At 58.9% G+C, this 57,671-nt stretch carries 37 protein-coding genes, 4 tRNA genes, 3 rRNA genes and 1 other RNA gene (2 of these 45 cut by a window edge); 22 read left to right on the top strand and 23 right to left on the bottom strand.

Annotation, left to right across the window (positions count from 1 at the left end; genetic code table 11):
* The 18 genes from ybiB to AC3QLZ_RS15880 form a co-directional block, all read right to left on the bottom strand.
* A protein-coding gene (ybiB, locus tag AC3QLZ_RS15965; protein ID WP_014236892.1) for a DNA-binding protein YbiB crosses the window boundary here: on the bottom strand, positions 1–206 show its 5' end (the start). It extends 778 nt beyond the left edge of the window; only the first 206 of its 984 coding nucleotides appear in the window; the start codon lies at positions 204–206; its stop codon lies beyond the left edge, outside the window.
* A 31-nt stretch (positions 207–237) separates the two neighbouring features.
* Entirely contained in the window at positions 238–3,003 is a 2,766-nt protein-coding gene (locus tag AC3QLZ_RS15960) for a nitrate reductase (RefSeq protein ID WP_014236891.1), read from the bottom strand.
* Positions 3,004–3,225: 222 nt separating this feature from the next.
* Entirely contained in the window at positions 3,226–3,645 is a 420-nt protein-coding gene (locus tag AC3QLZ_RS15955) for a ClpXP protease specificity-enhancing factor (RefSeq protein ID WP_014236890.1), read from the bottom strand.
* 108 nt (positions 3,646–3,753) lie between these two features.
* Complete coding sequence (locus AC3QLZ_RS15950) at positions 3,754–4,350, bottom strand: glutathione S-transferase N-terminal domain-containing protein (RefSeq protein ID WP_014236889.1); 597 nt, start codon at positions 4,348–4,350, stop codon at positions 3,754–3,756.
* An 82-nt stretch (positions 4,351–4,432) separates the two neighbouring features.
* Complete coding sequence (locus AC3QLZ_RS15945; RefSeq protein ID WP_014236888.1) at positions 4,433–5,146, bottom strand: cytochrome c1; 714 nt, start codon at positions 5,144–5,146, stop codon at positions 4,433–4,435.
* Between the two features lie 13 nt (positions 5,147–5,159).
* Positions 5,160–6,464, bottom strand: a complete 1,305-nt coding sequence (locus tag AC3QLZ_RS15940) for a cytochrome b (RefSeq protein ID WP_014236887.1) — start codon at positions 6,462–6,464, stop codon at positions 5,160–5,162.
* 3 nt (positions 6,465–6,467) lie between these two features.
* Complete coding sequence (gene petA / locus AC3QLZ_RS15935; RefSeq protein WP_014236886.1) at positions 6,468–7,064, bottom strand: ubiquinol-cytochrome c reductase iron-sulfur subunit; 597 nt, start codon at positions 7,062–7,064, stop codon at positions 6,468–6,470.
* Between the two features lie 209 nt (positions 7,065–7,273).
* On the bottom strand, positions 7,274–7,876 hold the full coding sequence (gene recR, locus AC3QLZ_RS15930) for a recombination mediator RecR (RefSeq protein ID WP_014236885.1): 603 nt from the start codon (positions 7,874–7,876) through the stop codon (positions 7,274–7,276).
* The gene (locus AC3QLZ_RS15925; protein WP_014236884.1) at positions 7,876–8,199 is read right to left on the bottom strand and encodes a YbaB/EbfC family nucleoid-associated protein; all 324 of its coding nucleotides are present in this window, start codon (positions 8,197–8,199) and stop codon (positions 7,876–7,878) included. Before AC3QLZ_RS15925 ends, recR begins: the two co-directional genes overlap by 1 nt.
* Before the next feature lie 15 nt (positions 8,200–8,214).
* Entirely contained in the window at positions 8,215–9,861 is a 1,647-nt protein-coding gene (gene dnaX / locus AC3QLZ_RS15920) for a DNA polymerase III subunit gamma/tau (RefSeq protein WP_014236883.1), read from the bottom strand.
* Between the two features lie 59 nt (positions 9,862–9,920).
* Positions 9,921–10,019, bottom strand: an RNA gene (gene ffs / locus AC3QLZ_RS15915) — signal recognition particle sRNA small type.
* Positions 10,020–10,246: 227 nt separating this feature from the next.
* Positions 10,247–10,360 (bottom strand): 5S ribosomal RNA (gene rrf, locus AC3QLZ_RS15910).
* A gap of 100 nt (positions 10,361–10,460) precedes the next feature.
* Positions 10,461–13,346 (bottom strand): 23S ribosomal RNA (locus AC3QLZ_RS15905).
* A gap of 225 nt (positions 13,347–13,571) precedes the next feature.
* Positions 13,572–13,647, bottom strand: a tRNA-Ala gene (locus AC3QLZ_RS15900).
* A 14-nt stretch (positions 13,648–13,661) separates the two neighbouring features.
* A tRNA-Ile gene (locus tag AC3QLZ_RS15895) sits at positions 13,662–13,738 on the bottom strand.
* A 137-nt stretch (positions 13,739–13,875) separates the two neighbouring features.
* Positions 13,876–15,415, bottom strand: a 16S ribosomal RNA gene (locus AC3QLZ_RS15890).
* Together the 16S, 23S and 5S rRNA genes with 3 tRNA genes alongside form the textbook arrangement of a ribosomal RNA operon.
* 145 nt (positions 15,416–15,560) lie before the next feature.
* Positions 15,561–15,637, bottom strand: a tRNA-Met gene (locus tag AC3QLZ_RS15885).
* 121 nt (positions 15,638–15,758) lie between these two features.
* A complete protein-coding gene (locus tag AC3QLZ_RS15880; RefSeq protein ID WP_014236882.1) occupies positions 15,759–16,376 on the bottom strand; it encodes a ParA family protein in 618 nt (205 codons plus the stop codon).
* 151 nt (positions 16,377–16,527) lie between these two features.
* Here AC3QLZ_RS15880 and AC3QLZ_RS15875 point away from each other — a divergent pair, with 151 nt between their 5' ends.
* From AC3QLZ_RS15875 to AC3QLZ_RS15845, 7 genes are all read left to right on the top strand, one after another.
* Positions 16,528–17,331 carry an IclR family transcriptional regulator gene (locus AC3QLZ_RS15875; RefSeq protein ID WP_130460201.1) on the top strand — a complete coding sequence of 268 codons (804 nt, stop codon included), beginning with the start codon at positions 16,528–16,530 and terminating at the stop codon, positions 17,329–17,331.
* 871 nt (positions 17,332–18,202) lie between these two features.
* Positions 18,203–18,403: a type II toxin-antitoxin system antitoxin gene (locus AC3QLZ_RS15870; protein ID WP_492783269.1), complete on the top strand. Its 201-nt coding sequence runs from the start codon at positions 18,203–18,205 to the stop codon at positions 18,401–18,403.
* Positions 18,390–21,671, top strand: a complete 3,282-nt coding sequence (locus AC3QLZ_RS15865; RefSeq protein WP_492783268.1) for a helicase-related protein — start codon at positions 18,390–18,392, stop codon at positions 21,669–21,671. Before AC3QLZ_RS15870 ends, AC3QLZ_RS15865 begins: the two co-directional genes overlap by 14 nt.
* The gene (locus tag AC3QLZ_RS15860) at positions 21,668–22,351 is read left to right on the top strand and encodes a DUF4391 domain-containing protein (RefSeq protein ID WP_492783267.1); all 684 of its coding nucleotides are present in this window, start codon (positions 21,668–21,670) and stop codon (positions 22,349–22,351) included. The genes AC3QLZ_RS15865 and AC3QLZ_RS15860 overlap by 4 nt, the downstream gene beginning before the upstream one ends.
* A 24-nt stretch (positions 22,352–22,375) precedes the next feature.
* The gene (locus AC3QLZ_RS15855) at positions 22,376–24,325 is read left to right on the top strand and encodes a site-specific DNA-methyltransferase (RefSeq protein WP_492783266.1); all 1,950 of its coding nucleotides are present in this window, start codon (positions 22,376–22,378) and stop codon (positions 24,323–24,325) included.
* Positions 24,326–24,335: 10 nt separating this feature from the next.
* Positions 24,336–27,404, top strand: a complete 3,069-nt coding sequence (locus AC3QLZ_RS15850; RefSeq protein ID WP_492783265.1) for a type III restriction-modification system endonuclease — start codon at positions 24,336–24,338, stop codon at positions 27,402–27,404.
* Between the two features lie 98 nt (positions 27,405–27,502).
* Positions 27,503–28,765: a hypothetical protein gene (locus tag AC3QLZ_RS15845; protein WP_416242931.1), complete on the top strand. Its 1,263-nt coding sequence runs from the start codon at positions 27,503–27,505 to the stop codon at positions 28,763–28,765.
* Positions 28,766–29,029: 264 nt separating this feature from the next.
* Here the strand turns inward: AC3QLZ_RS15845 and AC3QLZ_RS15840 are convergent, their stop codons facing one another.
* The 3 genes from AC3QLZ_RS15840 to AC3QLZ_RS15830 all read right to left on the bottom strand — a co-directional run bounded on the left by AC3QLZ_RS15840 (position 29,030) and on the right by AC3QLZ_RS15830 (position 32,081).
* The gene (locus AC3QLZ_RS15840) at positions 29,030–29,944 is read right to left on the bottom strand and encodes a recombination directionality factor (RefSeq protein WP_416242932.1); all 915 of its coding nucleotides are present in this window, start codon (positions 29,942–29,944) and stop codon (positions 29,030–29,032) included.
* Between the two features lie 86 nt (positions 29,945–30,030).
* The gene (locus AC3QLZ_RS15835; protein ID WP_492783264.1) at positions 30,031–31,035 is read right to left on the bottom strand and encodes a YqaJ viral recombinase family nuclease; all 1,005 of its coding nucleotides are present in this window, start codon (positions 31,033–31,035) and stop codon (positions 30,031–30,033) included.
* A 77-nt stretch (positions 31,036–31,112) separates the two neighbouring features.
* Positions 31,113–32,081 carry a DUF932 domain-containing protein gene (locus AC3QLZ_RS15830; RefSeq protein ID WP_014236879.1) on the bottom strand — a complete coding sequence of 323 codons (969 nt, stop codon included), beginning with the start codon at positions 32,079–32,081 and terminating at the stop codon, positions 31,113–31,115.
* Positions 32,082–33,205: 1,124 nt separating this feature from the next.
* Here AC3QLZ_RS15830 and AC3QLZ_RS15825 point away from each other — a divergent pair.
* The 3 genes from AC3QLZ_RS15825 to AC3QLZ_RS15815 all read left to right on the top strand — a co-directional run bounded on the left by AC3QLZ_RS15825 (position 33,206) and on the right by AC3QLZ_RS15815 (position 36,030).
* On the top strand, positions 33,206–33,505 hold the full coding sequence (locus tag AC3QLZ_RS15825) for a helix-turn-helix transcriptional regulator (protein ID WP_420794894.1): 300 nt from the start codon (positions 33,206–33,208) through the stop codon (positions 33,503–33,505).
* Positions 33,506–33,767: 262 nt separating this feature from the next.
* Entirely contained in the window at positions 33,768–34,856 is a 1,089-nt protein-coding gene (locus tag AC3QLZ_RS15820) for a hypothetical protein (RefSeq protein WP_014236876.1), read from the top strand.
* A gap of 160 nt (positions 34,857–35,016) precedes the next feature.
* Positions 35,017–36,030 carry a YagK/YfjJ domain-containing protein gene (locus AC3QLZ_RS15815; RefSeq protein WP_157870605.1) on the top strand — a complete coding sequence of 338 codons (1,014 nt, stop codon included), beginning with the start codon at positions 35,017–35,019 and terminating at the stop codon, positions 36,028–36,030.
* Positions 36,031–36,086: 56 nt separating this feature from the next.
* Here AC3QLZ_RS15815 and AC3QLZ_RS15810 read toward each other — a convergent pair whose 3' ends face one another.
* Together AC3QLZ_RS15810 and AC3QLZ_RS15805 are read right to left on the bottom strand one after the other, a co-directional pair.
* Positions 36,087–37,295 carry a tyrosine-type recombinase/integrase gene (locus AC3QLZ_RS15810; RefSeq protein ID WP_014236874.1) on the bottom strand — a complete coding sequence of 403 codons (1,209 nt, stop codon included), beginning with the start codon at positions 37,293–37,295 and terminating at the stop codon, positions 36,087–36,089.
* Positions 37,296–37,460: 165 nt separating this feature from the next.
* Positions 37,461–37,536 (bottom strand) — tRNA-Thr (locus tag AC3QLZ_RS15805).
* 248 nt (positions 37,537–37,784) lie between these two features.
* Here AC3QLZ_RS15805 and AC3QLZ_RS15800 point away from each other — a divergent pair.
* From AC3QLZ_RS15800 to fliK, 12 genes are all read left to right on the top strand, one after another.
* Positions 37,785–39,401 (top strand): GGDEF domain-containing protein, encoded by a 1,617-nt coding sequence (locus AC3QLZ_RS15800; protein ID WP_337998946.1) that lies wholly within the window; start codon positions 37,785–37,787, stop codon positions 39,399–39,401.
* A gap of 139 nt (positions 39,402–39,540) precedes the next feature.
* Entirely contained in the window at positions 39,541–40,260 is a 720-nt protein-coding gene (locus tag AC3QLZ_RS15795) for an FkbM family methyltransferase (protein ID WP_014236872.1), read from the top strand.
* A 52-nt stretch (positions 40,261–40,312) separates the two neighbouring features.
* Positions 40,313–49,123: a TylF/MycF/NovP-related O-methyltransferase gene (locus tag AC3QLZ_RS15790; protein ID WP_014236871.1), complete on the top strand. Its 8,811-nt coding sequence runs from the start codon at positions 40,313–40,315 to the stop codon at positions 49,121–49,123.
* Positions 49,124–49,169: 46 nt separating this feature from the next.
* Positions 49,170–50,873, top strand: coding sequence for a tetratricopeptide repeat protein (locus AC3QLZ_RS15785; RefSeq protein WP_014236870.1), 1,704 nt, complete (start codon positions 49,170–49,172; stop codon positions 50,871–50,873).
* Positions 50,870–52,540, top strand: a complete 1,671-nt coding sequence (locus tag AC3QLZ_RS15780) for a tetratricopeptide repeat protein (RefSeq protein WP_014236869.1) — start codon at positions 50,870–50,872, stop codon at positions 52,538–52,540. Before AC3QLZ_RS15785 ends, AC3QLZ_RS15780 begins: the two co-directional genes overlap by 4 nt.
* A 158-nt stretch (positions 52,541–52,698) precedes the next feature.
* Positions 52,699–53,559 carry a flagellin N-terminal helical domain-containing protein gene (locus AC3QLZ_RS15775; RefSeq protein WP_014236868.1) on the top strand — a complete coding sequence of 287 codons (861 nt, stop codon included), beginning with the start codon at positions 52,699–52,701 and terminating at the stop codon, positions 53,557–53,559.
* A 243-nt stretch (positions 53,560–53,802) separates the two neighbouring features.
* The gene (locus AC3QLZ_RS15770; RefSeq protein ID WP_014236867.1) at positions 53,803–54,657 is read left to right on the top strand and encodes a flagellin N-terminal helical domain-containing protein; all 855 of its coding nucleotides are present in this window, start codon (positions 53,803–53,805) and stop codon (positions 54,655–54,657) included.
* Positions 54,658–54,746: 89 nt separating this feature from the next.
* Entirely contained in the window at positions 54,747–55,148 is a 402-nt protein-coding gene (locus AC3QLZ_RS15765; protein ID WP_014236866.1) for a flagellar protein FlaG, read from the top strand.
* Between the two features lie 36 nt (positions 55,149–55,184).
* Positions 55,185–56,522 (top strand): flagellar filament capping protein FliD, encoded by a 1,338-nt coding sequence (fliD, locus tag AC3QLZ_RS15760; RefSeq protein WP_014236865.1) that lies wholly within the window; start codon positions 55,185–55,187, stop codon positions 56,520–56,522.
* Positions 56,523–56,554: 32 nt separating this feature from the next.
* Positions 56,555–56,998 carry a flagellar export chaperone FliS gene (fliS, locus tag AC3QLZ_RS15755; protein WP_014236864.1) on the top strand — a complete coding sequence of 148 codons (444 nt, stop codon included), beginning with the start codon at positions 56,555–56,557 and terminating at the stop codon, positions 56,996–56,998.
* Positions 56,999–57,002: 4 nt separating this feature from the next.
* Entirely contained in the window at positions 57,003–57,338 is a 336-nt protein-coding gene (locus tag AC3QLZ_RS15750; RefSeq protein WP_014236863.1) for a flagellar protein FliT, read from the top strand.
* A 68-nt stretch (positions 57,339–57,406) separates the two neighbouring features.
* On the top strand, positions 57,407–57,671 hold the 5' end (the start) of the coding sequence (gene fliK / locus AC3QLZ_RS15745) for a flagellar hook-length control protein FliK (RefSeq protein ID WP_014236862.1). Its footprint extends 914 nt past the window's final position; only the first 265 of its 1,179 coding nucleotides appear in the window; its start codon is at positions 57,407–57,409; the stop codon falls past the right edge of the window.

The following is a 57,671-nucleotide window of genomic DNA, read 5'->3' as shown; positions in this document are numbered from 1 at the left end:
CGCTCGCTGGCGGCGGCCAGGAAGCCGATCATTTCCTCGGCGCTCTCGCCCTTGACCCGCAGGGCGATGGTGATGGCCCCCAGTTCCAGTTCGGGCACACCGCCGTCGAGCATGGCGCCGTAGAGCAGTTGGGCCTCCTCCTGGGTCAGGTCCTTGGCGCCCTCGGCGCCGCGGCCGAGTTCCTTGATGAAGTGGGCGTAATTCATGGGCGTCTCCCCGGTTTTCCTTGTCTTTCCCTCAGGCAGCCTGGGGGGATGTCTTGGCAACGATGATTTTCTTCACTTCGGGCAGGCAGCCGCCGCAGAAGGTTCCGCATTTTAGCTCGTTCTGCAGGCCGTCCAGGTCCAGGCCCCTGGCGATGCCGGCCTCGATCTGGGCCTGGGTGATGTCGGCGCACTTGCACACCACCGGGCTGGCGCGCAGCAGCTTGGCCGGCGGCGTGCTGATGGGCGCCACCGCCCAGCGCAGCAGGTCCGGGTCCAGCACGTCGTCGGAGATGGCGTCCTTGAGCCAGGCCAGGGCCTGGGTCTCGCCGGCCAGGCGCACCCCGAGCAGGTGGCCGTCCCGGGCCAGGGCCCGCTTGCCGATGTGGCGGCGGCGGTCGGCGTAGACGATGGCGCCCTCCTCCCGCTCCAGGTCGAAGAGGGCGTCGATCTCCCGGATCTGGGCCTCGTCCAGGGGCGCCTCTGCCGCGGCGCGGAACACCACCAGGGGCTGGCCGCGGCCATAGAGGCCGACGCTGGCGTAGGGGAAGCGGGGCAGCAGGCGGCGCGCCCGTTGAAGCAGGGCCAGGCTGGAGGCCAGGGCGTCGGGCCCCTCCCCGGCCCGCACCACGGCCAGGGGCCAGGGCAGGTCGGCCTTTTCCACCTGCACCGGGGCGTGCTTCAGCTCGGGCTGCAGGGAAATGGGATCGCAGGCCGGGCCGGTGAAGGCATTGGCGCCGGCACCGTGCATGAAGCGGCTGCCCCAGTGCATGGGCAGCCAGGCCCGGCCCTTCTTCAGGCCGGCCACGGCGGCCACCCGCAGCACCAGGCTGTCGCGGCCGTTGCTGACCCGGGCCAGGTCGCCGTCCTCCAGACCCCGGTGGCGCAGGTCGCAGGGATGCATGGCCAGCACCGCCTCCTCGGCGCCGTGGAACAGGCGCGGCACGGTGCCGGTGCGGCTCATGCCATGCCACTGGTCCCGCAGGCGGCCGGAAAGGAGGCTGATGGGCTGATCCACATCGGTGGGCTCGGCCACCTCCTGGTGCTGCACCGGAACGAAGCGGGCGCGGCCGGAAGGCGTGGGGAAGCGGCCGTCGGCGTAAAGCCGGGGCAGCCCGGCCTCGGCCCCTGCGGGGAAAGGCCACAGCTGGGGCCCGCGCTGCTCCAGGAGGCCGTAGGAGAGACCGGTGATGTCCAGGTCCCGGCCCCGGGTACTGTCCCGGTGCTCGTTGAAGATGGCTTCGGGGCGGCGGTAGGGGAACAGGCGGCGGGCCTCGTCGCCCCGGCCCAGTTCATCCCCCAGACGGTGGGCGAAATCGACGGCGATGGCCCAGTCGGCCCGGGCCTCGCCGGCCGGCGCCACGGCGGCCCGCACCCGGGAGATGCGGCGCTCCGAATTGGTCACCGTACCTTCCTTCTCGCCCCAGCTGGCGGCGGGCAGCAGCAGGTCGGCGTAGGCGGCGGTGTCGGTGTCGCCGTAGGCTTCCTGCAGCACCACGAATTCCGCCGTCTCCAGGGCGGCCCGCACCCGGGCCTGGTCCGGCAGGGAATGGGCCGGGTTGGTGCAGGCGATCCACAGGGCCTTGACCTCGCCCCGGCCCACGGCCTCGAACAGCTGCACGGCGGTAAGGCCGGGCTTGGCCGGCACTTCGGGCACCCCCCAGAAGCGGGCCACTTCGGCCCGGTGTTCGGCGTTGCCCAGATCCCGGTGGGCGGAGAGCAGATTGGCCATGCCCCCCACTTCCCGGCCGCCCATGGCGTTGGGCTGGCCGGTGAGGGAGAAGGGGCCGGCGCCGGGCCGGCCGATGTGGCCGGTAGCCAGGTGCAGGTGGATCAGGGCGGCGTTGTTGTGGCTGCCGTGGCGGGACTGGTTGAGGCCCTGGCACCAGAGGGACAGGCTGGCCTTGGAGAGGCCGAACCAGCGCGCCGCCTGGACGATGTCCTCGGCCGGGATGCCGCAGATCTGGGCCGCCACGGCGGGGCTGTAGTCCGCCGCAATCGTTTCCAGGGCGGCAAAGCCTTCGGTGTGGGCGGCGATGTAGTCCCGGTCCACCAGGTTCTCGGCCAGCAGCACGTGCAGCATGGCGTTGTAGAGGGCGATGTCGGTGCCGGGCTTCAGGGCCAGGTGCAGGTCGGCGATGGCGGCCGTCTCGCTGCGGCGGGGGTCGGCGACGATGATCTTGAGTTCGGGATTGGCCTCCCGGGCATCCTCGATGCGGCGGAAGACGATGGGATGGGCGGCGGCCGGATTGGCGCCGGTGATGAACAGGCACTGGGCCAGGCCGATGTCCTCGTAGCAGTTGGGCGGCGCGTCCACGCCCAGGGTCAGCTTGTAGCCGGAGGCGGCGGAGGACATGCAGAGGCGGGAGTTGGTGTCGATGTTGTTGCTGCCGATGAAGCCCTTCACCAGCTTGTTGAAGACGTAGTAGTCCTCGGTCAGCAGCTGGCCGGAGACGTAGAAGGCCACCGCCTCCGGTCCGTGCTCGGCGATGACGGCGGCGAAACGGCGGGCCGCCACGGCCATGGCCTGCTCCCAGCTCACCCGCTGGCGCGGCTGGTCGCGGCGGGTGCGCACTTCCGGATAGAGGGCCCGGTTGGCCTGACGGGTGCCGGGGGCGGCGGTGAGGTGCAGGGTCGCCCCCTTGGCGCAGAGGCGCCCCTGGTTGGCCGGGTGCTCCGGGTCGCCGCGCACGTCGGTGATGCGGCCGTCGCGGCTGTCGATGAGGACGCCGCAGCCGGTGCCGCAGTAGCAGCAGGTGGAAGGGGTGACACTGGGGGGAAAGTGGCTTTCATTTGGCATGGTCTGGGCTCCTGCCCCAACACAGCAACAGCCATGCCACCATTAATAATCAATGGGTTACCAATAAACGACAGCGAATCCGCCAGGAGAACGGCTGGATTTCGGCCCCAGCTTGGCGCATCCCGCGCCAGCTTGGTGCGCCAAAGAAAAACCGCCTCGGCTTGGGGCGCGAGGCGGTTTCCGGTGGAGCGGCGGGGAGTACCTAAGAAGGAAAACCCCCGCTCACTTCACCCGCTGCAGGTGGGGACGGCCGCTGGGCGGTGCGGCCGGCGGCTCCGGCGGGGTCTCGTCGCCGGCATCCGCCACCACTTCGCCCTCGCCTTCACCTTCTTCATCCACCTCGAAGGCCATGCCGGCCCCGTTTTCACGGGCGTAGATGGCCACCACATTGCCCACCGGCACCGACAGATCCCGGGCCACACCGCCGAAACGGGCGGCAAAGCTGATCAGCTCGTTGCTCATGTTGAGGTGGGAAGTGGCGTCGCCGCTGATGTTGAGGACGATCTGGCCGTCCCGCACGTACTCGCGGGGCACCAGGGTCCGGTCATCCACGGCCACTGCGATGTAGGGGGTAAAGCCGTTGTCCACGCACCATTCGTAAATGGCGCGGATCAGGTAGGGCTTGGTGGAGGGCAGTTGCATGACAGTCTTCCGCTGAATGGCGCCGACCGGTCCGGCCGACGCACCGGCACCGCAGGCGCCGGCCTGGAGAAAAGACGGGGACACCGTGGCGGCGCCCCCGTCAGTTCGTTACTTGCGCATCACCTTTTCGGAAGGCGTCAGGGCATCGATGAAGCCCTGGCGGCTGAAGATGCGCTCGGCGTACTTCATCAGCGGCGCGGCAGTCTTCGGCAGGTCGATGCCGTAGTGGTCCAGGCGCCACAGCAGGGGGGCGATGGCCACGTCGAGCATGGAGAACTCGTCGCCCAGCATGAACTTCTGCTTGGCGAACATGGGAGCCAGCTCGGTCAGGCGGTTGCGGATTTCGGTCCGCGCCTTGTCGGCGGTCTTGGCGTTCTTTTCCAGGGGCTCGATGTAGGCAAAGATTTCCCGTTCCATGGTGGACAGCAGCTGGCGCGCCCGGGCCCGCATGATGGGGTCGGCCGGCATGAGCTGGGGATGGGGGAAACGCTCATCGATGTATTCGTTGATGATGTTGGGTTCGTACAGGATCAACTCGCGCTCGACCAGCACCGGCACCCGGTTGTACGGGTTGATGACGGCGATGTCTTCGGGCTTGTTGAAGAGGTCCACATCGATCACCTGGAAGTCCATGCCCTTTTCGAACAGGACGATGCGGCAGCGGTGGCTGAAGGGATCGGTGGTGCCGGAGTAGAGGTTCATCATGACTCGTTACCTCAAAAAGGAATCGGCACCGCCGCCGGGAAAAGCCCCGATCGGCGATGCCGTAGCCTGAATGTCAGGCGGGTTAGTGCACGTCTTTCCAGTACTCGCGCTTGAGAGCGTAAGCAACGACGAAGAGCACGCCGAGGAACAGCAGGACGGCAATGCCCAGCTGCTTGCGCAGACCGGAAACGGGTTCACCGATGTACACCAGGAAACCGACCAGGTCAGCGATTTGCTTGTCGTACTCGGCGGCGGACAGCTTGCCGGGTACGGCCAGTTCCAGCTTGTGGGTCTCGTGGTTCAGCACTTGCTGACCCTGCAGTTCCCACAGGATGTGCGGCATGCCGACGTTCTCGAACACCACGTTGTTCCAGCCGGTGGGACGCTTGTCGTCACGGTAGAAGGAACGCAGGTAGGTGTAGAGCCAGTCGGCGCCGGGACCGGCTTCGGAAGCGCGGGCACGGGCGATCAGGGTCAGGTCGGGCGGGGTGGCGCCGAACCATTGCTTGGCTTCGTCCGGACGGATGGCGACGCGCATGGGCTCGCCCACCTTGTCGGCGGTGAACAGCAGGCTGTCCTTGATCTGCTGCTCGGTCAGACCGATGCCGGTCAGCCGGTTGTAGCGCATGAAGGAGGCGCCGTGGCAGTTCAGGCAGTAGTTCACGAACAGCTTGGCGCCGTTTTGCAGGGCCGCGTTGTCGCCGGAAACGTCCGGAGCCTTGTCCAGATGCACGGCGGCGCCGCTGGCCAGCGCCATCAGGGGCGCGAAGAGCAATGCAGTAAGCAGTTTTTTCATGTCGCTCTCGTCCTTATTTCATGGTCACACGCTCGGGTTCCGGCGTGTACTTGTCCACCTTGGAATACCACGGCATCAGCAGGAAGAAGCCGAAGTAGATCAGGGAGCAAACCTGGGAGACCTTCTCGCCCCAGTAGGAGGGCGGCTGGGTACCGAGGTAGCCCAGGATCACGAAGCAGATCACGAACAGGGTCAGGAAGGTCTTGTAGATCGGACCGCGGTAGCGGATGGACTTGACCGGGCTGCGATCCAGCCAGGGCAGGAAGGCGAAGATCACCACGGAAGCGCCCATGGCCACCACACCCCAGAACTTGGCATCCAGGCCCAGGATCGGCCACACCATGGCGCGCAGGATGGAGTAGAAGGGGGTGAAGTACCACACCGGAGCGATGTGGGGCGGGGTCTTCAGGGGATCGGCCGGAATGAAGTTGTTGTATTCCAGGAAGTAGCCGCCGCCTTCGGGTGCGAAGAACACCACGCAGGAGAAGACCATCAGGAAGACCACGACGCCGACGATGTCCTTGACGGTGTAGTAGGGATGGAAGGGAATGCCGTCCAGGGGATGGCCGTTCTCGTCCTTCAGCTTCTTGATCTCGACGCCGTCGGGGTTGTTGGAGCCGACTTCGTGCAGGGCCAGGATGTGGGCGGCGACGAGGCCGATCAGCACCAGGGGCATGGCGATCACGTGGAAGGAGAAGAAGCGGTTCAGGGTTGCATCGCCCACCACGAAGTCACCGCGCAGCCAGACGGACAGGTCCGGTCCGATCAGGGGAATGGCGGAGAACAGGTTCACGATCACCTGGGCGCCCCAGAAGGACATCTGGCCCCAGGGCAGCAGGTAGCCGAAGAAGGCTTCGCCCATCAGGCACAGGAAGATGCCGACGCCGAACAGCCAGATCAGCTCGCGGGGCTTGCGGTAGGAACCGTAGAGCATGCCGCGGAACATGTGCAGGAAGACGACGATGAAGAAGGCGGAAGCACCGGTGGAGTGCATGTAGCGGATCAGCCAGCCCCAGGGCACGTCGCGCATGATGTACTCGACGGAGGCGAAGGCCACGGGCACGCCGGCGGCGTTCAGGGAAGCATCCGGCTTGAAGTGCATCACCAGGAAGATGCCGGTGACGATCTGCAGCACCAGGACCAGCAAGGCCAGGGAGCCGAAGAAGTACCAGAAGTTGAAGTTCTTCGGTGCGTAGTACTCGGACAGGTGGCCCTTCCACATGGAAGTGGCGGGGAAGCGGGCATCGACCCACTCCAGCACGTTGCCGCCGATGGAACCGTCGGACTTGTACTTTTCGAAATTGGTATTGGCAGCCATTCCTTACGCCCCCTTCTTGTCTTCGCCGATCAGGATGCGGGTATCGGACAGATACATGTGCGGCGGAACTTCCAGGTTGGTCGGAGCCGGCTTGGCCTTGTAAACGCGGCCGGCAAAGTCGAAGGTGGAACCGTGGCAGGGGCACAGGAAGCCGCCCAGCCAGTCACCGGACATGCCCTCTTCGGCGCCGTGCTTGAACTTGGCGGAAGGAGAACAGCCCAGGTGGGTACAGATACCCACGGCGACCAGCACTTCGGGCTTGATGGAGCGGGTTTCGTTCTGGCAGTAGGCGGGCTGCTGCTCTTTTTCGGACTTGGGATCGGCGACGGCATCGGCCAGCTTGGGCAGGGTGTCCAGCATGTCCTTGGTGCGGTTGATGATCCACACCGGCTTGCCACGCCATTCCACGGTCATCATCTGACCCGGTTCCAGCTTGGAAATATCCACTTCCACCGGAGCGCCGGCTGCCTTGGCGCGTTCGGACGGCAGCATGCTGGCGACGAACGGCACGAGTGCCGCCACCGCCCCGGCCCCGCCCACGGCCGCGGTAGCGACGATCAGACGCCGCCTGCCGCAGTCCACTTTGTTCTCTTTGCTCATAGCGCAGATCCCTAGAACGTTGAAATTAAAATTCAGAACAGCAATTCGGTAACGCCTTCGGCGAGGCAAAAATGATCCTGGCCGAACAAAACCGGAAGATTATACTCGAATCCACCTACGGACTGGAACCGGGCCGGGAACTCAATGTCGTCAAATGCGTCGAAAGCCGCTCCAAACCTGAGCCTGGTCAAGAATCGGACCCGCCAGGGCTAGGCTTCCACGTTTTTCCGCTCCCGCATGGCCTGAGCCAGGGTGCCGGCATCCACGTACTCCAGCTCCCCACCCACCGGCACCCCCCGGGCGATCCGGGTCACCTTGATGCCCCTGCTGCGCAGCAGTTCGCTGACGTAGTGAGCGGTCGCTTCGCCTTCGTTGGTGTAATTAGTGGCCAGGATGACCTCCTGGACCTCGCCATCGCAGGCCCGGGCCAGCAGACGGTCCAGCTGCAGCTCCCGGGGACCGACACCGTCCAGCGGCGACAAGCGCCCCATGATGACGTAGTAGAGCCCGTTGTAGGCCTGGGTCTGCTCCATCATGTTCATGTCCACCGGCGTTTCGACGACGCACAGCAGGCTGGCATCCCGCTTGGTGGAGGCGCAGCGCTCGCAGATCTCGGACTCGGTGAAGGTGTTGCAGCGGCTGCAATGGCGAATGGCCTCCAGCGCATGGGACATGCCGTCTGCCAGGCGGCGGGCACCCTTGCGGTCCCGCTGCAGCAGATGGTAGGCCATGCGCTGGGCCGATTTCGGCCCGATCCCCGGCAAACAACGGAGGGCCTCGATCAGTTCTTCGAGGCTGGATGGGGTGCTCATCAGAAGGGCAGCTTGAATCCGGGGGGCAGGTTGAGGCCGGCGGTGAAGCCGGACATGCGTTCCTTGCTCAGCTCCTCGCCACGGCGAACTGCGTCATTGACGGCGGCGGCGATCAGATCTTCCAGCATTTCCTTGTCGTCCATGACCGAGGGGTCGATCGTGACACGGCGCACGTCGTGGGAACAGGTCATCAGCACCTTGACCATGCCGGCACCGGCCTGGCCTTCCACCTCGACGCGACCCAGCTCTTCCTGGGCCTTCTTCATGTTTTCCTGCATTTGCTGGGCCTGCTTCATCAGGCCGGCGATGCCGCCTTTCATCATTTTCGTGGTCCTCAACTAGATGGGTTTGATGGATGATTCAATCAGCGTGGCGTCGAAGATGTCGATCACCTCGCGCACAAAGGGATCCTGCTCGATGGCGGCGACAGCCCGGTCCTGGCGCTCCTCCCTTTCCTGCTGGAGAATCGCCGCCGGCGTCAGCGTGCTTACTTCGGCCACTTCGATCTGCAACTGCAGCGGGCGGCCACAGTATTCGCCCAAGGCCTGCTGCAGCCGATCCTGGGCCGCCTTCATGATCAGGTGGCGATGGGCCGGCGGCAAGCGCAATTGCACCACCTCCTCGCCCAGCTTCAGTAACTCGCAATGCTGGGCCAGGGCCCGCGCCATACCGGACAACTGCAAGCTGTCAAGAATCGACTGCCAGTCACCTGGAGCCTCGCTGTCAGCGGCGACAGCCTGTGCCGCCGGCATCGTCTCCGCAGGAGCGGCTACCGGCTGTACGACGGGGGCTTCTGCAGTTCGGGCCGGGACGGAAATTCGGGAAGGAGCCGCCTTAACCGCGGGAGCCTGCGCCCGCGGGGCGGCCAACGCTTTTCCCGGGGATGGGCCCTCCCCAGGCTGGCGCGGCGCAAAGGCATGCAGACGCAACAGGGTCATGACGAAACCGGCATGGGGGTCGGGGGCCATGGGTAGTTCATGGCGACCATGCACGCTGATCTGGTAGGCCAACTGCACCGTCTGGGCGTCGATGGCACCTGCCAGTGCGAGTAAGCGGCTGCGGTCCGGCGTATCCTCGGCAATGGCAGCCGGGGCCAGCTGAGCCACCTGCAGACGGGTCAGCATGGCAGCCAGATCCTGCAGGGCACTGTCGAAGGATAGGCTGCGCTCCGTCATCAGATCGGCCACACTCAGCATGGCACTGACATCGCCCTGGGCCATGGCTTCCAAGAGGGTGAACAGGTAATCCTGATCCACAGTGCCGAGCATGTCGCGCACCAGGGACTCCTCCACCTTGCCGGTGCCATGGGCAATCGCCTGGTCGAGCAGCGACAGGGCGTCACGCATACTGCCGTTGGCAGAGCGGGCCAGCAAAGCCAACGCCGGCGCCTCGAAGGGGACGGATTCAGCCTCAAGGATGTGGGAAAGATGGCCGGTGATGGCCTGGGGCGGCATCTGCTTCAGATTGAACTGCAGACAGCGGGAAAGAACCGTCACCGGAATTTTCTGGGGATCGGTGGTCGCCAGGATGAATTTGACGTGCTCGGGTGGCTCTTCCAGGGTCTTCAACATGGCGTTGAAGGCCGAATTGGAAAGCATGTGCACTTCGTCGATCACGTAGACCTTGAAGCGGCCCCGGGTAGGCGCATACACCGCATTCTCGAGCAGCTGGCGCATCTCATCGACCCGGGTATTGGTGGCCGCATCGACCTCGAGAAGATCTACAAAACGACCCGCATCGATTTCCTGGCAGGCAGAACATTGCCCGCAAGGAGTCGCCGAGATGCCGGATTCACAATTGAGGGATTTGGCCAGGATGCGGGCCAAGGTGGTCTTGCCGACACCTCGGGTGCCGGTGAAGAGATACGCGTGGTGGAGCCGCTGCTCGGTGAGAGCATGGGTCAACGCACGGACCACATGCTCCTGGCCGACCAGGGTGGAAAAGCTTCGAGGGCGCCATTTGCGCGCCAGAACCTGATAGCTCATGCCGAATAGTCTCGCACGACAGCGGCACCCGACCGCCCATGGCGGCTGCCGGAAATGAAAGTGGCGAGCCTTACCCCCGGCACTTGCAGTAAGTAGCTGTGGCTGCTTCCTTCCGGACCTGACCAGGTTCACCACCCTGCAATGCGGGGAGACCCGCCGGTGCGAATTCTAACATAGCTGATCGGCGTTTCTCGCCCACCAGCGCTTTTTTTCCGTCACTCGAACGAGCAACCAGTCATCCGCCAAATCTCGATATCACAAGCCGATATCTGGACTCGGCAAGAGCCGACGGCAGAGCATCTAAGCCGTTTTTGAGTGGGGGGAGATTTTGAAGGTACAAATAGAAACACCCCAGCCACATAGTAGCTGGGGTGTTGTAAGGGGAGCCTGGCGGTGACCTACTTTCGCACATGAAGTATGCACTATCATCGGCGCAACTCTGTTTCACGGTCCTGTTCGGGATGGGAAGGGGTGGGTCCAGAGCGCTATGGCCGCCAAGCGTAACTTGTTCGCTCGCCGTCGAGTGACGTCGAGCGCAAAATGGGAGAAGGTTAAATGTGATTGCGTTTCAAACTGAAGCGCTTTGATCTCAGAGTTATAGGATCAAGCCGCACGGGCAATTAGTATCGGTTAGCTTAACGCATTACTGCGCTTCCACACCCGACCTATCAACGTGGTGGTCTTCCACGACCCTTTAGGGGGCTCGAAGCCCCGGGGAAGTCTAATCTTGAGGCGAGTTTCCCGCTTAGATGCTTTCAGCGGTTATCTCTTCCGTACTTAGCTACCCGGCGATGCGACTGGCGTCACAACCGGTACACCAGGGGTACGTCCACTCCGGTCCTCTCGTACTAGGAGCAGCCCCCCTCAAACTTCCAGCGCCCACGGCAGATAGGGACCAAACTGTCTCACGACGTTTTAAACCCAGCTCACGTACCTCTTTAAATGGCGAACAGCCATACCCTTGGGACCGGCTACAGCCCCAGGATGAGATGAGCCGACATCGAGGTGCCAAACACCGCCGTCGATATGAACTCTTGGGCGGTATCAGCCTGTTATCCCCAGAGTACCTTTTATCCGTTGAGCGATGGCCCTTCCATACAGAACCACCGGATCACTATGACCTGCTTTCGCACCTGCTCGACTTGTGGGTCTCGCAGTCAAGCACGCTTATGCCATTGCACTATTAGCACGATGTCCGACCGTACCTAGCGTACCTTCGTACTCCTCCGTTACCTTTTGGGAGGAGACCGCCCCAGTCAAACTGCCTACCATGCACGGTCCCAGACCTGGATTCACAGGCCATGGTTAGAACCTCAAACAAACCAGGGTGGTATTTCAAGGACGACTCCACCAGAACTAGCGTCCTGGTCTCACAGTCTCCCACCTATCCTACACAGATCGGTTCAAAGTCCAATGCAAAGCTACAGTAAAGGTTCATGGGGTCTTTCCGTCTAGCCGCGGGGAGATTGCATCTTCACAAACATTTCAATTTCGCTGAGTCTCAGGAGGAGACAGTGTGGCCATCGTTACGCCATTCGTGCAGGTCGGAACTTACCCGACAAGGAATTTCGCTACCTTAGGACCGTTATAGTTACGGCCGCCGTTTACCGGGGCTTCGATCAAGAGCTTGCACCCCATCACTTAACCTTCCGGCACCGGGCAGGCGTCACACCCTATACGTCCACTTTCGTGTTTGCAGAGTGCTGTGTTTTTATTAAACAGTCGCAGCCACCATTTCACTGCAACCCCATCGAGCTTCGAGAGCAAGTCTCTACACCCTACCGGGGCGCACCTTATCCCGAAGTTACGGTGCCAATTTGCCGAGTTCCTTCTCCTGAGTTCTCTCAAGCGCCTTAGAATTCTCATCCTGCCCACCTGTGTCGGTTTGCGGTACGGTCCCAATGTAACTGAAGCTTAGAGGCTTTTCTTGGAAGCTTGGTATCAATCACTTCGCGCTCAAAGAGCGCTCGTCATCACGCCTCAGCTTAGCCCCCCGGATTTGCCTAAGGGGCACGCCTACACGCTTAAACCGGGACGTCCAACACCCGGCTGACCTAACCTTCTCCGTCCCCCCATCGCATTACATTGAGGTACAGGAATATTAACCTGTTTCCCATCGACTACGCTTTTCAGCCTCGCCTTAGGGGCCGACTCACCCTGCGCCGATGAACGTTGCGCAGGAAACCTTGGGCTTTCGGCGAGGGAGCTTTTCACTCCCTTTATCGCTACTCATGTCAGCATTCGCACTTCTGATACCTCCAGCATCCCTCACGAGACACCTTCAACGGCCTACAGAACGCTCTCCTACCATATCCAAAGGATATCCGCGATTTCGGTGCATAGTTTGAGCCCCGTTACATCTTCCGCGCAGGACGACTCGACCAGTGAGCTATTACGCTTTCTTTAAAGGATGGCTGCTTCTAAGCCAACCTCCTGGCTGTCTGAGCCTTCCCACCTCGTTTCCCACTTAACTATGTCTTTGGGACCTTAATCGGCGGTCTGGGTTGTTTCCCTCTTGACACCGGACGTTAGCACCCGATGTCTGTCTCCCAAGCTCGCACTCTACGGTATTCAGAGTTTGCTATGGCGAAGTAAGTCGCGATGACCCCTTCAACCATTACAGTGCTTTACCCCCGTAGGTGATACTTGAGGCACTACCTAAATAGTTTTCGGAGAGAACCAGCTATTTCCGGATTTGTTTAGCCTTTCACCCCTATCCACAGCTCATCCCCTAACTTTTCAACGTTAGTGGGTTCGGACCTCCAGTGCGTGTTACCGCACCTTCATCCTGGCCATGGATAGATCATCCGGTTTCGGGTCTACGCCATGCTACTTAACGCCCTTATCAGACTCGGTTTCCCTACGCCTTCCCTACTCGGTTAAGCTCGCAACATAACGTAAGTCGCTGACCCATTATACAAAAGGTACGCAGTCACCCCACGAAGGGGCTCCCACTGTTTGTATGCATGCGGTTTCAGGATCTATTTCACTCCCCTCCCGGGGTTCTTTTCGCCTTTCCCTCACGGTACTGGTTCACTATCGGTCGATTACGAGTATTTAGCCTTGGAGGATGGTCCCCCCATATTCAGACAGGGTTTCACGTGCCCCGCCCTACTTGTCGCAAACTTAGTACCACGATCCTGTTTTCGCGTACGGGGCTATCACCCACTACGGCGACACTTTCCAGAGTCTTCCGCTAACAGATTCGCTATCACTTGCAGGCTATTCCCATTTCGCTCGCCACTACTTTGGGAATCTCGGTTGATTTCTTTTCCTCCGGCTACTTAGATGTTTCAGTTCACCGGGTTCGCCTCCACTGACCTATGTATTCAGTCAGGGATACTCCTTGCGGAGTGGGTTTCCCCATTCGGACATCTCTGGATCAAAGCTTCGTTGCCAGCTCCCCAGAGCTTTTCGCAGGCTTGCACGTCCTTCATCGCCTGTAATCGCCAAGGCATCCACCACATGCACTTAGTCGCTTGATCCTATAACTTTGAGGCCTCTTCCGAGGCAGTTATAAGCAACTCAGTTTGTGTTTGTATCGCGCTAGCTGTAACGCGATACGATGCAATCACAATGTATATCTGGCTTGGTTTCGGCTCCAGATATACAACCTTCTCCATTTTGTTAAAGAGCAAACAGCATTGACCAAGAGGTCAGACCTAAGCATCTGTGCTTACGTATGAGCTCTTGCAGACAACCCAAGGGGTTGGTGGAGGCAGACGGGATCGAACCGACGACATCCAGCTTGCAAAGCTGGCGCTCTCCCAACTGAGCTATGCCCCCGCCTGATGAAGCGTTGGTGGGTCAGGTAGGAATCGAACCTACGACCCCCGCCTTATCAAGACGGTGCTCTAACCGACTGAGCTACTGACCCAAACTTCTCTTATCGAAGGGTCAGTAGAGGACCCGGAGTCAGTACGCCTGCGCGCTACTCCTGCTCCTGGCCTTTCCCTCATGCTGTTACTTGAACAACCGATAGGTTGTAGATGCTTGGAGGATGCTTTTCTCTAGAAAGGAGGTGATCCAGCCGCACCTTCCGATACGGCTACCTTGTTACGACTTCACCCCAGTCATGAATCCTACCGTGGTAATCGCCCTCCTTACGGTTAGGCTAACTACTTCTGGTAGAACCCACTCCCATGGTGTGACGGGCGGTGTGTACAAGACCCGGGAACGTATTCACCGCGACATGCTGATCCGCGATTACTAGCGATTCCGACTTCACGCAGTCGAGTTGCAGACTGCGATCCGGACTACGATCGGCTTTCTGGGATTGGCTCCACCTCGCGGCTTGGCAACCCTCTGTACCGACCATTGTATGACGTGTGAAGCCCTACCCATAAGGGCCATGAGGACTTGACGTCATCCCCACCTTCCTCCGGTTTGTCACCGGCAGTCTCATTAAAGTGCCCAACTGAATGATGGCAATTAATGACAAGGGTTGCGCTCGTTGCGGGACTTAACCCAACATCTCACGACACGAGCTGACGACAGCCATGCAGCACCTGTGTCCAGGCTCCCTTTCGGGCACCAATCCATCTCTGGAAAGTTCCTGGCATGTCAAGGGTAGGTAAGGTTTTTCGCGTTGCATCGAATTAATCCACATCATCCACCGCTTGTGCGGGTCCCCGTCAATTCCTTTGAGTTTTAACCTTGCGGCCGTACTCCCCAGGCGGTCAACTTCACGCGTTAGCTGCGGTACTAAAAGGTTTAACCCTTCCAACACCTAGTTGACATCGTTTAGGGCGTGGACTACCAGGGTATCTAATCCTGTTTGCTCCCCACGCTTTCGTGCATGAGCGTCAGTACTAACCCAGGGGGCTGCCTTCGCCATCGGTATTCCTCCACATCTCTACGCATTTCACTGCTACACGTGGAATTCTACCCCCCTCTGCCGTACTCTAGCCTCGCAGTCACAAACGCAGTTCCCAGGTTGAGCCCGGGGATTTCACGTCTGTCTTACGAAACCGCCTGCGCACGCTTTACGCCCAGTAATTCCGATTAACGCTCGCACCCTACGTATTACCGCGGCTGCTGGCACGTAGTTAGCCGGTGCTTCTTATGCGGGTACCGTCATCAACAACGGATATTAGCCGTTGCCATTTCTTCCCCGCCGAAAGAGCTTTACAACCCGAAGGCCTTCTTCACTCACGCGGCATGGCTGGATCAGGGTTGCCCCCATTGTCCAAAATTCCCCACTGCTGCCTCCCGTAGGAGTCTGGGCCGTGTCTCAGTCCCAGTGTGGCAGATCATCCTCTCAGACCTGCTACGGATCGTCGCCTTGGTGAGCTTTTACCTCACCAACTAGCTAATCCGACATCGGCCGCTCCAAGAGCGCGAGGTCTTGCGATCCCCCGCTTTCCTGCTCACAGAATATGCGGTATTAGCGTAACTTTCGCTACGTTATCCCCCACTCCTGGGTACGTTCCGATGTATTACTCACCCGTTCGCCACTCGCCACCAGGAGCAAGCTCCCGTGCTGCCGTTCGACTTGCATGTGTAAGGCATGCCGCCAGCGTTCAATCTGAGCCAGGATCAAACTCTTCAGTTTAATCTCTGCTTAAAACTCGCTTGACGGATATATTCAAGTTTCCTTGACTACATCTTTGTGCAAGCGCTTGATTCATTTGTCCGACCTAAGCCGGAACACCCAACCAAGCACCTACACCTATCGGTTGTCCTATTTTTTAAAGAGCTGGTTGCGGGGGCAGGATTTGAACCTACGACCTTCGGGTTATGAGCCCGACGAGCTGCCAGACTGCTCCACCCCGCGTCCGTCAGAGAAGCGAGATATTATCGCTTTCTCTACACCTCGTCAACCCCTGCCGGTTTGTTTCTTGCTTTGCTTTCGCTTGGCTGCACCGGCTGGTGCGTCGAGGGAGGCGAACTATAGCCTAGTCGGAGAGCCACCGCAAGAGGGAATCCCACTGTTCGTGATCTCGCTTGAACTTTGCGCGGGGAGGGTCAAAGACGGAAAGCCCTGCCGCAGCTACGTTTACGTAGTTCTGGGTGTTGCGCAGATAACTAACAATGGGAATATCGAAATGACGCAAAAACTCTTCCAGCATCACTGCCGCACGGGTTCTGGGATCCACCCGCATGGCGACAATGCCCAGCATCTGCCGCCGACCGCGGGTTTCCTGGCGCAATGAAATGAGGAAATCCTCCGTTGCCGCCATATCAAATATGGAAGGCACCACCGGAACGATAACCTTATCGACACGACGCAGGTAGTCGGAAAGCTTATAGCCCTGCAGGCCGGCCGGGGCGTCCAGCACCACCTGATCCACATCCTGGGGCGGATTGAACATCACCTGATTACCCGCAAAGTATCCGGTCACCGGTGCCATCTCCGGATCGCGGAAGGCCATCCAGCGCAGGGAGGATTGCTGGCGATCCAAATCGCACAAGGTAACCTTGTTGCCCTGGTTGGCGAAATAGCCGGCCAGATTTGTCGCCAAGGTTGTCTTGCCACACCCCCCCTTCGGATTGGCCACCAGAATTGCTTGCATACCCACCCCTTTCTCACTCGATAAAAGCCGAACTGGCATTTGGGCCACGACGGTCTCGGATGATTATATGCGAAGGTACTGACAGCGGCGGCTCCCCGATTGGGCGCACACGGATGTAATATGGCGACCGGGTTTGCTACTTAAGTCATATATGGAAAAGCCAAAAACCAAGGACCGCCAGGGAATTCAATCCATCGAAGTGGGGGGCAAGTTATTGCAGGCGCTGGCTGCCAATGGCCGCGCCATGATGCTACGGGACCTGGCCAAAGCTGCCGGCATGCCCGCCGCCAAGGCCCACCGCTACCTGGTCAGCCTCATTCGCATGGGCCTGGTCGAGCAGGACCAGACCAGCGGCCGCTATGACCTGGGCAGTTTCTCCCTGGAACTGGGCTTGGCCGCCATGGGCCGGCTGGATCCGGTTCGCCTCGCCACCCCGATACTGGAAGATCTCTGCGAGCGCCTGGGCGAAACCGTTGCCCTGGCCGTATGGGGGAATCATGGTGCCACGGTGGTCCGCCTGCTGGAGGCCGGCGGACCGATCACCGTTGCGTTGCGCGCCGGTACCGTCCTGCCGCTGGCCAGTTCGGCCACGGGTCGGGCGTTTGCCGCCTTTTTCCGTTCCCCCTACCTGCGCCAGCTGCTGGAAGTCGAAATCAAGGCGAACGCGGAAGCGAACGGCACCACCCTGGCAGCTGCGCGCCGGGAAATGGACGGCCTGCTGTCGGAAATCCGCAACCAGGGCATTGCCCGGGCCAGTGGCAGCTACTCTCCGGGCATCAACGGTTTCAGTGCGCCGGTGTTCAATCAGACGGGCACCATGGTGGCGGCGATCACTTCCCTGGGGCCGATCGGCAACTTTGCCAGCGACTGGGACAGCAACATTGCCGCCGCCATCCGGCAAGCCGCCCAGGATTTATCGCACCGGCTGGGTTATCACGAACCGGGCCCGGCCTGAACAGGCAAACAGGGAAAAGAGAGAGGGATGGTGGGGTACCGGGATAAAACACGAATACGTAGTAATTTGTTTAATATTATTTTTTACACTTAACACATACTACTGATACCCCCAAACATACCCCCACCCGCCTGCTGCTTTTTGATTGAACAGCAGTTCACTCCGATGCCAACTTACAGGCTCCATCCACATTCTTACACCAATACATACTGCCCGAATCGTCAAGCGGTTGGCTGATACGTTGCCACCATCAATCGGCTACAGGCCAGAGGCAAAAGCAAATTGCCACCGTATCTGGTGATCGGCCAGCACACGATCCGGAATGACCTGGCTGTCGTTGAGGACTGGCTGACACTTCGACAGCATGGCGGGAGATAGTGCCATGGTGATTCCGGCGCCGGCCTGAGCAGCGATTGATGACGAAGACAGGCACAAACAAATCAGCCAATATTCACAGAGCTCAATGACCTAAAGGCCTTCAGGAAGTACTTGGCTGGGATGGTCTGCTTGAGGTCGGCACCGTTCAGGCAAGCCTCCATATTGGCGAACAGAATGATCTCATGGCCAAAGTAGCCCCCACCCTTCCCTGGTTGTGCCTGTATTTGATTCGCCATGACGTGGCTGTCGTTGAAGCCTGACTAGCTGCGCGGCAAGGACTACCCCTTGAACGCGTTGAGAATCCCCGCCCCTGGCCTGCCAAAAACTCCGCAAAAAAGCTATTTGGTAAGCGGGTGCTGCCCGCCACTCCGGCCAGATGATGATTTTGCCGCTTACCGCCGGGGGTAAGCGGCTTCTTCATTTCTCACATCAGCGCTATGCAACCAACGCAAAACGCAGTACATTCGCAGGTCACCAAACCTAGGACTACGTCATGAGGCGTCCCAAGGACAAAACCCTGTCCATCCGCACGTCGGCGGACATTAAGCAACTGCTGCGCATGGCTGCTGAAAAAGAGCACCGATCCATCGCATCGATGATGGAAGTGCTTATCCTGAACTACGCGCAAGAGCATGGTTTAAAGGCGGACGTACAGTCCACCGAAAATAAGAAGGGATGCGATGGAGCTCATTGACAACATCAGTCGCCTCCTTGGCGACGACCTAAAGCAAACCCTCAAGCCAGGGGCGAAATTAAAGATCGCCGCATCCTGCTTTTCTATGTACGCCTTCGAAGCCCTCAAGGCGGAACTGGAGAAGATCGAAGAGCTCAATTTCATTTTCACGTCACCAACCTTCGTTGCCAATGAAGCCACCGACAAAATCCGTAAGGAGCGTCGGGAGTACCACATTCCCAAAGTGGACCGTGAGCGCAGCTTGTACGGCAGTGAATTTGAAATCCAGTTGCGCAACAAACTGACCCAGCGTGCGATTGCCAAGGAGTGCGCTGACTGGATGCGGCGCAAAGCCCGTTTCAAGAGCAACCGGACCAAAGCGCCCATGCAGCAATTCGCCTGCGTGCAGTCTCAGGCTAGAGACACTGGCGACACCGCCTACATGCCGCTGCACGGTTTTACGGCAGTCGATCTGGGTTATCAGCAAGGCAACGCCGTGTCGAACCTCGTCAACAAGATGAACGAACCGACCTTTGCTGCCACTTATCTCAGCTTGTTTGACCAAATCTGGAACGACCCCGAGAAGCTGGAAGATGTGACGCAGCAAATCTGCGATCACATCGCCTCTGTCTATCAGGAAAACTCGCCCGAAAGCATCTACTTCATGATGCTCTACAACATCTTCAGCGAGTTCCTGGACGACATCGACGAGGACGTTCTGCCCAATGATCGTACCGGCTACCAAGACACCCTGATCTGGCAGAAGCTATTCAACTACCAGAAGGATGCCGCCACCGGCATCATCAACAAGCTCGAAACCTACAGCGGTTGCATCCTGGCAGACAGCGTTGGCTTGGGCAAAACTTTTACTGCGCTGGCTGTGATCAAGTATTACGAGCTGCGCAACCGTTCAGTGCTGGTCCTTTGCCCGAAGAAGCTGGCGGACAACTGGCTCAACTACAACCGCAACCTCAAGACCAACATCTTCGCTAAGGATCGTTTCAACTATGACGTGCTTTGCCATACCGACCTCAGCCGCACAAGTGGTGAGTCGTTTGGTACACCGCTGAACCGCATCAATTGGGGTAACTACGACCTCGTGGTCATCGATGAATCGCACAATTTCCGCAACAACGATGCCTACAAGGACAAGGAGACGCGCTACCAGAAGCTGATGAACAAGGTCATCAGGGAAGGCGTGAAGACCAAGGTGCTGATGCTCTCGGCCACCCCGGTTAACAATCGCTTTGCCGACCTGCGTAATCAGCTGGCCTTGGCCTATGAAGGTGACTCTGAAAACCTCAGCAAGAAGCTCAAGATCAGCAAGAGCGTGGAAGAGGTTTTCCGAAGCGCACAGGCAGCATTCACCGTTTGGTCGAAATTGCCACCGGAGGAACGGACAGCCCGCGCCATTCTGGACTCGCTGGACTTTGATTTCTTCGAGCTGCTAGACAGCGTAACCATCGCACGCTCTCGCAAGCACATTCAGACCTTCTACGACACCAAGGACATCGGCCAATTCCCGGAGCGCCGCAAGCCGCTTTCCTTCCATTGCCAGTTGACCCAGCGCTCAGACGTGATGGGCTTCAACGAGATTTTCGAGCAACTGTCGTTGCTCAAGCTCTGCGTTTACACCCCAGCAGCCTACATCCTTCAAAGTCGGGTCAAGAAGTATATAGATCTCTACAACGCCCAATCGGGCGATAAGAAGGAAAACCTCAGCCTGTATGGTCGCGAGAAGGGCCTGCAAGCCCTGATGACCACGAACCTGCTCAAACGTCTGGAAAGCTCCATCGAATCGTTCCGGCTGACTTTGCGCTCCCTGCATGGCAATCACGCCAACACGCTGACGACTATCCGCCGCTTCAACGAAGGTGGCGGTGTCGCCGATGTCGCCGACCTCTCCGAAGTCCTGGAAAACCTGGACGCCGAAGACGATGATCTGTCGATGCTGAACGGCGGCGATATCGGCGGCAAGGTCAAGATCAACTTGGCCGACATGGATTTGCCCTCTTGGGAGCATGACCTGAGCGTTGATCTGGAGATCATCGATGCCCTGCTGGCCTCGATGGACAAGATCACCCCCGAGGACGACGCCAAACTACAGCATCTGAAAGCACAAGTGCTGGGCAAGATAGCCTCCCCGATCAACCCCGGCAACAAGAAGATCATCATCTTCACGGCATTCGCCGATACCGCCGATTACCTCTACGCCAACCTTGCGCCAGAGTTGCTGGCTAAGCAGCATCTCCACAGTGCCAAAGTCACAGGAACAGGCTCGCCCAAGTCCACGCTCAAGAAGAGCTACGACATTCAGGAGCTACTGACCCTGTTCTCGCCACGCTCCAAGTCGAAGGCACAAGTGCTGCCGCAAGAGCCTGCTGAGATCGACTTGCTGATCGGGACGGACTGCATATCCGAAGGCCAGAACCTTCAAGACTGCGACTACTTGATCAACTACGACATCCACTGGAATCCGGTCCGCATCATTCAGCGTTTCGGGCGTGTGGATCGTATCGGCTCGCCTAACGCCTGCATCCAGTTGGTGAACTATTGGCCCGACATCTCGCTCGACGAATACATCAACCTGAAAGAGCGTGTAGAGAGCCGGATGATGATTGCCGACGTGACTGCGACCGGCGACGACAACGTACTTTCCGCGCAGACTAACGATGTTAGCTACCGCAGGGAACAGCTGCGCCGACTGCAGGAAGAAGTAATCGAACTAGAAGACCTGAAGACCGGCGTGTCGATCACCGATCTGGGGCTCAACGACTTCCGTATGGACTTGCTCAACTACGTGAAAGCAAATGGCGAACCCAGCCACCTGCCGAACGGCATGCACGCCGTGGTGCCCGCTAACCCTGCCTTGGGTCTGGAGCCCGGGGTAATCTTTACCTTGCGCAATCGCAACCCCGAGGTCAACGTCAACCAGCACAACCGGCTGCACCCGTACTACCTCATCTACATCGGGTGCGACGGCAAGGTCATCAACGATCACACCGAAGTGAAGCGCCTGCTGGACCTCGTGCGCAGCTGCTGTAAGGGTCATACGGAGCCCATCCCGATAGCCTGCCAATCCTTCAATAAGGAAACAAGCGACGGCAGGAACATGCAAAGCTACTCTGAGCTGTTGAGTAAGGCCATTAGTTCCATGATCGAAGTGAAGGAAGAAAAGGACCTGGACAGCCTCTTCAGCGGCGGCAAGACCACGGCGCTGACCAATACGATCAGCGGCCTGGATGACTTCGAACTCATTACCTTCCTTGTGATTCAGGAGGCTGGATGAGCGTATCTCCTGCCCAGCATCCGGCGCTGATCAACTACCCGAAGCACGCCACGTTCGGGCGCGTACTGCCCAAGAACAAGATTTACGAGCACAGCGGGGCCAACACGCGCCTGAAAGACCTGTTCGCCGAACAGGTCGAGCAGATTGTGTGGCAGTACAAGCTTGCACCGGAAACCATCAACCTGCCTGCCAAGCCGGGCGTGCCGGAAGTACAAGTGTTTCGCATCGTTCTGAAAACGGGGGAGCTGTCCGTCGATGTACTGAAATGCATCGACGGTGCCGTGCAGTTCCCCATCGTCTTCGAGCTGGAGCACGAGGGAAAGATCAAGGTCGTCGCTGCCCACAAGCGCCCCAGCGAGGTGGATGCCAGCAAATGGGTACTCAGCGACTATTTTTCGACAGCATGGATACCTGCCAACAGCCAGCGAAGTGACATGCCCGTGGTACTGGACTTGGCAGGGCTATACGAGGCATTACTGCAAAGGCTGATTCCGCTGCCCCCCCGTGACAAAGAAAGCTTTTCTGCCTTGGTCGAGCGCCTGGAGGGCATGAGGGCCAAGCAGCGTGAAATCGAAAAAGTCCGCGCCAAGCTGGCGAAGGAAAAGCAATTCAATCGAAAAGTGGAAATTAATGCCACTTTGCGCCAACTGAACAACGAACTTGAGGAACTGAGCCACTGAATCCGATGGCCAGAGGAAAAGAATATGGACAAACTGAAAATGCATTCTCCCGATCTGACACAAGACAACATCGCTCGCATTCGTGATTTGTTTCCAGGCTGCGTCACCGAAGCTAAGAGCGAAGATGGCAGCGTGAAGCTGGCGGTAGATTTTGACCAGTTGCGCCAGGAACTGGCTGATTCGATTGTCGAAGGGCCGCAGGAACGCTACCACCTGAATTGGCCGGGTAAGCGCGAAGCCTTGCTCGCGGCCAACGCGCCGATTGCCAAAACTCTGCGCCCTTGCCGCGAGGAGAGCGTGAACTTCGATAGCACGAAGAATCTGTTCATTGAAGGCGACAACCTCGACGCCTTAAAGCTGCTGCAGGAAACGTATCTCGGAAAGATCAAGATGATCTATATCGATCCTCCCTACAACAAGGGTAAGGATTTTATCTATCGCGATATTTTCGAGGTCAGTAGTCAGGAGTATCTGAAAGCGTCCAACCAGGAGGATTCTCTTGGGAACAGGATGGTTACCAACAGCGATTCCGAAGGACGCTTCCATTCGCAGTGGCTCTCCATGATGCTGCCTCGTCTAAAACTTGCAAGAAATCTTCTTCGAGACGATGGCGTCATGTTCATATCGATTGATGAAAGCGAGATAGACAATCTCGAGAAGCTCTGCAAGGAGACGTTCGGTGCCAGTAATGTACTTGGGCACTTTCCTGTAGTAATGAACTTGAAAGGCAATCAGGACGCATTTGGATTCGCCGAGACCCACGAGTACTTTGTCGTCTGCATGAAGTCGAAGGATGCATGCCGCCTGTATCCGTTCAAAGTGAATGAAGAAGAGCTGCTCAAGCTATGGGAACAGGATGAATATGGCTTGTTCAAGGAAGCCGATAATCTTCGCGCGACTGGTGTCAATGCGCCCAGAAGCAAACGGCCGAATCTCTGGTATCCGATTTTTGTCGATCCCGAGACTCGCACCTATTACATCACCGAAGACGACAAGCCCCGTAGTGATTCGCATGACATCGTGTGGCCCATCAATCCGGAAGGCGAAGAACTGAGCTGGTATTGGGGCAGGAGCACCTTTAACGAGAACAAACACAATCTCGTTCTCAAGAAGACCACCAACGGCTGGCAGTTTTATAAGAAGCAACGCCCGAGCCTTGGTGATATTCCGACCAAGAAGCCGAAGTCCTTCTTCTACAAGGCAGAGTACAGCACTAGTACGGCAACCACCCAGCTGAAGGATTTAATGGGCAGCAAGGTCTTCGACGGACCCAAGCCGGTTCCGTTTGTTTCCGACCTGATTGAAATTGGGTCGGGCAATGGCGATATCGTCCTCGATTTCTTTGCGGGATCCGGCACTACTGGTCATGCAGTCATGCAAGCCGCAGCTAACTCAGGCTTGAACAGACGCTTCATCCTTGTTCAGTGGCCGGAGATGGTTGCCCCTGAATCTGTTGCAGGCTCCGCCGGCTATAGAACGATCGCCGATATCAGCAAGGGGCGCCTGCGCCGTGTAGGCCAGAAATTGCTAAGCGAACCAAACAACAAGTCCTGGAACAGGGACACCGGTTTCCGTACGCTTAAAATCAGCACCTCGAACATGGCCGACGTCTACTACATGCCCGACTCGCTGGAAATGTCGAGCCTGGACCTCTTTGTAGACAACATCAAACCCGACCGAACAGCGGACGATTTGCTGTTCCAGGTAATGCTCGACTGGGGTGTCGACCTGGCCCTGCCGATCTCGAAGGAAACCATCCAAAGCAAGGAAGTCTTCTTCGTCGACGGCAATGCACTTGTCGCCTGCTTCGATGCCCATGGCGGCATCGAAGAAGGCTTCGTCAAGGAATTGGCGAAACATCAACCACTGCGTGTGGTTTTCCGTGATGCGGGCTTCAAGGACAGTGCGGTCAAAATCAACGTCGAACAGATTTTCAAGTCGCTCTCGCCTTCCACCGAAGTGAAATGCATCTAAGGGGCGGGCGATGAAACTGAAGTTTAAGACGCAACCATACCAAACTGCTGCCGTGCAGGCAGTGGTGGATTGCTTCAAGGGACAAACACCGCAGCATGGCGGGGTTCGCTATCGGCTGGACCCCGGCGTGAAGAAGGCGGCATCGGCCAGCCCTCAGTCCGCCCTCGATCTGGAAGCAGATGCGCTCGTAGATCAGGAGGCGGCATTCCGCAACGCCGACGTAACCTTGTCCGAATCTGCCCTGCTGGACAACATCCAGCAGGTGCAGCGCTTGCAGAACCTGCCGGTATCTGCCGAACTGGTCAAGACCAAGGTGAGCAAGCTCAATCTTGATATCGAGATGGAAACCGGGACGGGCAAGACCTACTGCTACATAAAGACGATCTTCGAGCTGAACAAGCAGTATGGCTGGAGCAAGTTCATCATCGTCGTGCCCAGCATCGCCATTCGTGAAGGGGTAGCTAAGTCGCTGGAGATCACGGCAGATCACTTTCTGGAGACGTACCAAAAGAAGGCCCGCTTCTTCATCTACAACTCCAAGGCGTTGCACCATCTGGAGAGCTTTTCCTCCGATGCGGGCATCAACGTGATGGTGATCAACGTCCAGGCCTTCAATGCGACGGGCAAGGATGCCCGTCGCATCTACGAAGAGCTGGACGACTTCCAGTCGCGTAAGCCGATCGACGTGATCAGCGCCAATCGTCCTATCCTCATCCTGGACGAACCCCAGAAGATGGAAGGTGGCAAGACACTGGATTCTCTGGTCAATTTCAAGCCATTTATGGTGCTGCGCTACTCGGCCACCCACAAGACCACGCACAACAAGATCCACCGGTTGGACGCACTGGATGCCTACAACCAGAAGCTGGTGAAAAAGATCGCCGTGCGTGGCATCTCGGTCAAAGGCCTGGCGGGCACGAATGCCTATCTCTACCTGCAAAGCATCGACGTTTCCACCAAGAAGCCGCCCGAGGCGCGTGTCGAGTTCGAGCGTAAGTTCGAGAGTGGGATCATCAAGCCCGTAGTGAAGAAGCTATCCAAGGGCGACAACCTATTTGTGTTGTCGAACGAGCTGGACCAGTACCGTGGCTATGTGGTGTCCGATATCAACGCCATTACCGACACCTTGAGCTTCACCAACGGTGTCGAGTTGCAGGTAGGCGAAGCAGACGGCGATGTGAACGAAGCCGCGCTGCGCCGCATCCAGATTCGGGAAGCGATCAAAGCCCACTTCGACAAGGAGCAGGCCTTGTTCCAGCAGGGCATCAAGGTACTGACCCTGTTCTTCATCGACGAAGTCGCCAAGTACCGTGACTACAGCGCAGCCGATGAAAAGGGCGAGTACGCCCGTGTGTTCGAAGAGGAATACCAGCTCTACCTGAACGAGGTGATGGATCTGGATGAAACGCCCTACATCAAGCACCTGAAGGGTATTCCCGTCGAGAAGACCCATAGCGGCTACTTCTCGATTGATAAGAAGACGAAGAAGCTGGTGGACCCGGAGGTGGGAAAGAAAGCCACTGAGGCCGACGATGTGGACGCCTATGACTTGATCTTGAAGGACAAAGAGCGCCTGCTGTCCCTGAGCGAGCCGGTACGGTTCATCTTCTCGCATTCGGCACTGCGTGAAGGCTGGGACAACCCGAACGTGTTTGTCATCTGTGCCCTTAAGCACAGTGACAACACGATTTCCCGCCGTCAGGAAGTGGGGCGCGGTCTGCGCTTGTCGGTGAATCAGCATGGCGATCGGATCGACCACCCGTCAATTGTTCACGACATCAACGTACTGACCGTGGTGGCAAGCGAAAGCTACAAGGACTTCGTGGCCGCACTGCAAAGGGACATCAGCGAATCGCTGTCTGCACGTCCGCGTATCGCTGATAAGGCTTACTTCACCGGCAAGGTACTCAACACCATGGAAGGCCCGGTCACGGTTTCCGACGATCAGGCGACGGATATCGAGTTTTACTTGATTCAGAACGGATACGTCGATAAGAAGCGCAACATTACCGAGAAATACCATCAGGCCAAAAAGGACGGCACGCTGGAGGCGTTGCCGGACGAACTACTGCCGCATGCTGAGCAGGTTTTTCAACTGATCGACAGTGTGTTCAGCGAAAGCCAGATCATGCAGCCCGAGGATGGCCGCAAGGCGAAGAAGCTGGAGCCCAACGCCAACTTCGAGAAGCAGGAGTTCAAGGAGCTTTGGGCCAGGATAAACCGCAAGGCCGCCTACAGCGTGCAGTTTGATTCCGAGGAGCTTGTTGCCAAGGCAGTCAAAGCCCTGGATGAGCACCTGCGCGTGACGCCGTTGCAATACACTATCCAGCGCGGCGAGCAGTCTGCGCAGGTCACATACGATGGCATGAAAAACGGTGACGCCTTCGTGCTGAAAGCGACGGAGACGGAGCAAAACACCCACTCCATCCATTCCGCAGTGAAGTACGACCTCATCGGCAAACTGGCAGAAGGTACGCAGCTCACGCGGCGCACCGTGGCAGACATCCTGCGCGGCATCAACGTGGCCGTGTTTGCTCAGTTCAAGACCAACCCCGAGAGCTTCATCGCCGAAGCGGTGCGTTTGATCAACGAGCAGAAGGCGACGGTGATCATCGAGCACCTCGCCTACGACCCGGTGGCCGATCAGTTTGATCTAGATATCTTCACGGCTGGGCAGACCAAGCAGGACTTCAGCAAAGCAGGGGACAAGCTCCAGCGTCATATCTACGACTACGTGCTGACCGACTCCAACATCGAACGCGAGTTCGTCAAAGAGCTGGACACCTGCACCGATGTGGTGGTTTACGCCAAGCTGCCGCGTGGCTTCCTGATTCCTACCCCCGTTGGTGACTACAACCCGGACTGGGCCATTTCCTTCAAGGAAGGGGCCGTCAAACACGTGTACTTCGTGGCGGAGACCAAGGGCTCCATGTCGTCGATGGTTCTCAACGAGATAGAGAAAACCAAGATTCGTTGCGCCCGCAAGTTCTTCGACGAGATCAACAAGAAGTACGCGCCTGAGAACGTGAAGTACGACGTGGTGAATAGCTTCAGCAAGCTGATGGAACTCGTGAAGTAACCTTAGCTGAATTGAACGATGAAAGGGAGCGGAAATTGAGTAAACGGCTACTGATCTTGGGGGCTGGCGTAGATCGCACATCAGGTATTGATTTTCCCTTGGCGAACACCCTGCTTGCCGACGTAACGCGTTACCTCGACGGTCCTGGAAAAGACGTCGATGTAGCATTGAGAGAGATGCTCCCTGGCTTGCGATTTAGCTTTAACAGCATGATCGCTCGCGCCGTGGACAAGATTGCGACCCGAGAACCTCATGAGCAGAAAGCCATGGTTCAACGTGTTCAAGACGCAATTGCTCACCTTGGGGCAGAGCAACAGGCGGTCCGCAAACACGGAGAGCTGATCATTCGTCTGTTCAACAAGCTGGCCATGATTGCAGAGGAAAGCCAGCTGGATGAGGAAACTGAAGCACTTATCAGGGAGGTCTTCCCGAAAGATGCGGATGAGCTGATAGACAGCGACTCCATCTTGGATATCCACAAGCTCTCACTATCGGACACCTTTAAGACTGTACTCAAACGCACCTTGAAATTGGGTCTCAGCACGGAACGGCACGAAGTTGCCGCAGCGCTGGGGGCCGATATGCTCAACATCGAGACACTCCTGATCGAGAAGTTTCTCGGCTTCTACAACGACAAGCCTGCCGACATCAAGAACTACATCTACATCGCCTGGGCACTTTGGGCTTATCTGGTGGCAAAGCAAAAGGAGGTCCTGGATGCGCATGGAGACAAGGCTCTGCCTTTCTACGGAGGGATTCCCGGTGACGTTCGTGCTATTACGTTGAACTACACCGCTTTCCTGGAACAAAGCCTCGGTGACTCCAAGACCATCTACTTCCACGGTGGCCTGGGAAACTACGTTCGGATGGATACCCGAGACTTGCTACCAGTAGATGACATCCTTAAGTGCGATCCCGCCCAATTCATTCGCGAGGTTGTTGTACCGAACGTTGACGTCAATCACGAAGACTTGAGACTTCAGCGACACGTCATCCCAGCACTTGTGCCTCCACTGCGTCTCAAGCCAATCCTTTCCCATCAATATATTGAGCTTTGGAGCCGAGCATCGGATTGGGTTAAGGAAGCCGAGCATGTGGTTGTCGTTGGATACTCATTCAACAACGCCGATGAGCACTTCAACGATATATTGCGTTGCCATCCTGATCGACGCATCGATATCGTGGTGCCTGAAGCCACATCCCCGGCATTCGTCGCCAGGATGGAAAAGGTGTTTGGTACCGCAGCCAATCAATACAACACAATAAAAGTAAACGGTTTCAGTGCGTTAAAAGCCAAGAAGGTTCGGCTGATTTCAGCCAAGGCAGGTGACGTAAATTTGGCCGATTTGTTTGAGGAGTAGAGAGCCGAAAAAAAAGCAAAGGAAATTAGGACGGAGGCAGGAGGGGGAAATCCCCCTCCCATCACAGTCAAGCCGCAACTGGGCCTCAACTCTTTGCCTCTACCCACCGCTCCTTTGATGCCATCCAATGGCCATAGACAGTCACTAGGCAAACCGATTTAGAACCGGCAGCAAAAGCGAAGGCGTATGAAGTCAGCCTTTCAAGGGGTGATTGATTCCACATGAGAAACTCCTCCATCGATCAGTTACGCTGTTAAATTAACGTTACTGGCTCAAAGCTAGGGCCTTAACTTCCAACTTTTGGCCTAAGTTTGTCGCGGAAGCTGTCGGGTTACCTTCGCGGGAGGATTGGACACTTTCAGGGCTATTTTCTCCCGGCGATTCCGGATAGAACTCTTCAACCACTGCCTCAGTCTCTTCCTCGCTGTCTTCAAAGACCCCGTTGGCCAAACCAGTACGTACTGCCGCCTCCAAGGCCACCTGGTCAAAGCCAGAGGCTTGGCGCTCTGCATCAATCCGCTTAGCCTCTAGCAGGGCATCCGCAACAGTCACGCCACTGCGTAGCGTGATATCCACGTAGTAGATCGGCGCCCCCAGGCTCTGCCGGGTGGATTTTCCCCGCAACCTCAGCTCCAGGGGCAGGCAGGACAGCTGGTTACCTGAAATCGCCTGGAAATACTGCAACCGAGCGATCAGAGTGCGGATGCTGTTAAAACCCGTGGTCCGGAAAACAAAGCATCCCAAAGGATCATCATCACTGATCAAGACATTAAGTCGACCGTAGGGCTTGCAGGCACCACCGGCTCCGAATGGGCACCCTTCCGGAGCCGGACAAGGATGATTCTCGATGCTCATCTTTCCCAGTCGCTTGCAGGTTTCCCCGTCACCAACGCAGACCGGCCGGCCGCTCTTCCGGTCGAACAGGGTATATTCGGCACGGAAATTTAGATCAGGGGCGTTGAACAGAAAACGGATAGGGATGCTACGAATCTTGCCGCCCTGAGCCTTGCGCAGTCCTTCATCGTAAGGATGGGGAAGCCAGCCTTCTCTACCTTGGACCTGGCTGGTCAGGGTGAATTGGTCGTCCTTCTCGGGAAGCCGTTTGCCATTCTTCTCGATGACCTTGCCAATCGAGATACGGCCAATGATGGGAGGCGTAATCGCCAATCCTTTGAGCATTGGATTTCTCCTCGTTGAAAAAAATACCGCAGGGCCCGTTTAGGGCGCCGCGGTAGGAAATGGATGAAGGGTTGGGAGGTACGGAGCTAGCCGATCAGGAAACGTCGGCTACCAGGTTTGGTAGTGGCGTACTGCTGTTTGAACTCTGGATGCTCCTGGAGCAACCGGGTGACATCGAGGGTTACGCTGTCCTTGGCCTTCTTCCAGCTCACTGAACCGGTTTCGAAGATGGCCCGACTGGCATCGCCCATGGCCTGCTGCAGCGCTTGCTTGAGTTGGGCTTCCACCTTCTCCTGCTCGGCGATGCTTTGCCGGATACTCACCAGGTCCGCGAAAGCGGCTGACAGATTGCGTTCTTGCCTGAAATCCAACTCCTGACCGCTGTCTTCCGGATAGAGACAGCGCAAGGCCAATTCCGCCGACTCAGAACCATCTGCCGGCGGCGGGATATCATCCTCCACGTAGTGCCAGAAGCGCCGTTCCAGCTGAATCAGGCGCTCGATCAACGCCTCGTTGCGTTCGATACGATGGACTTCGAGATGCTGACCACCGAGCAACACCGCCACATCCGCCGCCCGCTTACCGGTGACGGCCAGCTGGTGATGGACCTGCAACTGGACATACTCAGGAACTCCGCCTTTCCATAGACGAGCTCCGTTGATACCCGCTGTCTTGCATTCGAGGATCTGTACCTCTTCCGTACCGATAACTTCCCGGTCGATATTGGCGAGCATCCAGGCCTTATCAGGGTCGGGATGTTGAAGGATGGCGTTGATGCGCCGCACCCGATGACCAGTACGCTTGGTGTAATGGGCCGCGACGATGGGTTCAAGGAGGGTTCCCCAGTAAGTTGGGCTCTCCTCGTCATTCGGGTCGATCTTGGGGAGATTGCCATCACGACCAGTCTTCTCCATCCAAAGCTCCAACTGGGACTTGTAAGGATTTAGCCCGCAGGCACTCGCGGCATCCGACCCCCCAATACCTCGCGTCCGGACAGCCAACCAGTCTTCCCGGGGTAGTTCCTTGGTTTTGATCAGGCGCAAGGCCGGCCGTCCTTGGGTTGAAACAGCGTTAACTGCTTGTACTTGCATGAAATCACCTCATGGAAACAACGATGCCCAGCCCGCCAAAAGCGGTACTGGGCATCATAGGTAGGGAAGAAACTGACTTAGGCGACGAGCTGCAGAGCGGCATCCAGTGCACGTTGCTTGATGGCCGCCCCCTGGCCAAACCAGGCGGAATCCATCCGGTACTCGTCGCTGCGCGCCCGGCGCTCGTGGTCCACGTATTCCGTCACGGCGTTGAGCAAGCCCCAGGCGGTTTGCTTGGCCGCCTCCAACTCCGATCCCCGCCCTTGGCCTTCATAGAGAGCCTGAACCCGTTTCAAAGCTCGCTCGTTGGCGAGTTTTAAGGGTTCAGTAGCGCTAGCAGGGGCTTCACAGATCACCTTGAGGAAGTAGTTCATAGCCTCATGGCTATTGACCTTGCGTTCAGCCAAGGTCCGCATGCGGTACATGAAGCCATCCCAATGGGAAACTGCGATCCCGAGTTGCTTCTTGATGGCTTGGGGATCGAATCGAGTATTGTGGGGCACCTTGATTGCCTGGGTAGCCCCATTCACGGCAATGGTTAGGGTGTTGTTGCAGACGACCCGTATCGTGGTGGGCGTTGCTGTAGTGGCGAGGGTACCGTCGCAGCTCGTAGCCAAGAGAAGATAACCATTGACCTGGTCGCTCCCCTTCAAAACGCTGGACTGGCCAGTTTTGGCCAGGGCCCAGAACTTCTTGCCCCCCTTGAGTACCCCGGCTGTCTCCAGCTCATAACCGGATACCTCAGTGAGATCCCGGTAGAACTCCAGGACTTCACGAGGTTGAACCACCTGGTAGCGCTGAGAGACAACAGAAAGTGCGTCCTTGGTATCCGAGCGATAGAGCACCTTCTGTTCGGGGAAGGAATGGATCGAGCCCAGATTGCCTGCCGTATCAGCCATAAAGCGAACTGGGGTCTCCATGATCTGCCAGTCCATACCGGCTTCACGCTGCCAGACTTCGATGGGCTGTTTGGCGGGAAGATGATTGCCAAGGCCATGCCAGGGCTCAGCGCCGACATACGCCATTTGTTGAACGAGATGGGCCATGGAAGGCTCCTTTCTATAGAGAAAAGACGTGATCGGTCCTCCGCAAAGGACGGATGGACCGATATGTGTCAGGAACAAAAACGGACGGGAAGCCAGCCAACTACTGGCTAGGGATAGGTAGGAAACCTAATGGGAGATGGGCAACTACAGATCGGTAGTGGGAATGCTGAAGATGTAACCACAAGCAAGGCAATGGTGATTATCGAGCACTCGCTCATCAACCATTTCTCCCAGCTTGGCGCCAGCGATACCTCCAGTAGTCCCTCCGATAAGGGCCCCGGTGAGGGCACCAAGAATTCCCCCTACGACCATACCGGGAGGACCGGCAATGGCTCCAACGGTCGCGCCGACCTCGGCACCAGACCAGCAACCGACAGCTCCGCTTAGAGCGCCACCACAGGTGCCGATCAGGCCACCTGCTTTGCGGCCTCGGTTAAGGCTGACGATACGTGAGGACATGCAGTTTGGACAGTGATTGGACATAAATTCCCCTTGATGAATGGATAAGGAACAGGGGAAGAAACGGCATACCAACTAACCCCAGATCAGGGTTAATCAGTGACGGTTAGGGCAATACAGCCCCCTGTTCATAGGGGTGATATGTGACTGAAGTTTTTTTGAATCCCGCTGGCCGTACAACATCAATATTCATATACAGACTTACCCTCAGATCCGCTGACCAGAAGGCTTTCCAGATAGCAACAGAGTTGCTCTACCTGCTTACCCACTGACATCTTGCGACTGCGCTAACAGTGACATGAAAAACAACAGATGCCCAAAAGAGCACTTGCATAGTTTGCGAATTTTCGATAAAAATACGGCCAACTGGCATTGCATGTCAGTTGCACAGCTCTCCCGAGCGATACAGTGGGGAGAGCATCTCAACCGCAACGGTTGATCTCTAGGAGGTGCCCCCGCTCAGGGCGCTTCACTGTCTCAGGCGACCCCAGTCGCGCTGTGTTAACCAACGCCGTTCCCGGCCTTCTTGGCCCATGTCGGCACCCCGTATTCCCCATTTGGTTTTGCGCTTGCCCCTTACGGCAGGGTCTCTCTTGGTCTATTCCTGGAGTGCCTGGCCTCTGGTGGCGCCGCGAATTTAACAATTGCGATCTCTCTCCACCGGCATGCATGCCGCAGACAGAGAGACTACGAGGTTAGCTATGGCACGCAGCGCACTGTATTTATTACGCCTCTCTGAAGTCATCAAACGAGTTGGACTTGGTCGGTCTAGCGTCTACGCCAGGCTGGATTGCGATTCAAAGTACTACGACCCTACGTTTCCACGCCCGGTTTCCCTATCCCCCGTTGGACGCGGAACGGTAGCCTGGGTCGAGGATGAAATCGACACCTGGATTAGGCAACAGATCAGCAAGAGCCGCAATAGCGACACCCAAGACCAGTCGTCAAGAATTCACAGCGACTAGGGGAGGTAGCGACGTTAAGTCTGTATATCCCCGACATGAGAGCAATGCCCGTACTACGGGCAGATTCCCATCTAAGGCCCCTTTTGCCGACGAGGAATTCAGCTTCTTCAATTCCGCATGTATATAGGATTGAATATAGATTAAATCTTAAATATCAATACGATACAAAGAACACAACACTTTAAATAGGGCACATATGCAGAAGTCCCAATGGTCTGGTCATTGATGCTTCTGAACGTGGAAAAGTACAGGATGCACGACCATGAAACCATATGAGAAACAACTTGCTCACGATGCACTGCTGCAATCGATCATCACTGACTTTCACTACCCACGAACTGCCCCACAGGGGGGCCTTTACTGGGATCGTAGCTGGGCACTGAGCGAGCTCCTCTTTAAACAACTTCACATTGACGGAATGTTGTGCGACGCACTGAAGCGGTCAGAAGGGAACGTCTTTGTGCTGGACAAAACCTTGGAGAGTACAGTCCTCCAGAAAACGTACCGAGCAGGGGAACTGTTCTATGCATGGGTAAGTCAGGAAATCCCCTTGCTACCACCTAATTATGAACTTCCTGAACAGTCAACTTTACTGAGCGCTACTGCACGTCGTCTTGGTTTCGGAATGTGTCTATTTTCAAAGGCCGATCCACTAATCATCTTGAACAACGACGGTCTGCGGCAAGGGGAACTAATCAATTCCTTTGGACGACGGGTATATGAACAAATGACCAAAGCAGGCACCAAGAACAGTGAAAGCGTCCGGAAGCGAAGCATTTCCACTGCCTTGAAAAAGACCGAACGGTACTTTGATCGCTTATCCCATAACCATGGGGAAGCAGTAGGCTGCTTACGACTGGAACTCCACCATTCCCCAGAACTGCGTCTGGAGGCAAGCACACGCCAACTAAATGCCTTTATCACAACACTACAGCCCCACTACGGCCCAGAAGAGCTTTTCGGGTACTGGTGGAAGAGACGGTATATGCCTGAATGTGGCTATGGCTACCACTTCATCCTGTGCTTTAACCCCCGTAAAGTCGATTGGGAAAGGCTCTTTACCGCCATTTCTCAGAAGTGGAACCAAGCCACCGAAGGACATGGCCTAAGTGTTTACTGGTCACACTCACCGGAGAACCACCGAAGCTGGGGATCATTGAGCTTTTCCCGACTTTCTCATGCCCACCCCTTGGAACCTGTAATGGATAGCCTGCGGATGATGTTGATGAGTGAGCGCTATCTGCGCTTAACGCCCTACCATAAATACGATCACTACGGCATGGGCGACCTTCCCGCTGCATTAACACTTGATGAGTATTGGTGCGCCAATTCCAAGCTAGTTGCGGCCTAACAAGAAAGGGGTCGGAATGAACTTAGGGCACCGTTACAATAACTCCGATGTCATTAACCGAGACCTTTGTCGCAAAGTCTATGGTGATTTCTCAGACGCTCTCTTCGTTACTGACGAAGAGAGTTCATGTCGTCTCACCCGAAAGTTTTACGCATCCGTGATGGCTGACTTAGTCTCCTTTGTGGAAGATGCCACAAAAAGTAAGGAGATTCCATTTTTGCCACATATTGCGGGATCCGGCAGGTCTGGATACGACTTTACTCCACTTGCTGAGCGCTATTTCCATAGGCTTCCTCTCTTTATCACAACAATTGGAATGCTTTCGAGTAAATATCGTTACAGCGAGCATATCGAAGCATTCAATGACGCTTGGATTAGCTTACACCTTCATGACCTAGGAATGATCTGGCGAGATATTTGGTCCACCTCCATGGCCAGGCACCCCAGTGGAAGATCATTTGGGGAAATATTCAATGCAATCGTTGAGAAGCTCCGCCATACGTGGACTCAAAACGGTTACAGGGAGCGTTTCCGACGACGGGTCTATGAGTCGAACAGGCGTACTCAACAATACAAGAACTACATCAACGCCTGGTTCGAAAAACAGGCAACGATCAATTTCTGTCGCATCGACCTGTACTACAGGAAAGAGCTCTGGAATGACATAACCTTCGAGAAGCTCAGCACTGACCTTGATCACCTTTGTGCAAATTTTAGATGCAACACCATATTTCGAGGTCTGAGAGGGTACATCGCCAAGATTGAATACGGCTTAGGGAAAGGCCCCCATATCCACATGATTTTTCTATTCGACACCGAGGCAAAACAAGGTCGTTGTCACATCTTCCACACCCAAAAAATCGGTGAATATTGGGTCAAAACCATCACTAAAAAAAGTGGCGAGTATTGGAACTGCAATGCAAAGGCCAGCCAATATGAGCAGTTAGGAAAACTAGGGATCGGGCCAATTCATGTCAGCGACAAGAAACGACGTCACAATTTATCTGAAATCGTGATCCCTTATCTATGCAAAACAGACCAGTTTGTACGCCCAGAATTTGCCCCCCGAAATCGCCTCATGCGTCGAGGCAAATGGCCGCGCGCAGAGCCTAAAAAATTGGGTGCTCCCAGAAAAGCTCGAAACACTGACGACAGTCACTTCTCCCCCCTATAGTCATAGAGGGGGGAGCAAGTCACCTTCCACCATCTACATATCCGAAAAACTGGCAGTTACGCCACTCCAAGATTGGGAGAAATAACATTTTCTTTTAGATTATCAAGGTAATTAGCCCATTCCTGCATCATTACCCTGCGCTCTTTTAAAAATTTGGTTCGGTTGTATGCCGTTCCCAAGTTATCCGGTACGCGATGAGCCAGTTGGTGCTCAATTACCTCGGGTTTAACATGTAATTCTTCAGCCAAAATAGTACGTGCCATGGCGCGAAAACCGTGACCAGTGATATCCGTTTGAGTGTTATAGCCCATCCGACGCAATGCGGCATTAATGGTTGCGCCACTCATCGGATTGGCCCGGTCCCGCCCAGGAAAAACAAAATCGCCACGACCCGTCAGCGCATAAAGTTCACGAAGAATCCCTATGGCTTGGGTTGCCAGTGGTACAAGATGCTGGGTTTGGGTCTTGGTAACAAGATAACGCCACTCACCTCGCTCTAGATCAAAGTCTCTCCACCGCGCATGGCGCAACTCCCCTGGGCGAACAAAAAATAGTGGCGCCAACTTCAAAGCACAGAGGACAACAAAGGTTCCTGAGAAGGCATCAATAGCCCTCAACAACTCGCCGACTTTTTCTGGTTCAGTAATTGCAGCGAAATGAGAAACCTTAACCGGAGGGAGTGCGCCACGGAGATCACCAACTGGAGAGCGTTCAGCCCTTCCCGTAACTACCGCATAGCGAAATGCCTGCCCTGACACGCGTAAAGCAAGATGGGCCGTCTCTATCACACCTCTTGCTTCGATCCGGCGGACCACAGCCAACATCTCTGGAGCAGTGATATCCGCTATTGGCCGCGCACCGACCCATGGAAAAACATCCCTTTCAAAGAGTCGGATAACCTTATTGGAATAGCTGGCCGACCAACCTACCGACTTCTTTGCCCACCATTCACGGGCCACGGCCTCGAAGGAATTAGCCGCATTGGCAACCATGGCCATCTTCGTTGCCTGCTTGTGAAATCCGGGGTCGACTCCGTTTGCCAAAAGACGACGAGCATCATCCCGACGCTCTCGTGCCTGCTTCAAGCTCACCTCTGGATATACCCCCAACGCAAGTAGCTTTTCTTTTCCCAAAAAGCGATACTTCACGCGCCAGTACTTGGATCCATTGGGGTTTACGAGAAGGAACAAACCCCGCTCGTCCGAGACTTTATAAGGTTTATCAGCGGGCTTGGAGGCCTTGATTGCAAGTTCGGTCAGCGCCATTTGGGGGTACATCACTCAGAGAGGCAACAAGATACCCCACCTTATACCCCCAAACCCCTCTGGATTTCAATGGACGCCATTGAACACATCGGACAACAAAAAAGGCCGAAACCCGCATAAATACTGGGAAATTCAGCCTTAGTTGGACAGCTTTGGAATGGTTACTGGTGCCGGGTACCGGAATCGAACTGGTGACCTTCGCATTACAAGTGCGCTGCTCTACCTACTGAGCTAACCCGGCGGGGCCGCCATTATAACCGAGGCATGCCCCCTGACGTGCTGTCGCATATAGAATAGGCTGCAATCTTCGAGCAAGACTCAAATTCCATGGCTGCCCTCTCCAATCCCTCCGAAATTGCTCGTGAAGTCCTCCGACAACTGGCCGTCCGGCGCATACCGCCGACTCCGGACAATTACTTCACTCTCTACAACGAAATTGCCGAACACCCGCCGGGGGATGAGCCGTTCCCGGAAAAGCAGTGCAAAAGCTTGGCGGCCGCCCTTGACCGCAGCCGACCGGCCCAGCAGCGCCTTGCCAGGTCTTTCGACGAGGCGATCCGGGACAAGAGCTGGGAACGCTTCCAGAACACCTGGAAGGCGTTCTGTACCGAAGCCAGCAGCGAACCGCCGCCCTGGAGCGACCTCATTGCCGAACTGATCCGGCAATGGGAAACCCATCATGCCGGCCTGACGCCCGGCAAGAAACGGGACTCCCTGGAACACGTGCTATCCAGTGCCGGCAAGGATCCGGACCTGCTCTTCACCCGCCTGAAAGGGCTCCTCACTTCCTGGAACCAGAATGCGGACGCCGGCGGCACACCCCTGGCCGACGCCCCCGAGATGGCAGCGGAGGACAACGGCGCCGATGCTGTCGCCGCGACCACAGCACCGGCCAGCGCCGACAACGCCCTGGTCGGCGAACTGCGGGAACTGTTTGCCTTCACCCTGGAAACGGCCGTCGCCACCCAGCTGGTGGAGTCGCCCCAGTTGGTGGAAGAAGCCCGTACCCTGGCCAGCGCCGTGCGCCGGGCCCAGGACACAAAGGCCCTGAAAAAGCTGCTGGACAAGCTCAAGCAGTTCGCCTTCCGCCTCGAACTGCTGGCGGATGACCAGCGGGAGCTGCGCACCGGCCTGCTGCATCTGCTGCAACTGCTGATCGAGAACGTCAGCGAACTGGTGGAAGACGACCAGTGGCTGCATGGTCAGATCGAAATGGTGCGGGACATCGTCACCAGCCCCCTCTCCCTGCGCACCATTGACGACGCCGAGCAGCGCATCAAGGAAGTCATCTTCAAGCAGAGCCAGCTCAAACACAGCCTGAGCGAAGCCCAGGAGGCCCTGAAGCACATGCTGGCGGGCTTCGTGGACCATCTGGCCGATTTCGCCGACTCCACCTCCGACTACCATGACAAGGTGGAGGCCTGTGCCCAGCGCATTGCCACGGCCAACAACATTGCCGACCTGCGGGCCGTCATTGACGAAGTGATGCACGAAACCCGCATCATCCAGCTCAATGCCCAGCGCTCCCGCGACGAACTGCGGGCCACCCAGCAGCGGGTGCGGGAATCGGAACAGCGGGTGGCCGAACTGCAGGGCGAGCTGGACAAGGCCAGCACCCTGGTGCGCCACGACCAGCTCACCGGTGCCCTCAACCGCCACGGCCTGGAGGAAGCCTTCGCCAAGGAAACGGCCCGCACCCAGCGGCGGCGCACCTCCCTCTGCCTGGCCATCCTGGACATCGACAACTTCAAGAAGCTCAACGACAGCCTGGGCCACGATGCCGGCGACGCCGCCCTGATCCACCTCATCACGGTCATCAAGAACACCATGCGCCCCACCGACCTGGTAGCCCGCTTCGGTGGCGAGGAGTTTGTCATCCTGCTGCCGGACACCGGCCTGGAAGACTCGACCCACGCCCTGCAACGGCTGCAGCGGGAGCTGACCAAGCACTACTTCATGCACGACAACCAGAAGCTGCTGATCACCTTCAGCGCCGGCGTCACTGCCTACCAGCCCGGCGAAGACCAGGCCGCGGCCATCAAGCGGGCAGATACGGCCATGTACGAAGCCAAGCGCACGGGCAAGAACCGGGTGGTGACGGCCTAACCTGAAGACGAAGCCTACGGCCAACCTAGGCCCTGTTATTTATTGGACGGGGCTGGGGCAAGCCAAAAAAAAATGGTACAAGTCGTGCTTTAGCTTTAGCCTTGATCTGGGCCTTGCCCATACCTCTCTAGGATCCAGGATGAACACTGAGCAAGATTTCGCTTCCCAGCTCTACCGCATTGGCATTCTCAACTGGCAGTCCATGCAGCATTCGGGCGAAGCCTTCTTCCTCAGGAATCACCTCAAGGGAAAAATAGCTCCCGTCGTGGTCGACGTGGGCGCCAATGTGGGCCTCTATTCGGGCCTGGCACTGGAATCCTGCCCTTCGGCTCAAGTATTCGCTTTCGAGCCCCATCCTGAAACCTACCAGAAGCTGCGGCGCAATCTGCCGAACATCCAGGCCTTCAATGTGGGCATGGGCTCAGCTGCCGGCAGCTTCACGATGTATGACTATGCGGACCAGGCGTCATCCCACGCTTCGCTCTATGCAGAAGTCTTCACCGATATCCATCAGCGCCCCCACCGCAGTTTCGACATCGAAATACGCACTCTGGACGCCGTCATCCCCGAACTTGGGATTGAGCACATCGATCTGCTCAAGGTGGACGTGGAAGGACATGAACTCGAGGTTTTCAAGGGAGCGGCCCAATGTCTCGAAAAAGGCATGGTGCAAGCCATCCAGTTTGAATTCAACGAGATGAACATTGCTTCCCGCACCTACTTCAAGGACTTCTTCGATTATCTGAAGGGTTATCGCTTTTTCCGTCTCCTGCCCAATGGCTACTACCCAATTGAGCACTACTCGCCGGTTCAATGCGAAATCTTTGCTTTTCAGAACATCGTCTGTTTCAAAAAATAATTACCTTCCGCCCATGCGTGCAACCCGTCTCCAGGCAAGGATTTGATTCCCCATGCGCCTCTTCATCGCCAGCCTCAACGCCTCCGCAAATCCCCCCGTCGCCAAGGAACTGGCGGCTGCTCTCGAGACCAGGGCCCCGCAACAAGGCCTGCCCGTCCAGAAACTGGAACGCCAAGCTTCCGCCGTTCAGGCAGGCCAGGCCATGGGAGAAAGCTTTGACCAACAGGGCCAGGAGGCTTTCCGCTGGCTCTCCGTCACCCTCGGCACCCAATGCGATGCTGGCGACTACATCCTCGTTCTGGCACCCCAGCTTGCCGAGCTGGATGCCCTGATCCGCTGGTATGGCAGCCAATCCACCGCCTTGCGGCCCCATCTGGGAATCGTCCTGGCCCATGCCCCGGGCAAGGGCTTGCCGGGGGAGCAGGACCCGTTACTGTCCGAAAAGCTGTACCAGCAGTTTTCCCAGCAGCTGAGCAATCTAGCGGCGCACAAACTCACCTATTTCTGCACCGATGAAGACCTGGCAGACCAGTATCTGCCTTGGCTACGCGAACGCCTTCAGTACCTGCCGGAGACAGTGGAAAATCGCTGCCGCACTATTCTGAATACTGCCCGAAGTGCCGAACTGGCACGGGAGTCCATCACTTCCTCCTGGGGCACGGCGGCCCTGTTACGGCATCTGCTGGGGCCACGCCGGGGAGTCAGCCTGCTGGACGGAGTGGGCGGCGACCTGACCAGCGTCCTGCTCCAGACGCTGACCGGTGTCGAGTCCTACGTCACCACTGCCACTGCGGCCTTGCCCCTGGATCAACTGGCTACTCAGGTTGGAACCACCAGTCTGAACCGCCGCGGTTTTCATGCCGGCGAGAGCAATTGGCCCGAGGCGGTTGCCGGCAAGATGGACTTGGTAATCGGCAGCGCCCTCGCCGACGCCCAGGAACTCCAAGCCCTGTGGTCGGCCCTGAGCGACAGCGGCGTCCTGTTCCTGCAGGGAGACGTCACCCAGCGCCCCGAAGGCTTCGCCACCAACGGCTGGCAGGTGGACATTCGACTGCCGGGCAATCCAGGACAGCAAGTGGCCAGCCTGGTCGGCCGCCAGGCGGAAAGCTATGTGCAGATCCGCGCTGCGCTTCTCAATCTTCCCCAGCACCTCCATTGGCTGCCCTTGCCGGCAGCCCTGGAACCTGCCGCACTGACCCCCGCACGGCAAGAGCGCCTCTGGGCGGTGCAAGCCAAGATCCAGGCCGGCCAGTTGGCAGCAGCGGCCAAGGACATGGCCCAGGCCCTGGCCGATGACCCCGACGATTCCGAACTGGAACGCTGCCATGCCAGTACGTTGCAGGCGCTCGGCGATCAGGAGGGAGCCATTGCCCACTGGAGCCATCTGATCCAGAAGGAGCCGGAACGCCTGGACGTCACCGAAGCCCTGACCCGCGCCCTGGTCTCCCTGGGTGAGTACGGCATTGCCGGGGCCATCCTGGACAACTATCAACAGTATGCCGCCACGACGGAGCCGGCCCTGGAGACCATCCGCAAGGCGGTGGACAGAACCGGCGAGAACGCCCAGCAGCCCATGGCCGAACCCGCCAAGAAGCGCCTGGGCTTTCTGCAGATACACACCTTCTATCCGGCCTATCTGGAACAGTTCTACGCCAAGCGGCCGGCCCTGCCGAGCCAGGATTTCTCCACCATGATCAAGGCGCTGGAAGCCGATGCTTTCAGCGCCAACCACATGCTCACGCCCTATCTGGGCGCTCTCGGCTACGACTGCCAACTGATTGTCGCCAACGACCCCATTTCCCAGGGCCGCTGGGCCGCCCAGCACGGCCTGCCCAACGGCATCGGCATGATGGACGTGGTGCGCCGACAGGTTGAGACCTACCGGCCGGAAATCCTCTATCTGAGCGAACCCATCAGTTTTGACTCCCGCTTCCTCCAGAGCCTCAGCTACCAGCCTCGCCTGGTGCTTGGCTGGCGCGGCGCACTGGCGCCGCCGGAGACCCGCTGGCACGGTTTTGACACCATGCTTTCGGGCCTGAGCGGCATTCGCGAACTGGCCCTGAAGCTCGGGGCCGCCGATGCCACCCACTTTTTCCCGGGCCACCCCAACTGGCTCAATCCCCAGTTGAACGGGATCGAACTGCAGAGCGACGTCCTGTTCACCGGCCAATGGACCATCGGTCAGCACGAAAAACGTAACCAGCAACTGCTGGCCCTGGCCGAGGCGGCCGGCGACCCGACAGCCCCGTTCTCCCTGGCCCTGCATCTCAGCGGCCAGACCCAGGGAATCCCGGCAGTACTGACGCCCTACATCAAACCACCGGTATACGGCATGGAGATGTACCGTACCCTGGCCAGCGCCCGCATCGTCGTCGACAGCCGGGCCGACCACTGGATGTTCGACCCGGCCAGCGGCCGCCCCCTGGACGTGGGCCGGGGTGAAACGGTCAACATGCGCCTGTTCGAGGTCACCGGCGCCGGGCGTTTCCTCATCACCGAACGCTTCGACAACCTGAGCGACTATTTCGAGGCGGGCCTGGAAGTCGAGACCTTCTCCGACCGGGAAGAGCTGATCGACAAGGTGCGCTACTACCTGGCCCATCCCGAGCAACGGGAAGCCATCGCCCGGCGCGGCAAGGAACGTTGCCGCCGGGACTACGCCATGGAATGGCGGGCGGCGCACTTCGACCGCATCATTCGGCGCCACCTGGCCCAACCGGCGCAGTCCGCCCGTTCCACCGCCGCTGCGGCGCCTGCCGTACCGACCCCGGCCAGCCCCAACGGCAGCATCCCCGGCAACAGCGCCGAAGTACTGGCCCTGATGCAGCGAGCCGAAGGCGCCCTGGCCCAGGGCCAGGCCCAGGAGGCCCTCAATCTGGTGATCGACGCCAAGAAGGCCCGCATCCCCACCATCGGTCTTGATGTGCTTCGCGCCCGCTGCTTTGCTGCCCTCAACCAGCCCTGGCACGTCGCCGAATGTCTGCGGGAAGAATTGCGCTTCTTCCCGGACAACGCCGAAGCCCGCGCCCTGCTTGAACGGGTAGACGACCGCAAGGCCGGCCAGGGGCCGGCCGTGGACGAATTCAGTGAGCTGCTGCAGGTGATCCGTCCCTACACCATGCTCAGCGAAGCGCGCCTGCGCTCGCTTTACGACAGCGCCATGCGTATCTGCGCAGCGGATCTGCCGGGCAACTTCGTCGAATGCGGCGTCGCCGCCGGCGGCTCCTCGGCCCTGGTTGCCGCAGTCATCGCCCGCCACAGCAAGCGGCCGCGCAAGCTGTTCGCCTTCGACTCCTTCTCAGGCATGCCGACTCCGGGAGAAAACGACACCCACCGGGGCCAGCATGCCGAGGACACGGGCTGGGGCACCGGCACCTGCGCGGCTCCGGAAGACAGTGTCCGGGAAGCCTGCCGCAAGCTGGGCGCCGAACACATCCTGGTGACGATCAAAGGTTTCTTTGAAGACACCCTGCCGGTGGAGCGCCACAATCTGGGCGAAATCGCCTTGCTGCACCTGGATGGCGACTGGTATTCCTCGACCCGGGCCATCCTCGACAATCTCTACGACCAGGTCACGGACCAGGGCATTTTCCAGGTGGACGACTACGGCCACTGGGAAGGCTGCCGCCAAGCCATCGAAGAATTCCAGAGCGAACGTCAGGTGCGCTTCCCCATCGAGCCCATCGATGCCGTCGGCGTGCGCTTCAACAAACCCAAAGCTGCCGCCGCCCCCACCACCGCCTTGCCCCTGGCACCGATCCTCCACTTCAGCACCTGGGAACGGGGCGGCGCCGGCATGGCGGCTGCCCGCCTGCGCAATGCCCTGGTCAGCGACGGTGTCGAAGCCGGCATGGCCGTGCTGCAGAAATCCAGCCAGGGCACCGATGTCGCCCTGCTCTGCCCCAACGGGGCACAAGCCCGGACAGTGCTCTCCCCCGGCGGCTCGCCCTATCTGGCGGAAGCCACCCAGGCCTGGGGCAAGACCCTGGGGGCCTACCCGGCCCGGGCCCCGTTCATCGAAGTCTTCAGCAACGCCACCTCCCCGTTGGAACTGGCTCGCCTCGGCGGTTTCGACAGTGTCCGCATCGCCCACTTCCACTGGGTGGCGGGAATGGTCAATTTTCCCACCGCGCCCCGGACCTTTGCCGGCAAATCGGTGATTTGGACCCTGCACGACATGGCCGCCTTCACCGGCGGCTGCCACTATGCGGGCGAGTGCGAAGCCTACGCCCGCAATCCGGGTTGCGGCCAATGCCCCATGCTCGGCTCCCGCGATGAGTCTGACGCCTCCCGGCAAACCTGGCTGCAACGCCAGGCCGCCTATGCCGACCTGGATCTGACGGTAGTCGCCCCCAGCCACTGGCTCGCCGATTGCGCCCGCAAGAGTCCCCTGTTCGCCGGCAAGCGGGTCGAGGTCATTGCCAACGGCATCGACCTGGAACGTTTCCGCCCCCTGGACCGGGCCGCCCTGCGGCGCCAGTGGCATATCGAAGCCGATGCGGCCGTCGTCCTTTTCGGCGCCGACAGCATTCAGAACCGGCGCAAGGGCTTTGACCTGCTGCTGGCGGCCCTGGCGGCCCTGGCCACCCAGGCTCCGGAACGCCCCATCACCCTAGCCGCCTTTGGCAGCCTGGCCGCCGATTTCACGCCGCCGGCCGGTTTCCGCTTCGTGCACCTGGGGGATATCAGCGACGAATCCCGTCTGCCCGAGGTCTACGGCCTGGCCGACCTGCTGGTGCTGCCATCCCGCGAGGACAACCTGCCCAACACCGCGGTGGAGGCCCTGGCCTGCGGCATTCCGGTGGTCGGCTTCCGCGTCGGCGGCTTGCCCGATATCGTCGTCGATGGCGAGACCGGCTGGCTGGCCGCCCCTGGCGATGTCGATGCACTGGCTGCCCTGATCCTCAGGGTGCTGGCCGAACAGACGCCGGCAGCCTGGAGTGAGCGTTGCCGGGCCAAAGCCGAAAGCGATTTCGACAGCCACCGGCAAGCCGAGAAATACCGCCAGCTCTACCTGGAGCTGCTGACTGCCCAGGAAGGCCGCATGACCTTCGCTTCGCCGGCGGAGCAGCTCAACTGGGAAGCCGAGTGCCTGCTGGCCCTGGCCGAACCCGAAGGTGCCCTGGCGCGGCTGGAACAGGCGCTGCAGGCGGACGCCAAGAATCCCCGGACCCTGGATAATCTGGCCGTGCTCTGCCACAGCAGCAACCACCTGCAGGAAGCCCTCAACTGGTCGGTGCAGGCCTTTGAAGCGGCGCCCGGCAATCCGGCCATCGTCCTCAACCTGCTGCACATCCTGACCGCCCTGGACCAGACGGCATCGGCCCGGGAAGTCCTGCAGGTCTTCCTCGGCGCGACCAGCACAGCGCCCGACCAGGCCTTCTACAGCCGCCTGCCCGACGCCCTCCGGACGACGGATACGAACAGCACCTTCAAGCCCCGCATCACGGCCATTGTTTCCACCTACAAGTCGGCCGAATTCATCGGCGAGTGCCTGGACGACCTGCTGGCCCAGACCGTGGCCGACCAGATCGAAATTCTGGTCATCGACGCCGACTCGCCGCAGAACGAAGGCGAAATCGTCCGTCGCTACCAGGCCAAGCACGCCAACATCCGCTACATCCGCACACCGGAGCGCATCGGCGTTTATCCGGCATGGAACCTGGCCATCCGCGAAGCCCGCGGCGAATACCTGATTTCCTGCAGCACCAACGACCGCCTCAAGAACACCGCCTGCGAAGCCCTGATGCGGGAGCTGGATGCCAGCCCCGAAGTCATGGTGGTCTATGGCGACTCCCTGCTGAGCCCCCTGCCCCACCAGAATTTCGACACGGTGGTCATCGGCGGCAGTCAGTTCTGGCCGCCCTATTCGTTCCAGCAACTGCTGGAGCAATGCATGGTCGGCTGCCACCCCATGTGGCGGCGCAAGGTGCATGAGGAACTAGGACTTTTCGACGAAAGCTATGCGGCCATCGGCGACCAGGACATGTGGCTGCGCATCGGCGAGAAGTACCCTCTCAAGCACATCCCCACCATCACCAGTATTTTCTGGGCCACCTCCGAATCCCTTTCCGGCAACTTCGAACTGTCGGGTCCGGAAGTGGACCGGGTGCACCTGCATTACCAGCAACGGGCCGACTACCGTCGCTGGGTGGATCGCAAGACCATCCAGGAAATCGACGCCCAGCTCTTTGCCGAGCGCATGCTGACCCGCTGGAAGGAGCGCCCCGCCCTGCTGCTGCTGACTGTCGTGGCAGCCGGCGAACAGGCGCGCCTGGCGCAGACCGTGGCCTCCCTGCAGACCCAGCTGTACCAGGACTGGAAACTGGTCGTACTAGCGGATACGCCGGCACCGGACCCGATTTTCGAGCAGACGGACATCCTCGGCTGGCTGCAACTGGACAGCCTGGATGACCCGGAACTGCTGGCCCGGGCCCTGAACCAGGTCAGCGACACCCTGGCCAGCGACTGGCTCACCCTGATTCCGGTCGGCAGCACCTTCGAGCCCCACTGGGCCATCGCCGTGGCCGACTACGCCAATCTGGACCCCAAGTGGCAGGCCATCTACACCGACCATGACCATATCGGTCCGGCCGGTTTCCGCTGCGCCCCCTGGTTCAAACCCGACTTCAACCTGGACTATCTGCGCGCCATGGATTACGTGGGCCCGGCCCTGTGGTTCAAGCACGAAGCCCTGCAGGAAATCGGCGGTTTCCACCCCTACCCCGGCGCCTGGCAATACGAGGCCCTGTGGCGCCTGCACGACCGCTGCGGTGCCGACGCCATCGGCCACCTGCCGGAGCCCCTGCTGCACCTGCCGGAAAACCTGCCCGAACATCCCCTGGCCCAGGCGGCCCGCCAGGCCGCTGTGGAAGCCCACCTGGCCCGCCGCAACATCGCCGCCACGGTCAGCGCCGCAATGGTCCCCGGTACGCTGCGCATTGCCTACCAGCATGCCGAGCGGCCCCGGGTCTCGATCATCATCCCCAACCGGGACAGCGTCTGGTATCTGCAGCCCTGCATCGACGGCCTGCTGGAAAAGACCACCTACGACAACTACGAAATCATCGTGGTGGACAACCAGACCGACGAGCCGGACACCCTGGACTACTACCGCAAGCTGGAACGGGACCACGGGGACCGGGTGCGCATCATTGCCTACGACCATCCCTTCAACTTCTCCGCCCAGTGCAACCTGGGCGTGGCCGCGGCTACGGGCGAATATGTCGTTCTGCTCAACAACGACACGGAAATCGTGCAGCCGAACTGGCTGGAGCAGATGCTCAACCACGGCCAGCGGCCGGAAGTGGGCGCCGTCGGCGCCCGCCTGGTGTATCCGGAGAAGGGCACTATCCAGCATGCCGGGGTGATCCTGGGCCTGGACCGCCTGGCAGCTCACTGCTTCTCCAAGGTTTCCATGCACGAGCCGGGTTACATGAACCGCCTGCAGGTGGACCAGGATTACAGCGCCGTCACCGCTGCCTGCATGCTGGTGCGCAAATCCATCTACCAGGACCTGGGCGGCATGAATGAGACGGATACCCCGGTCCTCTTCAACGACGTGGATTTCTGCCTGCGCCTGCGGGAAGCCGGACATCTGGTGGTATGGACCCCCGGCGCCACCCTGGTGCACCACGAGAACAAGTCCCTCGTCCTGGAGTCGTCCAATCTGCGCAAGCGCGCCGATGCTTCGGTGCGGGACGAGAAGACGGCAGACTTCATGCATCAGCGCTGGCACAAATGGCTGGCCGATGATCCCGCCTACAACCGCCACCTGTCCCTGCTCGACGGCAGTTCCTATACGCCGGAACCGGTGCTGGTGGCCGACTGGGACCGCAAGTTCCACGACCGCCCCCGGGTCCTGGCCCAGCCGCCTGCCGGCGGCGTCGGCGAATACCGCTTCATCGCCCCCTTGCGCGCCCTGGGCGCGGCCGGCACGCTGCAGAGCACCATCGTCCAAACCAAGAAGTACCACGAACTGCGTTATCCGACCCTGACGGAACTGAACCGTCTGGATCCGGATGTGTACATGATCCAGGTGGATTTCTCACCGCTTGCCGTGGAATGGCAGACCTATTTCCGCAAGCACCGGCCGGACATGCGCATCGTGGTCATGATGGATGACCTGATCACCCACATGCCCAAGGACAACCCCAACTACCGCCACATTCCCCGGGACGGACGCAATCGTCTGCGCAAGCTGTTCCGCCAGAGCGACCGGGTCATCGTCAGCACCCAGCCCCTGTACGACTTTGCCCGGGAGCTGACCGACGAAGTGCGGCTGGTACCCAACTCCCTGCGGGACGACCTGTGGGCCCACCTTACCTCCCGACGCCGTACCGGCAAGAAGCCCCGCGTTGGCTGGGCGGGCGCCCAGCAGCACTCGGGCGACCTGGCCATCATTGCCGAAGCGGTGAAGCAAACCGCCGACGAGGTGGACTGGATTTTCTTCGGCATGTGCCCCGAAGAGATTCGCCCCTATGTGGCCGAATACCATCCCTTCGAGGTCGGTGTGGAAGCCTATCCGGCCAAGCTCGCCAGCCTCAACCTCGACCTGGCCGTGGCCCCCCTGGAACTGCATCCCTTCAACGAGGCCAAAAGCAATCTGCGCCTGCTGGAGTACGGCATTCTGGGCCTGCCCGTGATCTGCACGGACATCTTCCCCTACCGTACCGACAATGCGCCGGTGACGCGGGTGGCCAACGAGACCGATGCCTGGGTCCAGGCCATCCGGGAGCGGGCCCACGACCTGGATGCGGCAGCCAGGGAAGGCGACATCCTGGAAGCCTGGGTACGCCGGCACTACCTGTTGAGCAGCCGCCTCAACGAATGGCAAGCCGCCCTGACGGACCCCCGTCCCTGAAACGGCGGGGCCGTCCCGCGCGGACGGCCCCCTTCCCCTAGCGAACATGACCCAAGCCCTTCCCCAGACTCCAGAAGCCCTCTCCGCCTGTTTTGCCCAGGCCGTCCAGGCCCAGCAGCGGGGTGACCGCCACACCGCAGAACGCCACTACCGGCAAATTCTGGCGGTGGTGCCCCAGCATCTGGATACGGCCCACAATCTGGCCATCCTGCTCGGCGACCAGCAACGCCATGCCGACGCCCTGGCCCTGTGGCAGGGCGTTCTGGCGGCGCTACCAGGCAGCATTGACGCCCGCATCGAGGCGGCCATGACCCGCATCCGCATGGGCGATGGAGCCGGCGCCAAGGCCGACCTGGTCCAGGCGGCAGCGCTGCAACCGGCCGACGACGATACCTGGCGCCGCATCGCCAGCGGCTTTGTCCTGCTGCGGGAGTTTCCCGATGCAGTAGACGCCTACACGGCCGCCCTCAACTGCAATCCGCAAGAGCCGCGCAATTACACCGCCTTCGCCTCCCTCTGCTCCCACCTGGGTGAATACGGGGTGGCGCAGGAACTGGCGGAAAGCGCCACCCGCCTTGCTCCCGATCTGCTGTGGGCCTGGGTGGAACTGGGCAACGCCCAGATGAAACAAGGCCAGGCGGCCGCTGCCGCCGCCAGTTTCAGCCAGGCCATCCGCATCGCTCCCCAGGACCCGGTGGGCTACTGCAACCTGGCCATCACCCAGATGGAATCCATGGACCTGGCCGCCGCCCGCCTCACCCTGGACCAGGCCCTGGCCCTGGACCCGGAACACCCCCTGGCCCGCTGGAACCGGGCCCTGGTGCTGCTCACCCTGGGCCAGCTGCGGGAAGGCTGGCCCGATTACGAATACCGGCGCCAGTCCAATATCCAGGGCGTCATCTACCGTCCCACCACGCCCCAGTGGCGCGGCGAGCCCATCGCCGGGCAGCGCATCCTGCTGCTCTGCGAACAGGGCCTGGGCGATTCCCTCCAGTTCATCCGCTATGCCGCCCTGCTGAAGCAGCGTGACGCCTGGATTGCGGTGCGCATCCAGCGCCCCCTCAAACCCCTGTTTGCGGAACTGGACTGCATCGATGCCCTGATAGACGAGAGCGAAGCGGTGCCCGACACCGACTGGCACTGTCACCTGCTCTCCCTGCCCCTGGCCTTCAACACCGGGCTGGACGACATCCCCGCCAGGATGCCCTATCTGCGCACCCCCCAGGTCAGCGCCGAGCGTTGGCAGCAGCGCCTCGCCGAGCTGCCCCGGCCCCGGGTCGGCCTGGTCTGGGCCGGCGGCCGCCGCCAGCATATGGCCGATGCCGTGCTCCTCGATGCCCGGCGCAGTCTTCACCTGAGCCAACTGCTGCCCCTGACCCAGGTGCCCGGCATCAGTTTCGTCAGCCTGCAAAAGGATGAAGCCGCCGCCCAGATTGCTGAGGTGGCCGGGCAGTGGCCCATCCTTGATTACAGCGGCGAACTTTCCGATTTCGCCGAAACAGCGGCCCTGGTGGAACAGCTGGATCTGGTCATCAGCGTCGATACGGCAGTGGCCCACCTGGCTGGTGCCCTGAACAAGCCTGTCTGGCTGCTCAACCGCTGGGATACGGACTGGCGCTGGCTGCTGCAACGGGACGATTGCCCCTGGTATCCCAGCCTGCGCCAGTTCCGCCAGCCCGGCCCCGGCGACTGGGAGAGCGCCATCGCCCAGCTGACAGCGGCCCTGGCCGTCTGGGCGAGCGAGCGATGAGCCGGCTGGACGAACTGCTGCAACAGGGCCAGCAACGCTTCAGCCAGGGAGACATGGCCGGGGCGGAACAAGCCTTTGCTGCCGCCGCCCAATTGGCGCCCCAAGCCTGGCAGGTACATTTCAACCTCGGCATGTGCCGGGATCGGCTGGGCCGCCGGGAGGCAGCTTTCACCGCCTACGAAAAGGCCTACCAGCTGGCGCCGGACCATGTGCCCTGCATCACCAACCTGGCCGTCAATGCCTTCAATCTCGGCAAGACCGAGATGGCCCTGCAACTGACCCTGCGCCAGGTGGAGCTGGAACCGGGCAACGCCCTGGCCTATGACAATCTGGGTCAGATATTCCGTCAGTTGGGCCAGTACGAAGGGGCCGAACTGTCGCTGCGCAACGCCCTGCTCCTGGCACCGGACACGCCCAACCTGCACAACAACCTGGGCCTGATCCTGCTCGATCAGAACAAGCTGGCGGAGGCCGAGCAGGCCTTCCTCCAGGCCCTGCGCCTGGCACCGCAGCACGCAGATGCCATGACCAATCTGAGCACTGTGCTTCAGGCCCAGGGACGCACGGCAGAAGCGCTGGAGCACTGTCGGCGGGCGGCCGCCCTGGCACCCCGGTCTGCAGTGACCTGGACCAATCTGGGCAACGTCCTGAAATCCATGGGGCTGCATCAGGAAGCACTGGAAGCCCAGCGCCAGGCCATCGCCCTGGCGCCCGACTATGCCCTGGCCCACTGGAACTACGCCATGTCCCTGCTCGCCCTCGGCCAGCTGGAGGCCGGCTGGCAGGAATATGAATGGGGGGCGGCAGCCGGTACCCGTACCCGTTTTGCGGCAACCCTGCCCCGCTGGCAAGGGGAAGATCTGGCCGGCAAGCACCTGCTGCTCAGAGCCGAACAAGGCCTGGGCGATACGCTGCAGTTCGTTCGCTTTGCCCCGGAACTGCAGCGCCGGGGCGCCAAAGTCACGCTGGAGTGCCAGCCCTCCCTCATTCCCCTGCTCCAGGGCGTTGCCGGTATTGACCACCTGGTCGCTCAGACAGGGGAACTGCCGGCTGATGCGTGGGGCTGCCAGTGCTATCTGCCGCTGATGAGCCTGCCCCACCTGCTGCACATCGGTCTGGCCGACCTGCCGGGTCCCATTCCCTATCTGCCGCTTGAGGCAGGGCGTGTGCGCCACTGGCAAGACATGCTCGGCCCCCGAAGCCGTTTCCGGGTCGGCCTGGCCTGGGCAGGCAATCCCCGGCATCGCAATGACCACCAACGCTCGTGCCCCCTGGCCCAGTTCGTCGAATTACTGGCGGTGCCGGGGGTTGAATTCATCAGCCTGCAACTACCGGCCGCCGAGCTTCCCCAAGGTTTGCGGGACGTCACGGCAGGCATCCGGGATTTTGCCGACACGGCAGCCATTGTCAGCCAGTTGGATCTGGTGATTTCGGTAGACACGGCCATCATCCACCTTGCCGGGGCTTTGGGACGACCAGCCTGGCTGCTCCTGCCACGGGATGCAGACTGGCGCTGGCTCCAGGAGCGGCAAGACAGCCCCTGGTATCCCAGCCTCAAACTGTACCGGCAAAAAATGCCGGGGCAATGGTTGCCGGTTCTGCAAAGCGTTCGCCGGGATTTGGAAAGTCTCGCCGGGAACGCCCGCCCAAAAATGCAGGATATGTAAAGACCCGCAATCCACGGGCCTTTCCGGCCCGCAGAAAACTCCTTGCCGGCCCTCTTGAGAAACGTGGCACACCAGTTGCTTTAAGAGAGCCAGAACGGCATTGCCCAGCAGGGCATTAGCCGTATCAAACAATTTTGCCCTCTGGTAAGGAGCTAAATATGGCACTCATCGTCAACACCAATATTGCGTCGCTCAACGCGCAACGCAATTTGAGCAACTCCAACGCCGCCCTCGGCCTGTCCCTGCAACGCCTGTCTTCCGGCCTGCGGGTTAACAGCGCCAAAGACGATGCAGCCGGCCTTGCCGTGGCAGAAAGCATCACCAGCGGCGTCCGCGGCAACACCCAGGCCATCCGCAACGCCAACGACGGTATTTCCGTCGGCCAAACGGCCGAAGGCGCCCTGGGCCAGATCGCCAACAACCTGCAGCGGATTCGTGAAATCTCCGTGCAGGCAGCCAACGGTTCCATCAGCAACAGCAACCGCAGCCAGCTGCAAAAAGAAGTGGATCAGCTGACCCAGGAAATCAGCCGTATCGTTCAGACCACCGAGTTCAACGGCACCAAGCTGCTGTCCGGCGCTTCCACCATCACTTTCCAGATCGGCTACAGCGGCTCCACGGACAACCAGGTGGCCATCAGCACCACCAACCTGGCCCAGACCGCTGCCGGATCCGCTGGCATGAACAGCTATAGTGCCGGCCTGACGGCAACCGGCACCATCAACGTCACCACCTCCGCTGGCGCCTCCGCTGCCCTGTCCAAGCTGGACTTCGACATCGCCCAGGTCGCCAATCTGCGCTCCACCTATGGTGCCGTGCAGAACCGCTTCGAGGCCGTGATCGCCAATCTGCAGAACTACGTGGAAAACCTCAGCGCCTCCAAGAGCCGCATCATGGATACGGACTTTGCCGCAGAATCCGCCCAACTGACTCGCAATCAGATTCTGCAGCAGGCAGGCACCGCGATCCTGGCTCAAGCCAATACCGTTCCCCAAAGCGCACTGACCCTCTTGAAGTAATGCGCTGACCAGCTACTTACCAGTATATTTGCGGCACCTTTCCCCCCCTCATGGGCCTGCAACGGGCGCATGGGGCGAGACGGGAGGGGTGCCTCTTTCTTTTTAAGGCACGCAAAAAAAGTTTTCGAAAAAAAGACCTAAAGTTATCTTCCCCGGCTCCGATAATTGATTCAAAGGCGGCGGGCTTCGCCACCGAAGTTTTACCCGAAGTGGTAAATAATCAATGGAACCAAGGAGATAATCATGGCTTTGATCGTCAACACCAATATTTCGTCCCTGAACGCACAGCGGAACCTGGCGACTTCCAACCAGTCCCTGTCCGTTTCTCTCCAGCGCCTGTCCTCCGGTCTGCGTGTGAACAGCGCTAAGGACGATGCCGCTGGTTCCGCTATTGCCGAAGGTCTGACCAGCGCCATCCGCGGTGGCAACCAGTCCATCCGCAACGCCAACGACGGTATTTCCGTCGGTCAAACGGCTGAAGGCGCCCTGGGCCAGATCGCCAACAACCTGCAGCGGATTCGTGAAATCTCCGTGCAAGCCTCCAACGGCTCCATCAGCGACACCAACCGTAGCCAGCTGCAGAAGGAAGTGGACCAGCTGACCCAGGAAATCAGCCGTATCGTTCAGACCACCGAGTTCAACGGCACCAAGCTGCTGTCCGGCGCCTCCACCATCACCTTCCAGGTCGGCTTCAGCGGTTCTGCCGACAACCAAGTGAGCGTGGATACCTCCAACCTGGCACAGAACGGTGCAGCCGGCCTGAACGCTTACAGCGGCACCCTGACTGCAACCGGTACCGTCAATGTGACGACTTCCGGCGGCGCCTCTGCTGCAATCAACAAGCTCGACGCCGACATCGCTCAGATCGCCAACATCCGCGCAACTTTCGGTTCCGTGCAAAACCGCTTCGAAGCCGTGGTGTCCAACCTGCAAAACTATGTGGAAAACCTCAGCGCTTCCAAGAGCCGCCTGATCGACGCCGACTTCGCTGCAGAAACCGCCCAGCTGACCCGTAACCAGATTCTGCAACAAGCTGGTACGGCAATTCTGGCCCAGGCGAACACCGTGCCCCAGGGTGCGCTGACCCTCCTGCGCTAAGCCGCGTAAAGTAGCTAGCAGTATTTAGCCGGAGTGGCGGCGAGCTTGGCTCGAAGCCACTCCGGCTATGCCGTGTAGAGGAGCTGGAAATGACTATCCAACCTTTGAATAGCAGCGGACCCCCTGCCTACCCCTCCCAGGCAACCAACCGCGCAACTGGTGATGCCGTTGCTGTCAAACGCGACATTCCCACCGCCGACGTATCCTCTGTCAGCACCACGAAGAACATTGGCATCTCTGAGCAGGAAAAACAAAAGCCGGTCGAAGAAAAGGATGCCCTGCAGGAGGCAACCCATCGCGCCAATCAAACCGTAGCCGGTTTACGCAGCGACTTGCAGTTCTCGATCGACGACGCGACGGGTACGAGCGTGGTCAAGCTGATTGATGTAAAAACCAAGGAAGTGATTCGCCAGATTCCGGCACAGGAAATGCTTGTTATCGCAAAGCGACTTGATGAACTGCAAGGCCTGTTGATCAAGGAGCGTGTTTAAGTACATTTCAGTGTTGCGGCATAACGGAGAACGAACATGGGCATTTCAAGCGCAGGTATTGGTTCAGGACTCGACGTCAACAGCCTGGTAAGCCAGCTACTTCAGCTTGAGCGTCAGCCGCTCAACTCGCTTACTGCCAAGAAGCAGACGTTCAACGATCAGTTGAGCGCCTTTGGCAAGGTCAAGAGCGATTTGGATGCATTCAAGACCGCCGTCTCTGGGCTGAAGCTGGACATGGACTTTGCCGCAGCCAAGGCTACGTCTTCCAATACCTCTCTTCTGAATGCAACTGCTACCAATACGGCCACCCCGGGTAGCTACGACATAAAGATTTCCCAACTGGCACAGGCCGGTGTGCGGGCATCCGCCGCCCAGACTGACTCCAAAGCTGCAGTCGGCGCAGATGGAACGTTCACTTTGTCTGCTGGTGGCAAAAGCTTTGATATCGCCCTGACGGCCAGCGACTCGCTGGAGACCATCCGCGACAAGATCAACGCGGCGACTGTGACGGAAAGCGGCAAGACCGCCACCCAGTCCCTCGCCAAAGCCAGCGTCATCAATGCCGGCACCTCGGCAGCCCCCCAATATAAGCTGGTAATTGCATCCACGAAACAAGGCGTGGATAACGCCGTTTCCATTGATGCGGCACTGGAAACTGCCTTGGGTGGATTTACCCAGACCCAGGATGCAAAGAACGCAAAGCTGTCGCTCAATGGCCTGGAGGTTGAGCGCTCCACCAATACCATTACCGATGTAGTGGATGGGGTCACCCTTAATCTGGCCAGCGCCGATAGCACCAAAACGGTCAACCTGACGGTTGCACGGGATACCGAAGCCATCACCAAGAAAATCAATGACTTCATTTCCGCCTATAACAAGCTGGCCAGCACCGTAAACAGCCAACACCAGAAGGGTGGCACCCTTGAAGCCGACAACTCGGCCACCTCGGTCATTTATCAACTGCAGAACGTTTTCAATGACCCGGCAAAGATTGCCGGAAATGACCTGAACTACTTGGCCCAGGTTGGCATCAGTTTCAAAAAGGACGGCACTCTGTCCTTGGATAGCACGGCATTCACAAAAGCGCTGGAAACCAATTCTGGTAACGTCGTATCCCTCTTCACCGATACGGAACGCGGTTTTGCCCACCGGCTCTATGACACCGCTTCCAACATGCTCACCAACGATGGCCTGGTGGACTCTCGAATTAAGGGCCTCAACTCCCGGATCAAAATTCTTGATACCAACATGGAGCGGGAAAATGTCCGGCTTGAGAACATGGAAACCCGTCTGCGGCGTCAGTATGCAAACCTGGATTCTCTGATGGGCACCATGAAGAACACCAGCAGTTATCTCACCTCTCTGTTAGGTTAAGATGACCGTCCAGCGTTTCAGAAAGGCATTACATGTTTAACCAAGGGGTTCGGGCTTACGCCCAGGTAAAGGTCGAAACGGCTGTCAGTACGGCCAACCCCGTCCAGTTGGTCGTTCTTCTCTATGAAGGCGCCATCTCCGCCATTGCATCGGCCAAAGGCGAGATGGAGAGGCGGAACATTGCCCAGAAAGCACAATTCATCAACAAGGCCATCGACATTATCGAAGGCCTCCGCAATGCGCTAGAGTTCAGTCAAGGTGGAGACATCGCCGTCTCCCTTAACGACCTGTACCTCTACATGGTGCAACGTTTGAGCACTGCCAACCTCAAGAATGATCCGGCCATCCTGGATGAAGTAACCGCACTGCTGAGGGAACTGCTCGGCGCATGGGAAGTACTGGCAAAAGGCACTGCCGATGGCATTGATGACGACAGTACCGCCCCCAATGACGGTAACGTCCTGACCAAGGCCTAAAAGCATGGCGAACAGCGAAGAAATTCTCGCTCTGTACGATGCGATTCTCGCGACATCTAAGCAAATGCACGAGTACGCCAGGGCAGAGGAATGGGACGCGCTGGTAGACAAGGAACTGGAGAGACGGCAGTTGGTGGCCGCCTTGCGCAGTCAATTAGAAGCAGGCCCCTCCCCTCTAAGCCCTTCTGAGCAGGCGCAGTCAGAAACGACCATCAAGTCCATTCTTTCATTGGATGAAGAAACCAGGAGTTTGGCCGAGCGCTGGATGGGAGAACTGGATGAGAAACTGGGCAGCATCAAGACTTCCAGACGCCTCCAAAACACCTACCTGGCGCCATAGGTCAGATTCTCTGGGGCACACTGGTAGTGCCCCGCTCCAGCATTTAATTTGAGATCCTGGCCTCTGCCATGATTCCGTCCGACCTCGTCAATCTCCCTCGCGTCCGGCTGGATGCATCAATCCAACAGGTCGCGCCAAGCCAGGCCGTTTCCGACCTGTTGTCCGAGCTTGTTCCCGGACAACGGATTCTGGCCGATATTCAGGCCGCACTACCTAATGGAACCTATCGGGCAATGATTGCCCAGCGAGAGGTTACGCTGGCGCTTCCCTTCTCAGCGAAAAGTGGGGATTCGCTGGAAATGGAAGTGGTAGAAAACAATGGTCGGACGGCCC

It is taken from the genome of Azospira sp. MPR-LB4, from assembly GCF_058809525.1.
Note: the sequence above shows the minus strand (reverse complement) of the source record. Positions and strands in the feature narration are given on the sequence as shown.

What these genes read in the sequence shown, in the direction of transcription:
- AC3QLZ_RS15960 (WP_014236891.1), bottom strand. Translation starts at nt 3,003, where the DNA reads ATGCCAAATGAAAGCCACTTTCCCCCCAGTGTCACCCCTTCCACCTGC.
- AC3QLZ_RS15955 (WP_014236890.1), bottom strand. Translation starts at nt 3,645, where the DNA reads ATGCAACTGCCCTCCACCAAGCCCTACCTGATCCGCGCCATTTACGAA.
- AC3QLZ_RS15950 (WP_014236889.1), bottom strand. Translation starts at nt 4,350, where the DNA reads ATGATGAACCTCTACTCCGGCACCACCGATCCCTTCAGCCACCGCTGC.
- AC3QLZ_RS15945 (WP_014236888.1), bottom strand. Translation starts at nt 5,146, where the DNA reads ATGAAAAAACTGCTTACTGCATTGCTCTTCGCGCCCCTGATGGCGCTG.
- AC3QLZ_RS15940 (WP_014236887.1), bottom strand. Translation starts at nt 6,464, where the DNA reads ATGGCTGCCAATACCAATTTCGAAAAGTACAAGTCCGACGGTTCCATC.
- petA (WP_014236886.1), bottom strand. Translation starts at nt 7,064, where the DNA reads ATGAGCAAAGAGAACAAAGTGGACTGCGGCAGGCGGCGTCTGATCGTC.
- recR (WP_014236885.1), bottom strand. Translation starts at nt 7,876, where the DNA reads ATGAGCACCCCATCCAGCCTCGAAGAACTGATCGAGGCCCTCCGTTGT.
- AC3QLZ_RS15925 (WP_014236884.1), bottom strand. Translation starts at nt 8,199, where the DNA reads ATGATGAAAGGCGGCATCGCCGGCCTGATGAAGCAGGCCCAGCAAATG.
- dnaX (WP_014236883.1), bottom strand. Translation starts at nt 9,861, where the DNA reads ATGAGCTATCAGGTTCTGGCGCGCAAATGGCGCCCTCGAAGCTTTTCC.
- AC3QLZ_RS15880 (WP_014236882.1), bottom strand. Translation starts at nt 16,376, where the DNA reads ATGCAAGCAATTCTGGTGGCCAATCCGAAGGGGGGGTGTGGCAAGACA.
- AC3QLZ_RS15875 (WP_130460201.1), top strand. Translation starts at nt 16,528, where the DNA reads ATGGAAAAGCCAAAAACCAAGGACCGCCAGGGAATTCAATCCATCGAA.
- AC3QLZ_RS15870 (WP_492783269.1), top strand. Translation starts at nt 18,203, where the DNA reads ATGAGGCGTCCCAAGGACAAAACCCTGTCCATCCGCACGTCGGCGGAC.
- AC3QLZ_RS15865 (WP_492783268.1), top strand. Translation starts at nt 18,390, where the DNA reads ATGGAGCTCATTGACAACATCAGTCGCCTCCTTGGCGACGACCTAAAG.
- AC3QLZ_RS15860 (WP_492783267.1), top strand. Translation starts at nt 21,668, where the DNA reads ATGAGCGTATCTCCTGCCCAGCATCCGGCGCTGATCAACTACCCGAAG.
- AC3QLZ_RS15855 (WP_492783266.1), top strand. Translation starts at nt 22,376, where the DNA reads ATGGACAAACTGAAAATGCATTCTCCCGATCTGACACAAGACAACATC.
- AC3QLZ_RS15850 (WP_492783265.1), top strand. Translation starts at nt 24,336, where the DNA reads ATGAAACTGAAGTTTAAGACGCAACCATACCAAACTGCTGCCGTGCAG.
- AC3QLZ_RS15840 (WP_416242932.1), bottom strand. Translation starts at nt 29,944, where the DNA reads ATGCTCAAAGGATTGGCGATTACGCCTCCCATCATTGGCCGTATCTCG.
- AC3QLZ_RS15835 (WP_492783264.1), bottom strand. Translation starts at nt 31,035, where the DNA reads ATGCAAGTACAAGCAGTTAACGCTGTTTCAACCCAAGGACGGCCGGCC.
- AC3QLZ_RS15830 (WP_014236879.1), bottom strand. Translation starts at nt 32,081, where the DNA reads ATGGCCCATCTCGTTCAACAAATGGCGTATGTCGGCGCTGAGCCCTGG.
- AC3QLZ_RS15825 (WP_420794894.1), top strand. Translation starts at nt 33,206, where the DNA reads ATGCATGCCGCAGACAGAGAGACTACGAGGTTAGCTATGGCACGCAGC.
- AC3QLZ_RS15820 (WP_014236876.1), top strand. Translation starts at nt 33,768, where the DNA reads ATGAAACCATATGAGAAACAACTTGCTCACGATGCACTGCTGCAATCG.
- AC3QLZ_RS15815 (WP_157870605.1), top strand. Translation starts at nt 35,017, where the DNA reads ATGGCTGACTTAGTCTCCTTTGTGGAAGATGCCACAAAAAGTAAGGAG.
- AC3QLZ_RS15810 (WP_014236874.1), bottom strand. Translation starts at nt 37,295, where the DNA reads ATGGCGCTGACCGAACTTGCAATCAAGGCCTCCAAGCCCGCTGATAAA.
- AC3QLZ_RS15795 (WP_014236872.1), top strand. Translation starts at nt 39,541, where the DNA reads ATGAACACTGAGCAAGATTTCGCTTCCCAGCTCTACCGCATTGGCATT.
- AC3QLZ_RS15790 (WP_014236871.1), top strand. Translation starts at nt 40,313, where the DNA reads ATGCGCCTCTTCATCGCCAGCCTCAACGCCTCCGCAAATCCCCCCGTC.
- AC3QLZ_RS15785 (WP_014236870.1), top strand. Translation starts at nt 49,170, where the DNA reads ATGACCCAAGCCCTTCCCCAGACTCCAGAAGCCCTCTCCGCCTGTTTT.
- AC3QLZ_RS15780 (WP_014236869.1), top strand. Translation starts at nt 50,870, where the DNA reads ATGAGCCGGCTGGACGAACTGCTGCAACAGGGCCAGCAACGCTTCAGC.
- AC3QLZ_RS15775 (WP_014236868.1), top strand. Translation starts at nt 52,699, where the DNA reads ATGGCACTCATCGTCAACACCAATATTGCGTCGCTCAACGCGCAACGC.
- AC3QLZ_RS15770 (WP_014236867.1), top strand. Translation starts at nt 53,803, where the DNA reads ATGGCTTTGATCGTCAACACCAATATTTCGTCCCTGAACGCACAGCGG.
- AC3QLZ_RS15765 (WP_014236866.1), top strand. Translation starts at nt 54,747, where the DNA reads ATGACTATCCAACCTTTGAATAGCAGCGGACCCCCTGCCTACCCCTCC.
- fliD (WP_014236865.1), top strand. Translation starts at nt 55,185, where the DNA reads ATGGGCATTTCAAGCGCAGGTATTGGTTCAGGACTCGACGTCAACAGC.
- fliS (WP_014236864.1), top strand. Translation starts at nt 56,555, where the DNA reads ATGTTTAACCAAGGGGTTCGGGCTTACGCCCAGGTAAAGGTCGAAACG.
- AC3QLZ_RS15750 (WP_014236863.1), top strand. Translation starts at nt 57,003, where the DNA reads ATGGCGAACAGCGAAGAAATTCTCGCTCTGTACGATGCGATTCTCGCG.